Origin of the sequence: Nocardia cyriacigeorgica (genome assembly GCF_010858045.1) — a bacterium.
Classification (GTDB): domain Bacteria; phylum Actinomycetota; class Actinomycetes; order Mycobacteriales; family Mycobacteriaceae; genus Nocardia; species Nocardia cyriacigeorgica_E.
Genome location: NZ_JAAGVC010000020.1, coordinates 50,131 through 98,112 on the forward strand (window position 1 = coordinate 50,131; position 47,982 = coordinate 98,112).

The window sequence follows — 47,982 nt, forward strand, 5'->3', positions numbered from 1 at the left end:
CGTCTGCGCCGCCGCTGCGTACGCCGAAGGCAAGCAGCGGTGGCGCGGACGCGAGACATCCGGGAGCCGCGAACTCTTGGGCTCGGTCTCGCTTCGCTCGAAAATGGGGGTGTGACCGGCCATAGGTTTCGACGCATGCCGTTGTTGTTTGGCGCGACGCGCGATGGGTACCTGTCCGTTGTGCCGAGTTGAGCCTGTTGTGTGGCTTATGCTTTGCGTGTTCTTCCGTCTCACGACAGCACAGTTCGACTAGTCAACTGATCGACTGAACTGCTTCCCCGATCCGCTCGTGGCGCGGGAGAACCGCCGCCGACGACGCGATCGCCGCGCGAGAGGGTGTGGAGCATGGCCGATGGGTACACCGGAACTCCGGTAGCCGAACTACCGACAGCGGCATTGCCGCACGCGAGCACACCGTTGCACCGGGCGGCGCGCCGGCTGCAATCGGTCCTGCCGCCCGGGTGGTGCGTCGAGGTTGTCGACCCGCCCGCATCCACGGATGATCCGCAATCGATTCTGCGCGTGATCCAGCCTCCGGAGTGATGGGCATTCGCCCGGGCCCCGGAGGCTGATCCGTATAGCGTTCGTTGCCGGCCGCGGCCGGACTCGGTTGCGCTGCTAGCCGGTCCAGCCGAGCGGCATCAGTACCGACTTCTGCTCGCAGTACGCGTCGACCCCCTCGGGGCCGTTCTCCCGGCCGAGGCCGGAATTCTTGTAACCGCCGAACGGCGCGGTGGGATCGAACGCGTACCAGTTGATCGCGTACGTGCCGGTACGCACCCGCGCCGCGATCTCGGCGCCGTGCTCCACATCGCTGGTCCACACCGAGCCGGCCAGGCCGTAATCGGAATCGTTGGCCAGCGCGACGGCCTCGTCTTCGGTGCCGTACGGAATCACCGAAAGTACCGGCCCGAAAATCTCTTCCCGCGCGATCGTCGACGTGTTGTCGACGTCGGCGAAGATGGTCGGCTCCACGAACCAGCCCTTGTCCAGCCCCTCGGGCCTGCCGCCGCCGAGCACCAGGCGCGCACCCTCGGCCTTGCCCTTGGCGATATAGCCCTCGACGCGTTCGCGCTGGCGCTGCGAGATCAGCGGGCCGAGCTGGGTGGCCGGATCGGTCGGATCGCCGACGGTCATGGTGCGCACATGCGCGACCAGTGCGTCGATGATCTCGTCATAGTGGCTGCGCGGGGCCAGGATTCGGGTCTGCGCGACACAACCCTGGCCGGTGTTCATCAGCCCGGAGAACGCGAGCGAGGGGATGCTCGCGGCAATGTCCATGTCCGGCAACAGGATTGCCGCCGATTTGCCGCCGAGTTCCAGCGAGACCGTCTTCAGCTGCCCGGTGGCGATGGCACCGATCTTGCGGCCGACGGCGGTACTGCCGGTGAAGGTCAGCTTGTCCACACCCGGATGCGACACCAGGTATTCCGAGGCCTCGGCCTCGGCCGGGAGCACCGACAGCACACCTTCGGGCAGGCCGGCCTCGGCGAAGATCTCGGCCACCTTGTTGGTGGTCAGCGGCGTCAGCGGGGAGGGCTTGAGTACAACGGTGCAGCCGGCGAGCAGCGCCGGGCCCAATTTGTTGACCGCGAGGAACAGTGGCACGTTCCAGGCGGTGATGGCCGCGACCACGCCGCGCGGTTCCCTGGAGACCCGGGTGGTGCCGAAGACGCCGGTGCGCGTCTCGTTCCAGGGGAACGATTTGGCCAGGCCCGCGTAGTAGTCCAGGGCGGCCACGGCCGGGATCTGGTTGAGCGTGGTCGCCGCCATCAGCGGGGCGCCCATCTCGGCGGTGAGGGTGGCGGCCAGGTCGGCGCCGCGTTCCTCGATCAGGCGGGCCGCGCGGCTGAGCACCTGAGCCCGTTCCTCCGGGGGCGTCGACGGCCACGGACCCGAATCGAAGGCGGCGCGGGCCGCGGCGACCGCGGCGTCGACGTCGGCCCGGTCGACGGCGGGAACGCTGCCGACCGGCTCCTCGGTGGCCGGGGAGATGACCTGGATGCGCTCGGTGGTGGCGGGCGCGGTCCAGCGGCCGCCGATGAACAGGCTGTCGTAATCCATGAGAACACGTTACAGTTTTGTCGCCCCGTTGTCTGTAACAGGTTTCAGTTCGATCTTGGCGCACTGCCATGAGCTGCGCGAATTCCGACCTGTCGGTTCGCTTTTCGTCAGAACGCACTATTGCGTTCTGTTGCTGGACAGTGGATGCTGTAGCTACTGATCAGCTCGCTCGACCCATCGAACCGATACCGCAATTGGGGAGTCCGATTCATGGCGGTGCAAGTGATCGGCCGGTCGTTGATGACCAGCGACCAGACCGAGCATCAAGCTAAGAGCGTTGGCAGCGGCGGCTGGGTAGTGTCGTTCCTACCCGGCCGCACCTTGACCATGGAGCAGGCAACCGCCGCCATGCAGGCCGCAGAGGCGGTCGCCATGGTCGGCACACTGGCCGATCTGGTCGGGTTGACCACGCTGGAGACCGTCGGCCTCGCCATGCGGGAATCTCCCTGGCAGGAAGCTCGGCACGGCACCAGGGCCCGGCGCCCGGCGCTGTGGGCGCGCTGACAAGCGATCGTTCGTTCCGCCGTTCGAGGGCGATGTTCAGTCCGGTTTGACCGCGACGACGACAAGGTTGCTGACCAGTAACTCGCGCAACCACGGAACACGAACCAGCCACCAGGCCCACCGCGGGTGATAGCGCGGAAACACCGCGAACACCTGCGCGGGCGTCCGCTGCGCCCACCGCAAACCGTCGGCGGCGCGCACGGCGAACATCGACCGGCCGAACCTGTTCTTGGGTTCGCGGCCGTGCTTGCGCACATACCGGCGCGCGGCGTACTCCCCGCCCAGGTAGTGCCACGGACCGGTCTCGTGCCCGCCGAACGGGCCGTGCCACACCGTGTAGGACAGCACGATCACCCCGCCCGGCCTGGTCACCCGCACCATCTCGTCGGCCATCAGCCACGGATCCGGCACGTGCTCGGCGACATTCGAGGAAAAGCAGATATCGACCGCGCCGTCGCGGAACGGCAGCGCCATCCCGGAACCGCGCACCGCGCCCGGCACCGTCAGCCCGGCCGCGTGCAGCTCCGAGGGGTCCGGCTCCACCGGGATGTACCTGGCGCCGGTGCGGGCGAACTCGTCGGCGAAATAGCCGGGACCGCCACCCACATCGATAATGGTCGCGCCCGCCAGCTCCCTTCCGGTCACATCGGCATAGAAATCGCCGATCATGGCGGCGCTGTCGGTGGCGAGCCCGCCGTAGAAGACCGCGGGCGCGGTCTGCTCGAAGCGGAAACTGCTCAGCAGCCGGATCGACCGGCGCAGCGTGGCGCGCTCGGCGAACCGCGGCCGGCGCCCGTCGGCCCGTGCGGCTGTGGGCACGGTCGGGCGTCCCGGGCGCATCCGGGCCTGCGGGGACCACCGAGTCGTTCTTTCGGCTCTGAGCACGGCGCCGAGTCTCGCACAATCGGCCGCGTCGCCCGGTCGCGGCCGGGTCGGCAGCCGGTCAGGACCGGGATCGGACCACACCCGGAAGCCGTCCACTAGGGTGTACGACGATATCCGACGTTCCCGACGGGGACCCGACGACCGGAGAAGCTCGACCGTGCGCGAAGTCCTACTGCTCTGCTGGCGCGACACGGGGCATCCGCAGGGCGGCGGCAGCGAACGCTACCTCGAGCAGGTCGGCGCCCACCTCGCCGCCCGCGGCGTCAAGGTCACCCTGCGCACCGCCCGCTACCCCGGCGCGGCCCGCAGGGAAACCGTCGACGGCATCGACATCAGCCGGGCGGGCGGGCGCTACTCGGTGTATCCGCGCGCGCTCGCCGCCATCGCCCTCGGGCGCCTCGGCCTCGGGCCGTTGCGTGGCATCCGGCCCGACGCGGTGATCGACACCCAGAACGGCATCCCCTTCTTCGCCCGCGCCGCGAGCAAGGCGCCCTCGGTGGTGCTGGTGCATCACGGGCATCGCGAGCAGTGGCCCGTCGCGGGCCGGCTGGTCGGCCGGATCGGCTGGTGGATCGAATCGCGGCTCTCGCCCCGAGTGCATCGCGACAATCAATACCTGACGGTTTCGCTGCCGTCGGCAGAGGAATTGACAACTCTCGGCGTCGACGGATCGCGCATTGCGGTGGTGCGCAACGGCGCTGAACCTGTTCCAGTCGACGCCCCCACCGGCGCCGCCGAAACCCGCACCGCCGAGCCCAGAGTGGTGGTGCTGTCACGGCTGGTGCCGCACAAGCAGATCGAGGACGCACTCGCCGCCGTCGCGCAACTGCGCGGCCGGATCCCGGGCGTACAGCTCGACGTCATCGGTGACGGCTGGTGGGCCGACAACCTGAAATCGGTCGCGGCACAGCTGGGCATCGCCGACGCGGTCACCTTCCACGGGCACGTCGACGAACGCCGCAAACACGAACTGCTCGCCAGGTCATGGGTGCACGTGATGCCCTCGCGCAAGGAAGGCTGGGGTCTCGCCGTGATCGAGGCCGCCCAGCACGGCGTGCCGACCGTCGGTTACCGATCCTCGCGCGGGCTCACCGATTCCATCGTCGACGGCGTCACCGGTGTCCTCGTCGACGATGTCGACCAGCTCGCGGCATCGGTCGCCGAACTTCTCGACGATGCCGCCGCCCGCACCATCATGGGTGAGAAGGCGCGGGCGCGGGCGCGGGAGTTCTCTTGGGAGAGCACGGCTTCCGGGGTGTATCAAGTGCTGTCCGCGGTGGCGGACGGACGCAAGGTCTCCGGGCTGATTCCGCCCGTCTGATTCGAGACCGGTGCCCGCGGACGCAGCGGTGATCCGAACGGACGTCGGCACGTTCGGTTCGGCGCCGTGCGCGTCGTTGGTACGGCTGCAGCGCGCGGGCCGGGCGGTGAGTTGGCCGGCCGTCAGATATTCAACGGCGCGGCGCCCGTAGGCGGATCGTGAGCAGGGGCGCGAACAGCAGCGTTCCCCAGAGTATGTGTGCGCCGATCACCAACTCGCGGTGTGCGGACGTGCGGTCGGCGATGACGCCGGGTACGCGATAGAGCGCGAGGTCAGGCGTGCTCAGCACCGGTTCCAGGTGCGCCAGCGTCGTTTTCGCCTCGCCTGTCGGGCCGGGTGTGCGGTGTTCGACCAGCACCCAGCCGACGCCGAGCGCCGCGAGTTCCTCGGGTGAGCCACCTTCCAGTAGCAAGTTCTCCACCTGCCGAGCGCGTGCGCCCTCGCCGGAGACCGTCTGCCCACGCACCGGCAGTTCGCCGGTCTGCAACACATCGCTTGGCAGCATGCGCGGCGCCGGGTCGAGCACCGGCGCGGTGCCGCTGTACGGGAACCGGCGGAACATGCCGCCAGGCAAGACGGCCACGTCCCCCGGGCCATCGACTCGTTCCGCGGCCTCCTGCCAGGCCGCCGGATACCTCACCGCCCGCATCTCGCCGCCGACACCCCAGGCCAGGTCGATGAGCGGGAGGATCAGGGCCGCGATGAACAGGGCAGCGATCGCGGTGAGCGCGGAGCCGGTGTCGGACGGTCCAGGGTTCGCGGCGGCATCGTTCGGCTCCGCTGGTGCTGCCGGGCCGGTGGCCTTCGCGCCACCCAGTCGGGGTGCGAGGGCCACGCAGCCGGCCGCGGCGCACAGGGCGTAGGCGGGCATCGCGAGGGCGAGGTATTTCTGGGTGTCGCGCAGGAGTCCCGCACCGGGCACCTCGACGACCAGCCATTCGAGAACATCCATCCCCCACGCGGTGGCGCCCAGGGCGGGCAGCAGCACCGCCGCGACCGCCAGACCGAGCAGCCTGCGGCCGGTGCGTGCGCTCGGGGTGGGCGGCGATCCGGTGCGGCGAAGCGAACCGCCGGCCACAGCCCGCACCCCGAAGGCCACCAGAACCAGCAGGATCGCGGTGCCGAGGAAGGCGAGCGGTGTGGTGCGCGACCAGGGGACCGCGTCGGCGTTCCAGATGCCGCCGAGCCCGGCGAGGCTGCCGATCGTGCCGAGGCCCGGTTCGGCGCGGGCGGCGAAGGCGGCGATACCGGCGGGGTCCGAGGGTTCGGTGCCGGCACCGGAGGCGACCGTGGCGACGAGCCAGGGCGCGGAGGCGGCCGCGAGCAGTAGCAGGACGCCGGGGAAATTGCGGCGTCCGGCGATGAGCAGGCCGACGATGCCGGCGAGCAGGGCGCCCGTCGGCGTCAGCCCGGCGGCCGCGAAACATGCGGCCAACGCGGCCCAGTCGCGGAACCAGGAGCCGCGGGTCGGCGCGGCGGCCGTGGGATCGGTCGAACGGTCCGTGTGGGCGCGGTCCGTGGATCGGCCGTCGTTTCGCCTGCCGGCCCGACAGCGCAGCCGATGGGCCGCGAGCGCCGTCCACGGCAGGGCCGCGTATCCCGTGAGCAGGCTCCAATGGCCCTGCAGGAGCCGTTCGGCGACAAAGGGATTCCAGATCGCTACGGTGACGGCCACCAGCTGCGCCGCGAGCGGAACCCGCAGCAACTCACGCGCCAGCACGGCCGCGCCGTACCCCGCTGCCCACAGCGCGGCCAGCAGGATCGCCTTCACGACAAGTCCGCCGTCCGCCACCGTCGACAGGGCCGCCAGCAGCGCATCCTGCGGGACGGCACGCGGAGCCGCATCACCCAATCCGAGTGCGGCATCGGTGAGATAGGACCGCGGCGTGCTCACCGCATCCCGCAACAGCAGATAGCCGGGTGCGAGCAATGGCCCGGCGACGACCAGCGTCAGCAGCGCGCTGTACACCGCGGGAACGACCGCCGCCCATCGGCCGCCACGGCTCCGAGCACGCGCACTCACGATCGAGGGTCCTCGGCCGGTTGACGGGCGGCGGTATAGAGCACCAGCACCGCGACGATGGCGGTGGTGGTGCCCGCGACGCCCGCGGCGGTGATGATGAGCGCGGGGACGGTGCGGGCGAAGGCAAGCATGAGGACGACCTCGAGGGCGAGGCCGAGCCAGGTGAGGCCGGCCAGGGCGGTGCGGTCGACGGCGATGGCCGACAGCAGCGCGCCTTGCAGCACCGCGAGAACGGCGCCGTGCAGGGCGAACAACCACAGCAACCCCTGAATCGGCGCATAGTCCTCACCGGCGAACAACGGCGCGAGCGGGGCTGCCACCGCCGCGCCGAGCACCGCGAGGACGCCGATGCCCGACAGCACCGCCAGCGCTGACCGGATCGCGCTCGCCGAGTGCCCGGGCTGGGCCATCCGTGGATACAGCACCATGCCGACGGCGGCGGGCAGCCAGAAGGCGATCTTGGTGGCCATGGTGGCCAGCGCGTACCGGCTGGCGTCGTCTTCGTTCAGCACGATGCGCACCACGATCAGATCCGCCGACGACAACGCCATCAACGCCGCCTGCACCTGCGCGGCCCGCACCACCGCGATCACGCCCGCGAACCCGGCGTTCGGGACCGGGGCGTCGAGATCCAGCGCCGCGCCGTCGAGCGCGGCGGGCGGCTCACCGTGTTCCGGCGCGACCGCCGCCTCCGCCGCAGGCCCGGCCACATACCGCGCGAAGAACGCCGCACCCGCGATGCCGAGAGCCGCCGCCCACAATGCGGGCCCGGCACCCATTCCCAGCGCGAGGACCACGATCGCGGGCAGCACCCGCGCCACTCCGGCCGCGCCGAGCACCACGGCCAGTCCGCGAAACCGCCTGCCGCCCTGGAGAACGCCCTGCTCACCGGACAGCATCACCAGCGCGGGCGCGGCCATCAGCGCCGCCGCACAGGCCACCGGGCTCACCTCGAGCACCACGGTCACCACCGGGATCAATGCCGCTGCCACCGCCGCGACGATCACCGCGCACCGCCACTGCAACCCGCGCAGCGCTGTCACGCTCGCCCCGCGCACCAGTTCCCTGGCGACCACGTTCTGCAAGGCGAGCGCGGGCACCGCGCACAGCAGCTGCACCGCGAGCAGGCTGGCGAATTCGCTGTACCCGGCAACGCCGAGCCAGCGCCCGGCCAGCAGCTGGAGCAGATACCCGGCCACATTGGCCGTCATCGCGCCCGCCGTCACCAAGCTCAGATCCGCCACGACGGGTAGGCGACGAACAGCAGGCACGCCCGCCATCGTCGCACCCCTGGCCCCGGCCGCGCCCTTCCGCCCCCGATGCCGCGCCGAGGTCTCCCGAGAACGCCCACCGCGCGCACGGATCGGAGGCACTCTGCGCCCTCCGGTCAGAAGCGGCGGGGACCGCTCCGCACACAAAAAAACTCGGCTCCCCTGGCGTGATGCCGGGGGAGCCGAGTCGATCAGTGCGTGTTACCGCGAGCGATCAGGGCTTCTCGGGAAGCTTGATCGTCTCGGTCGGCGCGTCCGCGTCACCACGGCGCGGGCTCGACGGTGCGGTCGGTGCCGCGGGAGCCGGGCGACGCGGCGGCACACCGCCACGGCCGGCCGGAGCGCCGGCGCCACCACCGCGCACACCGAGCACGATGCCGGCGATCAGCGCGATCAGGCCGACGACACCGAGGATGATCGGCACGACGCGACCGAACAGCGACAGCTTGTCGATGTTCTCCTTGGCGACCGACAGCTGCGACTCGATGGTCGGCTCGTCGAAGGTCAGCGTCGCCTTCAGCGCGGTGACCTCGGGCTTGTCGCCGGTGCGGCCGTAGTACATGTGGATGGCCTCTTGACCGTCGACCACGGTGCCGGTCTCCGGCTCGACGTACAGGTCACGGGTGTTGGTGTACCAGCGGAACATGGTGATGTCGCCTTCACCCTCCACGCCCCACTTGGCGGCGGGCAGGCTGAGCCGGTACGACGGGTTCTTGGTGGCGTCGTACAGGTTGGCCGGCTCGACGACCTGACGGAAGTGGTACACGGTGGTGCCGTTGATCTCGGTCTCCTCGATGAACTTGGCATCGGAGGTGACGCGGGCGGTCCGGTCGAAGTACGGGTAGTCCTTCTTCTCGGTGCCGATCGGGAAGCGGTACTGCAGGCCTTCCCGCTTGAACGGCTCGGCGACGCTCTCGCCTTCCTTGTTCACCGTGGCGGCGATGGACCCGTTGGGGTCCTCGTCCACCGGCTCGCCGGTCTTGCGGTCGATGGTGACCCGGTCGATCTCGGCGGTGAGCAGGCCGGTGTCGCCCTGCTTATCGGTACGCCGGAGCGTGGTACCCGCCTGGACGGTCATCTTCTCCGCGTCCGAGGGTTCCTCGACGGTCACGAATCGCTGGAAGACCAGGGGAACGTTCTGGTCGACCTTTGCCGAGCCCTCGGGGGCCGTCAGCGATTTGGCGTCGAGCACGAGGCTTTCCTGGCCTGGCACATTGGTGGCGATGGTGGTGATCTCGAGGTCGAGGGGAGTCTTCGCCATCTTGCTCAAGGTATAGGTCGGGATCATCAGCGCGGCCACGATGAGCAGCGCGCCGAGGCCTACGAGCAGGCAGGCAACCGTCCTTTTGGTTCCGGCACTCTGTGCCATGCAAAGTCTCCTCGTTGTAGAACACGGGTCGCTCCGTCGGTACTGTGGGCATGCCACAGCACTCGTGAGCCCCGACACTAACAGCCCGGTGATGAACCACGCCGTGCCGAGGCCGGAATCGGACCTAAAATCGCCCGAGTCTAGCGCGAAAAGTGAAATGTCGGATTCTCATGTCGAAATCCGCAGGGCAGACTGGACCCGATGATCGCCACCGCACCCACCACTACGGACGCCCCGGCTCGTCCGCGCGCCTTCCTGCCCGCATTGGAGGGCATGCGCGGTATGGCGGCACTGGGTGTCCTGCTCACCCATGTCGCCTTCCAGACCGCGGCGACCGGGATTCCGGTGCTCGGCCGGGTGCTCGAGCGCTTCGATATGGCGGTGGCGGTGTTCTTCGCGCTGTCGGGGTTCCTGCTGTGGCGCCCGCACGCGGCGGCTGCGCGCGGGCTCGGCACCGCCCCCGGAGTGGGCCGCTACCTGCGTCACCGCGCGGCCCGCATCCTGCCCGCCTACTGGGTGGTGGTGTGCGTGGTGCTGATCTTGCTGCCGAGTGCGGCCGATACCGCGGGTTTCCGGGTGTGGTTGTCGAATCTGCTGCTGTTGCAGGTGTTCATCCCCCTGACGCTGACCGACGGCTTGACCCAGATGTGGAGTCTGTCGGTGGAGGTGGCCTTCTATCTGGTGCTGCCGCTGCTGGCTTTCGCGCTGTCGGGTCTGCGCGGTTCGGCGGCGCTGGCGCGCATTCCGGCGGTGCTCGGGCTGGCGCTGATCAGTCTCGGCTGGAATTTCCTTCCGGTGCCCACTCCGGATGCCATTCACGCCGACAATTGGCTGCCGGGATATCTGCCGTGGTTCGCCGCGGGCATGCTGTTGGCCGAAGTGATATTCGATAGTCGGCCGCTATTGCGGTTCCGCCGGGTCGCGGGAAATCAGCCCCTCATGTGGAGTGTGGCGCTGGTCGTCTTCCTGATCTCGGCGACGAACTTCGGCGGCCCCGCCGGGCTCACCCGAGCCGAGCCCTGGCAGTACGCGGCGAAGATGGGTCTGGGCGCGCTGATCGGATTCACCCTGCTCGCGCCGCTGATCCTGCGCGATGCCGAGAAGAAGCCGCATCGCTGGCTGGAATCCGCAGCCTGCCAGGCGATCGGCCGCTGGTCCTACGGCATCTTCATCTGGCATCTCGCCGTGCTGTCGATCGTCTTCCCGGTTTTCGGCATCGTGCCGTTCAGCGGTGATTTCCTGCTCGTGCTCACCCTCACCATCGCGATCACCCTGCCCATCTCCGCCGCCAGCTATGCCCTGATCGAAGAGCCGGTGCGCCGCTACGTGCGCCGTCGCGAGCAGCTGGCAGCGGCGCGCAAGGCGGAGCAGACGGCCGACGCGTAGCGGTTACCGACGGCAATCGGCCCATCGCCGCGCCGCCGAACCCGTACGGCGATCGGATGACCTGCGGCTCAGCGTATTCGTGGTATCCGGCTGCCGGCTCGCCCTACGGCAACTGATCGGACTCGGGCGACCCACCCTTACGTCGGCGTGGCGGCAGAACGGCGATCCCGACCGCGATGACGGCGATGAGGGCGGGCAGCTGCACCCACAGCGAACCACCCATATAACCGGTGGGGGAGCGCCATGGCCCCGTCGACAGCGCGGCCGCCGACAGCGCCGTGCCCACGCCTGCGACGACGACCAGCGCGGTGCGCGGGATGCGCGGCACGAAGCTGATCAGGGCGAGGCCGGCCGCGGTGAGGGCGGTGCCGACCGGACCGGAAATGATCGTGGTGGCGGCGGCGAGTCCGACGGCGGGGACCCAGCGGGTGCGCCAGGTGCGCGGGGCCGGGCTGTCGGGCAGCGGGCGGCCGCGGCGTGGAATGGCGAGGGCGGCAAGGGGGATCAACAGCAGCAGCCCGCCGAAAATGGCCAGGCGATACCAGCGGTCGACGGGGAATGCGACGGTGATCGGGCCTTGCGTGCCTTCGGGCAGCAGCCAGCCCTGTTTCCAGCCATCGACCACGACGGGGTCCAGTTCACGACCGTCGGCGGTTTCTGCGGTCCAGCCGACGTTGGTGCTGAGCGGAAGGACCAACAGTCGCGGCCCGCCGGCGACCGGCGGATTCGGCACCGGGTCGACCGCGGGATCGTCCAGCCGCAATCGGTCGACGAAGAACAGCTCGGTCGGGGCGGCGATCACGTCGACGCGGCCGGGGAACAGGTCGACGGCCGGGCTCGGCGCCGAATCCGGTGCACCTGAGGCGTCGTCGGAATCGGCAGCTGCCGCACCCGGACCGGTCTGCGCCGCATCGATTCCGCAGACCCGCGCGGAAACCGGTGCGCCCGACAGTAGTTCGGCAGCGGTCGCGGTGACCGAGGTCTGGAAGACCACGCCACCCAATGCCACGGTCGGCCCGTCCGCGCAGCCGATCGTGATCAACCGGTCCGGGTCGGCGGGCGCCGGATAGTCCGGTCCGAGCACCGACACCTCGGCCAGGCCGGGCGGCTGGGTCTGGGCGAAGCCGAGCGCGGTGCGGTCGAGGACCGAATCCCAGCTCTGCACGGTGAGCTCGATGCGGTCGGTGACGGTGGGGTGCAGCGAGATCCGGGTGGTTTCGTCGTCGAGTTCGCGCACCTGCGGTCCATTGCCGAGGTTCACGGCGACCGAGGTCGGCGCGGCGGGCAGCCCGCCCAGCGAGGAGGTGATGTCGAGGCCGGTCACCAGCGCAGGTTCCGGCAGCTCGATGGTCAGGGTGGGCCTGGCGCCGAGCAGGTTTCGCACCGAGTCCTCGGGTGCGGTCCAGCTGGTGCGCGGGTCGCCGTCGGTGGCGGCGAACGCCGAACCGCGCAGGTCGCCCACGTCGGACTTGCCGCGCGCGATCGGGCGGTGCGGATCGGTGAGCAGGGCTTCGAGCGCCGGTCCCTGCCGGGTCCGCAGGGTCAGCTCGGGCGTGACGGTCACTCCGTCGGGCACCGACAGCGTCCGCTGGAAGGCGCCGAGTTCTTCCGGCGCGAGTGCCAGGCCCTTCCCGCAGCGCACTCGATCGGGCGCGTCGAAACAGGCGCTGCGGCCGGGGAATTCCTGGCCGAGATCCCAGCCGGCGACAGCCGCCGCCTCGGGTGCGGGTGGGAGCACCGTGCGGTGCTGGATGTCGACGCGCACCGGGGCGTCGCGGATCGAATAGTCGTCGAGGGTGAGTTCGCTGATGCCGAACTGGCCACCCGCCGTGCCATCCCTGGTGCGGATGGCGGTGATGGTCATCCAGCTGGTCGTCCCGGCAGGCAGCGAAATCGACACCTGCGCACCGGGTTCGGAGATGCGGGCGGACACGCTGCCGTTGTCGGTGCGCACCTCCACCCACTTCACCGGATCGCCGATGGCGGCCGCGCTGGTCGTCAACCGCAAGAGTCCGGCACGGATGGGTTGGTCGAGATCGAGCCGGAGCCATTGGCCCACCGCGCGTTCGGCGCCATTGCTGACCCAGCCGGTGGCGGGATCGCCGTCGACGGCGGCCGCGGTGGAGCTACCCGGCGCGGAACCGCCGATCTGGGTGGCGTCGGCGGCGGAACTGGACGCGGTGACGGTCGCACCGGACCATTCGCCGCGCACCGGTTCCGCGCCGGGAACCGGATAGTCGGGCACCAGATTGTGGGTGCGGCGCGCGTCGTCGGGTGCGCGCAGCGCCGAATTATGGTTGTCGACCTTGCCGAAATCGGTTTCGCGAGCCATCGGGGTATCGGTGATGGTCACCGGCCCCATGGGCAGTCCGGCGCGTTCCCGGTCGGCCGCGAGCAGCCGGGGTTCGGCGCCGGCACCGGGATCGCGATTGAGCCGCTCCAGCACTTCCGGCCCGCCCTGCACCGTGGGCACGGTGCTCAGCGGGACGGTGTAGGCGCCGGGCAGCTCGTCCGGTGCGCCGGTGCCACTGCGCAGCTCGGCCGGGGTTCCCGGCGTCGGTATGTCGACCCGGTAGATCTCGACGGCCGGGTACGCCGGGCGCAGATCGCCGTCGGCGACCAGCCCATCGGCGATGACGCCGGTGACGATCGGATCGCCGAACTCGGCCACCTTGCGCAGCCCCGGCGAATGGTCGAGCGCCTGATGGGCGAGCATGGGCCGGGTCGACCGCGAGGTGTCCGGGTCCAGGTCGTTGCGCAGCACCACCACGCCGATGCCCTGCCCGGCCAGCGTCGCGGCCAGCCCGGCCGACGGGCGCCCGTCGGCGATCAGCCGCTGCACCGAATCCATGGCGCGGATGGTGCCGGGCGGATTCAGCGGCACCGCGTCGCGTACCGCCCACGGCGTCCGCGCGAGCGCCTGCAGCGGTTCGTCGCGGGTCAGGCCCCACACCTGGCTGCCGAACGGCGCACCGGGCACCACCAGCGCGCGCGTGTCGGCGGCATTGTCGTTCAACCACTGCGCGGTCTGGCGCCAATACTCGGGGACCTCGTCGTAGGCGCCGCGCGGGGCCAGCTTGCCGGTCCAGGCCAGCGAGGTGGACAGCGCGAGCGCGGTCAGGATCAGCGCCGTCACCGCGACTTTCCGGTCCCGTTCGGGATGGGCGAACGCGCTGCGCCAGACCGGCATCGGTACCGAGGCGGGCAGCGGCACGCGGGCGATCAGATGCGCGAGACCCAGTACCAGCGGGATGCGGATGAGCGGTTCGAGCTTGTGCACATTGCGCAGCGGGGCGCCGGTCGAATCCAGGAACACGCGCACCGATTCGGCGAAGGGACCGCCGAGTTCGCCGACGTATCCGGCGCTGATGCCGACCAGTCCGACGCACAGGATCAACGTCAGCCGTCCGCGTCCCGGCATCGACCGCATGGCGAGTCCGGCCATGCCCGCCGCCGCGATCAGGCCGGTGGCCAGCACCGCGGCGGGTTGGGTGACCAGCACCGCGCCCGCGATGCGTTCGGGCGAGACGAACGGCGTCCAGCTGTCGGTGCCGCGCAACACCTCACCGAGCGAGGCCCACTGGGTGGTGACGCCGGAGGATTCGATGTAGTCGAGGAACGGTGGGCTCACCCGGCCGAGCAGCAGCAGCGGCACCGCCCACCAGAACGTGGCGAGCACAAGCAGCGGAATCCATGCCGCGGTGAACCGCCACCAGCGGCGATTCGGCCGATACGACGCCCACCACAGCAGCGCGGGCAGGAAGGCGGCGACGGTCGCCACCGCGTTCACCGCGCCCATCAGCGCCAAGGCCAGCGCACTGCCCGCGGGTGAGCGCGCGCCACCGCGCCGTCGCTGATAGGCCGTGCCGAGCGCGGCCGGAGCCAGCAGTACCCACGGCGCAAGCACCATCGGCAAGGTCTCCGAGGAGATCGACCCGAGCGTGGTGAGCACCCGCGGTGACAGTGTGAACGCCAGCGCGGCGATCACGCGCGAGCCGCGACTGCCGATGCCGAGCGTTTCGGCCAGCTTGACGATTCCCCAGAAGCCGGCGAGCAACAGCAGCGCCCACCAGATCCGCTGGGTCACCCAGGCGGGCAGCCCGAGCAGATCGCCGAGGGAGAAGAAACTGCCGTGCGGGAAGAAGTATCCGTAGGCCTGGTTCTGCACCTGCCCCATCGGGGCCTGGCTGCTCCACATGTGCGAGGCGCGGTCCAGGAAGCCGAGCGGGTTCTCGGCCAGGTCGTATTTGGTGTCGGCGACGGTGAGTCCGGGCGCCTGGAGGAAGGTCAGCAGGAAGGCGGCGACGACTGTGCCCGCGAACCAGCGCCTCCCCAGCGGGGCGGTTTCCGCGGGTGCCCGTACCGCGTCGCGGGCGCCCGTGGCCGGCCGGTCGGCCGCCGGTGGGCGCACGGGGGTTCTGGTGTCGTCGGGCATCACGTTCGTATCAGTCGGCGTCGCGGGCATGGGAGCGAGCACACGCGAGGGTAGCCGCGCCCTGCGCCGGGCCCACGCAGCCGAGCCTGTTCAGGCGGGGGATCGCGGCGTAGCGGCGATCCGGACGACGCGGTGGCGCGGAGCGAATCGCGGACAGGGCTCGACGGTGGTCGATCGAGGTGCGAATGCGGCGCCGCGTGGACGGCAGGCGGCGATGAGGTGGAAGGTTCGCGCGGGTGTTCGTGCCGCGGTGCTGCGCGAGATCGGCGGGCACCGCAGCTAGCGGATCGCTCGCGCCGGGCGCGAGCGATCCGTGGAAAACCGGGTGTGGATCAGCGGCTGCCGTATTCGACGTTGTTCAACAGCGAGGAGTCGGCGTCGCCGCTGCGGTCGATCTCCGGGCGGGTGTTCTGCTGCACTGCCGCCGTGATGATGAACACCGCGATCGCACCCAGGACGGCGCCGGCGACCGCACTAGCGGCACCAGGTACAGCAAACTTCATCGGGGCACTCCAATACTTCGCGGAAGGCAGGTATTCCCGGCCAACCTAGCAGGACTTCGGGGATTCGCGTACGCGCAGGTCTGCTATAGCGAAAAGATATTTCCGGATCGGCTGGTGACGGGGGGTCAATCAGGCAGCGCGCAATTGAGACTGTCGAGCAGGGTGCGCAGTTTGGCGGTCGTCTCGTCCAGTTCGACGCGCGGCTCCGAGGCCGCGACGATCCCGCCGCCGGCGAAGGCGCGCAGCGACAGTCCATCGGCCGCGATCTCGGCGCAGCGGATCGCCACCACCCAGTCGCCGTCACCGTCCGCGTCGCACCAGCCTGCGGCCCCGCCGTAGAACCCGCGATCTCCTTCGAGCTCGATGATCGCCTCCAGGGCCTGCGGTGTGGGCGTGCCGCAGACGGCGGGCGTCGGATGCAGCAGCAGCGCCAGTTCGAGGGCAGTGGGCGCGGGGTCGCGCAGGGTGCCGGTGATCGGGGTGCCGAGATGCCAGACCTGCTGGGTCTGCACCAATTCCGGGCCGTCCGGGATGGTGAGCGAGCTGCACAGCGGGCGCAGTTTCTCCGCGATCCAGTCGATGACGAAGGCGTGCTCGTCGCGATTCTTGGTGCTGGCCAGCAGTTCACCGGCCTGCACGGCGTCGGCGTCCGGATCGGCCAGGCGCGGCAGGGTGCCCGCGAGCGGATGCAGCGTGACGGTCGTGCCGTGCCGCGAGACCAGCACCTCCGGTGTCGCGCCGACCAGCGTCTCGCCCGGGCGTCCGGCCGGCGTCAGGTCCACGGCGTAGACGTGTGCGCGCGGATGTCGTGTGAGCAACTGCGCGGCCACCACCTGCGCATCCAGCGGTTCGTCGGCGGCCGCGAGCACCGAACGCGCCGCGACCACTTTGCGCAACGGCTGCCGGGTATCGCCGAGCTGTTCGACCAGTTTCGCCACCCGCGCCAGGTGCTCGCCGGTGCTCGGCAACTCACTGATGACGCTCACCGGCGGCAGCTCGGGAACCGCGGCCGGGCGCCACGGGCCCGCGGTGTGTTCCACCCGTCCCGGCACGCTCAACGCCGCCGGTTCCCGCGGGTCGAAGGGCAGGGCCCCCACCACCATCGCGGCCGTTCGGTCGCGCAGCGCGGTGACCGCCCGCTGTGCGTCGTCGAAGGTGGCGCGCGTGTCGTGCGCCCGGACCACTCCGTCCGGGGTTGCCAGCAAGAACCCGTCCATAGCCCGACGGTAGCCCCGGATTTCCCCGAGTTGGTGAGCTACGTCCGCCGGGGCGACGTAGATCTCATCGCGCGCAGGCGCAACCGTGCCCGGCTCGACGGTTCATTTCTCCGGCGGGACCAGGAAGACCGGCCGATGGCAATGCTTGAGCACCGCGTCGGCCACGCTGCTGTGCAGCAGCGCGCGGATCCCGGTGGCGCCGCGGGTGCCCGCGACGATGATGTCGACGTTCAGTTCGTCGGCGCATTCGACGATGGCGTTCCAGATCGTCGAGGTGCATTCGGCGGTTCTGGCCTCGGCGTTGAGCCCGGCCAATGCGGCCAGGCGGACGCCCTCGCGGTTGGTTTCGCGGGCCGACACGTAGGCGACGTCCTCGATCTCCTCGTCGGGAACCCATTCCGGTTGCATCACCCCGGACAGCCCGGAGATGCGGGCGGCTTGGCGCACCATGGGCTCCCACGCGGTGAGCACGACGGCGCGGTCGGCGGTGAGGAATCGTCCGGCGTATTCGATGGCCCGTTTGGCGTGCTCGGATCCGTCATAGGCGATGAGCATCAGATCGCAGGACACGGCGACCTCCCGGTGGTCTCCTGGCTACGTCCTCAGGTTACTCCCGGAGCGGGCCGGTGAGCCGCTCCCGCGCGGGCGCGCGGCTACCCCGGCACGCCGAACGGATTACCGCCGACCCGGGCACGCGGATTACCGTCGATACATGCGCAAGACGCCTCTCGTCCTGTTCGCGGTACTGGCTGCCATCGCCACCGGTTGTTCCGGCGGCGACGCCGGAAACTCGGCCACCACGCGTCCGGTCGCCACCGAAGCGACCTCCGCGGCGACGCCGGGTGCCACCACGACCCGCGAGCGCGACTGCTCGGCCGACTATCTGGCGAAGTTCACCCCGCGCCAGAAGCTGGCCCAGCTGCTCACCGTCGGCGTGAACAGCACCGCCGACGCGCTGGCTGTGGTGCGTGATCACCAGGTCGGCGGCATCTTCATCGGCGGCTGGACCGATCAGTCGCTGCTGGCCGACGGCCAAGTCGAGCAGGTGAAGGCGGCGGCGAATGTGCCGCTGATGGTCACCATCGACGAAGAGGGCGGGCGGGTATCGCGGGTCAGCGACCTGATCGGCCCCGCACCCTCGGCGCGGCAGACCGCCGAGACGATGACCACCGAGGAGTTCTACACCACGACCCTGGAACGGGGTAAGGCGCTCAAAGACCTCGGCGTGACGGTGAATTTCGCGCCCGACGTCGACGTCAGCAGCCAGCCGGACAACTCCGTGATCGGCGACCGGTCCTTCTCCGATGATCCGATGGTCGTCACCGAGTACGCCGGCGCCTACATCCGCGCGATGCGCGAGGTCGGGGTCGGCACGGTCATGAAGCATTTCCCCGGGCACGGCGCCGGTTCCGGCGATTCGCATCTCGGCGCGGTACGCACCCCACCGCTGGATCAGTTGCAGAACCGCGATCTGGTGCCCTTCCGTGACCTGGTGGGTTCGGGCGCGGGTGTGATGGTCGGCCATCTGGACGTGCCCGGGCTGACGGCGCCGAACGTGCCCGCCAGCATCAGCCCGGCGGCGATGGAACTGCTGCGCAAGGGCACCGGTTACGGCGCGGCCCCCTTCGACGGCCCGATCTTCACCGATGATCTCGGCGGCATGGCGGCCATCACCGATCGCATGAGCATCCCGGAGGCGGTGGAGGCCTCGTTGGTGGCCGGTGCCGACAACGCGCTGTGGATCACCACCGATGCCGTTCCGCAGGTGCTCGACCGGCTCGAGCAGGCGGTGTGGAGCGGGCGGCTGCCCATCGCGCAGGTGGATGCGTCGGTATTGCGGATGGCGTGGTTCAAGGGTGCGCCATTGCACTGCTGAGAGCCGCGCTGGGCACAACCCATTCTGAGCGACTGCCGGGCAAATCTGTCCAACAAGAACTTACCTTGGAGTAATATAGGGTGCTCACCCTGTAGTAGGAGAGCGGATGGCGGGCGGAACGAAGCGACTTCCTCGGGCGGTTCGTGAGCAACAAATGCTCGACGCCGCCGTCGAGGTGTTCTCGCGTAAGGGTTTCCACGAGACCTCGATGGACGCCATCGCCGCCGAGGCCAAGATCTCCAAGCCGATGCTCTACCTCTACTACGGTTCCAAGGACGAACTGTTCCGCGCCTGCATCCAGCGCGAGGGCCTGCGCCTGATCGAATCCGTGGCACCGGCCGGGAATCCGCTGCTGTCCCCGCACGAACAGCTGCGCACCGCACTGGAAGGCTTCCTCGGTTTCGTCGACCACAACCGGCATTCCTGGCAGGTGCTCTACCGCCAGGCCATCGGCCAGCAAGCCTTCGCCTCCGAAATCGAGAACGCCCGTGAGCGCGTCATCGAACTGACCGCCAAACTGCTCGAATCCAGCGCCAAACACGCCGAACCCGGCACCGATTTCGACGTCGTCGCGGCGGCCGTGATCGGTGCGGGCGAGGCCATCGCCGACCGCGTCGCCACCGGGCGGATCGAAGTCTCCAAGGCCGTCGACCTGCTCGACGATCTGGCGTGGAGTGGTCTGGCGGGCCGCAAGAAGGCCGAATAACCCCGGTTTCGGCGAGCATCGGTTCGGCACGGGGATTCGGCCGCACTGACGTCTCGGTCGCATGCACTTCGGCGGGTGCGGTGTCAGTGCGAGCGGGTCGTGACTGCCGGCCCGAGCGACCACCGTGCGTACCGGCGCAGCGTCGGGAGCGTGAAGGCGATTTCTGTTCGCCACGGCGACGTTGGGGTGAGGGGGCCGGCGGAGTTGCCGCCCGGCGCGGCAGGTGCGAGAGTTCGATGCGTTCTACGGGGCCGGGGATTTCGGCAAGACTTGCGGAGGGGACAGTTGTTCGGGTTGCTGAAGCCGTGTGCGCACAGCGCGGCGAAGTACGGGGTGGATCCGGGGCAGTGGCAGGCGCATATGTGCGGACTGTGTCTCGGCCTGCGCGACGGGCACGGGCAACTGGCCCGCAGCGCTACCAATACCGACGCGATCGTGTTGAGCATGCTCACCGAGGCACAGCTCGAAGGGCGGGCGCAGCGGACCACCGCCGGTCCGTGCGCGCTGCGCGGTATGCGACGCGCACAGGTCGCGACGGCCGATTCGAAGGGGATCATGCTGGCCTCGACGGCGTCACTGCTGTTGGGGGCGGCCAAGATTCGCGACCATGTCGATGACGGTGACAGCCCCGCGCTGACCCGCCGCCCGATGGCGAAGATGTCGAGCCGCTGGGCCGACGCCGCCCGCCGCCAGGCCCGGCTGATCGGGTTCGATGTGGAACCGCTCGTGGCGGCACTTGATTCGCAATCCGATCGTGAACGCCGCGCCCACCTGCTCTCCCTCGACGAGCTGACCGAGCCGAGCCGGATGTGCGCAGCGGAATTCTTCGCCCATTCGGCGGTGCTCGCCGACCGGCCGGACAATATCGCGGCACTGCGCGAGGCGGGCGGCCACTTCGGCCGGATCGCCCATCTCGCAGACGCGATCGAGGATTTCGACGCCGATCGCGAACGCGGGAGATTCAACCCGCTCGCCGCCACCGGCACCGGCATGCCGCAAGCGTATGAGTTGCTGCATCAATCGGATTCGCGGCTGCGCGCGGCGCTGGCGTCCACCGACCTCGCCGACGAGCCCGCCGTCCGGTGGATGCTGCTCGATCCGCTACGGGCACTGGTGCGCCGCATCGGAGGCGGGGTAGGTGTGTTGGCCGCTCACGCCTGCTCGGTGCCGCGGCAAGAGTCCGAGCCGCGCGCCGGGGCACGGGCGCAGCGCACCCGCCATCGCCCGCCGACCCGCCGCCCGGGCATCGGCGAGGCGCTCACCATCGTGCTCGGCGTCTACTGCACCGGCTACGCATGCTGTGCCGACCACACCAGCCCGTGCAGCGGTGAACAGAAAGAAGCCTGGTGGAAGAACAACCTCGGCAACTGCTGTGACGGCGCCGAATGCTGCTCGAACTGCGGCAGCTGCTGCGGTGGGGGCGAAGGCGGGGGCGGATGTTGCGATGGGTGCTGCTGCGACGGATGCGGTTGCGACTGCTGAACCGCAGCGCACGCATGGAAAGAGCCGCGCACCCCGAAAGATGCGCGGCTCCCATCGAGTCCATCCGATTCAGCGCAGGGTGGCCGTCAGATGCGGATACCCCTTCTTCGGGTGCCGCAGCGCCAGATCCCAGCCGCCGTCGGCCTGATCGGCGTACAGGTTCACCGTCGACGGCAGGAAGATCGGCTTGCCGAACTTCACCGAGTAGGTGACCTGCTCTGGAATCCGGCCCTCGATCGAGCCGAGAACCGTTGCCGCCGACCACATGCCGTGCGCGATCGGCTTCGGGAAACCGAACGCCTTGGCGCCGAGAGCGGAGGTGTGGATCGGGTTGTGGTCGCCGGAGGCGGCCGCGTACCGGGTGATCGTCGGCTGATCCACCCGCAGGGTGCGCAGCGGGGGCGGCGGCACCTCGTCGGGTTTGGGTTCGGGCTTGGGCCCACCCGAGAGCGAGGTGCGCTGCTGGTGCAGGAAGGTGGTGACCTGACGCCACACCAGCTCGCGGCCCACCCGGATCTCGCTGATCGCGTCGACCAGCAGACCCTTCGGGTGCTCGCGCAGATTCTCGATATGGGCGGTGATGTCGAGCGGTTCGCTGACCGAGATCTCGCGGGTGCGTTCGATGACGTTCTCCGCGTGCACCGCGCCCACCGCGACGAACGGGAAGTCGCGCTGCACCACCAGCTGCATCACCACCGGGAAGGTGAGGATGAACGGGTAGGTCAGCGGCAGCGAATCACCGAACCGCAGGCCCGTCGCCCGGCAGTAGGCCGCCAGGTGATCGGGGTCGACCCGCACGCCGTCGAGCTTGATCTCGCGGTCGGGCAGCGTCGGTTTACGCGCCGAGACCAGCGGCAGCGGCACCGAGCCGAGCGCGGCCTTCAGATACAGCTTGCCGTTCTTCGGCGGCTCGGTGAGAGTGATGGTCTCGGTCATCATGCTCCGATCAGGCTCTGACCGCAGACGCGAACCACGTTGCCGTTCACCGCGTTCGACGCCGGGCTGGCGAAGAAGGCGATGGTCTCGGCCACGTCCACGGTCTGGCCGCCCTGCAGCAGCGAGCTCATCAGCCGGCCGGCTTCGCGGGTGGCCAGCGGGATGGCGGCGGTCATCGCGGTCTCGATGAAACCGGGTGCGACGGCGTTGATGGTGATGCCCTTCTCGGCCAGCTTCGGCGCCTCGGCGTTCACCATGCCGATGACACCGGCCTTGGACGCGCCGTAGTTGGTCTGGCCGCGGTTACCGGCGATACCGGCGATGGAGGACACGTCGATGACGCGGCCACCGGCCCGCAGCGCGCCGGAGGACACCAGGCCCTCGGTGATGCGGTGCGGCGCGGCCAGATTGACGTTGAGGACCGAGTTCCAGCGGCCTTCGTCCATGTTGGCCAGCAGCTTGTCGCGGGTGATGCCGGCGTTGTGCACGATGATGTCGATGCCGCCGAAGCGTTCGGTGGCGAATTCGGCCAGCTTCTGCGCGGCGTCGGGGGCGGTGACGTCGAGCGCGAGCGCGGTGCCGCCGACCTTGTTCGCCGTCTCCGACAGCGCTTCACCGGCGGCCGGGATGTCGGCGACGATCACCTGGGCGCCGTCGCGGGCGAAGACCTCGGCGATGGTGGCGCCGATGCCGCGGGCGGCGCCGGTGACCACGGCGACCTTGCCCTCGAGCGGGCGGTCCCAGCTGGTGGGGGCGACGGCGTCGTCCTTGCCGACCCGGATCACCTGGCCGTCGACGAACGCCGACTTGGCCGAGAGCAGGAACCGCAGCGTGGATTCCAGGCCGGTGGCGGCGGCGGAGGCCTCCGGGTGCAGGTACACCAGCTGGGCGGTGGCGCCGCGCAGCAGTTCCTTGGCGACGCTGCGGGTGAAGCCCTCGAGCGCGCGCTGGGCGATCTGCTCGTCGACACTGGAAGCCAGTTCCGGCGTGGTGCCGATGACGACGACGCGGCCGGAGGCGGCGATGCTGCGCATGGCCGGCTGGAAGAACTCGAACAGCTGCGAGAGGTCCTCGATGGTGCCGATGCCGGTGGCGTCGAAGACCAGCGCGCCGTACTTGGTGCCCTGGCTGGGGGCGTCGGCGAAGGTGTAGTCGGTGAGCAGGGCGCGGATCGGTTCGGCGACCCGGCCCTTACCGCCCAGCAGCACCGGGCCCGGCAGTGCGGGCTCACCCTTGACGTAGCGCCGCAGGGTCTCCGGCTGCGGCAGGCCCAGCTTGCTCGCCAGGAAGGCGCCGGGGGCGGAATGGACGAACGATCCGTAGAGGTTGGGTGCACCCTTGCTCTTGGCTGCCACGATTCCCACCTTTTCTGTGCTCGATGTCTTGGATGTCGGTGCGTCCCCCTGTTTGCGCTCGCAACACTCCATAGGCTGCCTGACCAGCGGCGCAGGCATCGCCCGTGAGGTGCGCGAGCGCACAATTGCGGGGTGCGGTATCGACAACAAACTTACTCCAGAGTAAGTTTAATGTAAACCGATTGCGACCGGGCGCCGAACCGTGTGGAGGGGTTCCGCACCAGCGTCCGGGGCGCGGCGGAAGATCCCGACGAGACCTTGGAGACTCGAGTGACTAGCAAAGCCCGTTCGACGAAGAGCACGGCCACCACCACCAAGCAGCCGCGTCCGGTCGCGATCGTTGGCGGTAACCGGATCCCGTTCGCTCGTTCCGACAAGGCGTACGCCCACGCCTCCAACCAGGACATGTTTACCGCCGCCCTGGACGGCCTGGTCAGCCGCTTCGGCCTGCAGGGCGAGCGCCTCGGCATGGTCGTCGGCGGCGCGGTGCTCAAGCGGGTCGGCGAGCACGGCATGATCCGCGAGAGCGTGCTCGGCAGCAAGCTCAGCCCCTACACCCCCGCGCACGACCTGCAGCTGGCCTGTGGCACCGGCCTGCAGGCCATCGTCACCGTGGGTGACGCCATCGCGGCGGGCCGCATCGACGCCGGCGTCGGCGGCGGCACCGACACCACCTCCGATGCGCCGATCGGCGTCAGCGAGGGCATGCGCGAATGGATGCTCGACGCCAACCGCGCCAAGACCAACAAGGACCGCCTGAAGCTGGTCGGCCAGCTGCGCCCGAGCATGCTCGGCATCGAGATCCCGCGCAACGCCGAACCGCGCACCGGCCTGTCGATGGGTGAGCACGCCGCCATCACCGCCAAGGAATTCGGCATCGCCCGCGAGGCCCAGGACGAGCTGGCCTACCTGTCGCACAAGAACATGGCCGCCGCCTACGATCGCGGCTTCTTCGACGATCTGATCACCCCGTTCCTCGGGCTGACCCGCGATGACAACCTGCGCCCCAACTCCTCGATCGAGAAGCTGGCCACCCTGAAGCCGGTCTTCGGCGTCAAGGCCGGTGACGCGACGATGACCGCGGGTAACTCCACCCCGCTCACCGACGGTGCCTCCGCGGTGCTGCTGTCCAGCGACGAATGGGCCGCCGAGCGCAACCTGCCGGTGCTCGCGCACCTGGTGGATTCCGAGGTCGCCGCCGTCGATTACATCCACGGCCCGGACGGGCTGCTGATGGCGCCCACCTACGCGGTGCCGCGCATGCTCGCCCGCAACGGCCTGACCCTGCAGGATTTCGATTACTACGAGATCCACGAGGCCTTCGCCTCGGTCGTGCTGGCCACCCTGCAGGCCTGGGAGTCCGACCAGTACTGCAAGGAGCGCCTCGGCCTGGACGGCGCGCTCGGCTCGATCGACCGCAGCAAGCTCAACGTCAACGGTTCCTCGCTGGCCGCGGGCCACCCGTTCGCCGCCACCGGCGGCCGCATCGTGGCTTCCACCGCGAAGATGCTGGCCGAGAAGGGTTCCGGCCGCGCGCTCATCTCCATCTGCGCCGCGGGTGGGCAGGGCGTCGTCGCGATCCTGGAGCGCTGATCCGCTCCGCGTTCGCGCATCCGATCTGAGGGGTGGCATCCGGTGGTACGCCGGGTGCCACCCTTTTCGGTTACCGGGACCGGCGCGGCGAAGCTGCCCGCGGGACTCGGCGTGTGCGCCGGTGGCGCAGGGAGGCGACGCGCGGGCTCAGCGCCCTCGACTCCACCAGCTCCGGCTCGGGCGGTTCGGCGCGCGGCGGGTTGAACGGCGTCCCCAGGCCGACGATGACCGGGTAGACGAACCGGCGGTACTCGTCGATCAAGTCCTCGGTGATGGCGGCCGCGGCGAGCGTTGCCCCGTCTCGGGACCAGGCGGCGCATTCGCGATAGACCAACCCGGCGTTACTGTTCTGTGATCTTTCGCATCGCTTTCCTGGGAAATTCGAGCGGTAGATGTCGCGCTCCAAGGCAGATAGTCCGCCGGTCACCGGGCAATCTCCGCTCGATTCCGTCGATTCCGCGCACGGCGGCCGCGGGGCGTGGCAGGGTTGATTTTGCCGGTCAGGGTGTGTTTACCTGCTCGTAACCTGCTGGGCTGTCGGGGCCGGGTGGAGATCGATCGGTGTTTCGGCATCCGAGCCGGTCTGTTCGGAATGTGGCTATCCGCGGGAAATGTGCTGTCACACCGCGCATTTCTTGAATTCGAGGTCAAGAAATCGAGCGTGCGGAGAGGAAGGCTGAACGGCTGATGCGCATCGGAATAGTGCTACGCGCGGCAGTGGTGCTGCTCGCTGCCGCAGTCGGAATGGGCCTGGCCGCGACGCCGGCCGCGGCCGATGATCTGGACCGCTATCTGGACCTGCCGCTGGTGAACCGCAATGCCGAAGCGGGACCGGGCGGAGTGCATCCGGACCTGCCCTACGACGCGGCCCAACTGCGCGGCCTGCTCGACCAGGCCCGCGGCGCGGGCGTCGCCCCCACCCGCTACGCCGCCCTGCTCTACCAATACTGGCTGGTCGACGCCACCAACAAGGCCGGAATCGAGCTGCGAGCGTGGAATCCGCGGGCCGGCGTCGAGGCCAACCGGCAGAACCTGATCAGGTCGTACCGCTATTACGAAGATTTGCAACTGGCCCACCGGGAACTGCAGTGGGCGGGCATGGGTGGCCAAGTCGGCGCCGATTTCGGTGGCGGCCTCATCGATTTCGAGCTGATGAGCAACATCTATTCGCTGCCCGGCCTGTCGGAGTCGGCGCGCGGGGTGATCGGCGCGGTCGAACAGACCGCTGGCCCGCAGGCCGTCGCGATGCTGCCGCGCGGGCTGGCCGCACTGGCCGAAGCGGGACCGCAGATCACGCCGGCGGATCTGCACTACATCATCGGGATGATCCTGGTGATGCAGAAGAACATCTTCTCCGATCTGATGCCCATGCACGACGCATACGTCACCGGAGGGCTGCCCGCGCTGGAGGAATTCCAGGCCGCCGGGCTCTTCGGCGCCGACATCATGAACGCCTGGCGCGATATCGCTTCCGGCGATCGCGACCGGATCGCCGCGGGCAATGCCACCCTGTTGCGCCGCGAACAAGATTGGGCGATCGGCGGGCAGTGGGATGCGGTCCGGGCCTATAAGGGCGCGGTCGGTGAGGCCATCACCTACGTCAGCGGCGCGGCCGGGTCGCCGTCGGTGGCCGGCGTGGCTCCGCCGCGTGAATTCAAGCCCGTGCGTATTCCGTTCACGATGGCCGACGGCCGCCCCGCGCTGCTGACGATGCCGCTGCCGGAGTGGAACTGGTCGGTGCTCGATGCCCGCTGGGAATACATTACGAACGAGCTGCTGCCGAAATACAAGTGGCAGGTCGAAAACAATTGGCCCGCACTGGAAGCGGTTATGCGCACGCCGTACGAAATACAAATGGAATCACATCGCCCGCTGTTGAACATCCCGCAGCTGCTGGATTCGGCGGTGCGGCAGATGAAGGTGACGCCGGTGGGCGCGGAAATGGCGGTGAACTGACCATGAAGGCAGCACGATTCATGCGCTCGGAGCGGCGCCGGCCAAGCGGTGGTACTCGATCATCGCTGCGCCGCCCGCTGACCGCGCTGTCGGCGGCCGCGCTGACCCTGTTCGCCGGTGCCGGAATCGCCTTCGCGCAGCCCGAACCCGCACCGCCCGAACCCTTCGTGCCGCCGCGCACGCCTGGCCTCGGCGAGGTGTTCAACGGCTATGTGGTCGGCACTCTCCAGGGTGCCACCCTCGCCGCACCGGGCGAAGCCTTCCAGGCCCTGCTCGCCAACGACCCCTTCTATCAGGAACCTCCGCTCACCGGTGACGAGAAGCCCGGCACGGTCCTGAAATCCAAGAAGGTCGACGTCATGTTCTCCGGCGTGAAACCGGCGAACCTCGACGCCTACAAGTTGATGTACGTGACCACCGGCGTCGACGGCGTCACGCCCGTGATCAGTACCGGCATCCTGATGATCCCGGTCGACGGTAAGCCGAACGACCAGCGCAAGCTGATCTCGTATCAGGAAGCCAACGACAGCGTCGGCTGGTCCTGCCACCCGAGCACCCAGTGGACCGGCGGCGATCCGCTCGACGGCGCCTCCTGGTCGGCGCTCGGCCCGCTGGCCATGCTGTTCGGCAAGGGCTACGCGGTCATGATCTCCGACGTCGGCAATGACGCCGACCGCAAACCGCACGGCGTGTTCGCCGGCAAGTTCGCCGCCCACGCCCAGCTCGACGGTGCCCGCGCGGCCTTGAACTTCCGCGAAGCGGGCCTGGACCCGAAGGCTCAGGTGGGTCTGTTCGGTATCGCGGGCGGCGGCGTCGGCGCGGGTTTCTCCGCCGAACTCCAGCCCACCTACGCGCCGGACCTGGACGTGAAAGCCACCGTTCTGGAAGGGATGGTGGTGAAGCCGCGCAACTTCATGCGCGTGGCCGACGGTTCGGTCGGTTCCGGCTTCGCCTTCGCGACCCTGCTCGGACTCGAACCGTGGTACCCCGAGATGAAGATCGACGAAAAGCTCAACCCCGCGGGCAAAGCCATCGCCGATTTCTTCCGCACCCAATGCCAGACCCCGGCCTACTTCGGCATGCCGTTCGTGCCACTGAAGATGCTGTTCACCTCCGGCCTCAATCCCGCCGACGAGCCCGCTTTCCAGCGCGCCTACGACGACAACATCCTCGGGCAGGCGGGCGCGCCGGAGTCGAAGGTGCTCATCACCTCCTGCGCCGCCGACGATTCGTTCATGTCCCTGGTGCCGGCCGCGGATTCGCGCGAACTGGCCGACATCTACCGCTCCAAGGGAACCGATGTCACCTACGCGCCCTCCAATTGCAGCATGATCCGCATGATCACCGACCTCTACGGTTGGGGCACCGATCTTTTCGGTATGCAGACCATTGATTGGCTGGACGCGCAGTTCGATTGATGTGCGGGCGGCACAACCTTCGCGGGCAGTAGGGTCGCGATCTGCGTGAGGCTGTGTGGTGCCGGCCCGGTCCATCAGGCTGGGTCGAGCCGGCATTCGATATCGGTCGTCGGTAGTGAGCCGTCCAGAAGGAAGGCGTCGACGGCCTCGGCCACGCAGGTACTCGGGAGCCCGAGCACGCCGTGCCAACGCACATCACGCAGCGTGACCAGTCGCGATCCACTCATCAGGCGGCGCATGGACGTCGCGCCCGAATACGGGGTGCGGATATCGCCGTCGGCATGCAACAGCAGCACCGGCACGGAATGCCGGATCCGGGTGGGCGGTTCGAGCGGCGTGGGCCAGAACGCACACGGTGCGATGTTGTTGAACAGCGGACCGAAGATCGGCTGCTCGGTCCGGCTGCGTTCGATATTGCGCCAATACCACTCGGGATCGCGCGGTGCGGCGACGTCGCCGCATTTGACGGCCATATGCGCCTCGAACATCCTGCTCCCGCCGACCCAGCCACGCACGTTCTCCCACAGTGGAATCGGTGCTACCGCAGCCCCATCGGCGACGGCTCGGAGCTGATGCAGGAGCTCGGCCAGCTGAGCGGCATACGGCCCGAACGACAGCGCGAGGTTCAACGTCGTGAGCAAGATGTCGTCGTCGACCGTCAACCCGGCGAGTTCGATCGGTCGCTGCGCCACTCGCGTGATGAGTTCGCCAACGGTGGCCAGCACGGTCGCGGCACTGTCCCCGAGCTGGAACTGTTGCTGCTCGGCGGCTACCTTCTCCGCCCAGTCCGCCAGTGCGGCCTCATTGGCGACCCCCGAATCCTGGAACGTGCCGAGCCAGTACCGTTCCGGGTCGACCACGCTGTCCAGCACGATCCGGTCGCTGTGTTCCGGAAACATCTGGGTGAACACGGCACCGAGGTAGCTGCCGTAAGAAGGCCCGTAATAGCTGATCGTGGACTCACCGAGGACGGCGGCGATCATCCGCATATCCCGCGCGGTGTCGCGGGTATTGATATGCGGCAGCGCACCGCCCTCCGCCCCGAGGCACAGCGCCGCCAACTGCGCGGCCCGCTGGACATCGCGATCGAAGGCCGCACGATCCGCACCCGGCTGCCCATCGCCGCCCGGCACCCGCCCCGGCGGCCATCCACAGTCGACCGGCGTGGACTGCCCGACTCCGCGCGGATCGAATCCGATGAGGTCGTAGGACGCGCGCACCTCGGCCGACAGCCCGTTCCCGACCGCATTGCCCGGGTCGAGTCCCGGCGCGCCCGGACCGCCACTGTTGGTCAGCAGCACACCGCGCCGCCGCGCCGGATCGGTCGCGGGCACGCGCGAGATGGCGAGGCCGATCGTCCGGCCGCCGGGCACGCCGTAATCGAGCGGCACCCTGATCTGCGCGCATTCGCCGCGCACGGCGGCCAGATCGGGGTCCGAACACTCCTGCCACTCCACATGCTGTCGCTCGAATCGCTCCAACCCCGATTCCGCGGTAGCGATGCCGGCACCGGATCCGAGCGTCGGACCGATGATCATGGCAGCCGTGACGGCAATGCAGAACTGTCGAAACCGACTGCCTCGCATATGAACCCCCTCCAGGCCAGCAGGATATCGCGGCCGAACTGGGCGCGACAACGCTTGTTCGCCGCCGCGCCCTCAGCGGCTCATCAGTCGAACGGTGAGGATTTCTCGGCATGCGGACGAATCCGGCCTCGACCCTCTGCCGTGTCTCAGGTGATCGTCACAAGCGACGGGCACAAGGGGGTGCAGACGCGGGCCCGGTGATCGAGCCCCATTTCTCGCGCCGCGCCGGTGGATTTCTGCGATCCTGAATTCGTCGCAGTCCTATTCCGAGGTGTTCGTATGCTCAAGCCGCTCTTCGTGACCACGGCGATCTATCTCGCGGGCATCGGCCTGGCGTTGATATTCGTGCCCGCGCAGTTCGGCGTCGGCGCGGTCCCCGACGATCCGTCGCCGGAACTGATCGCCCTGCTTCGCCTGCTCGGCGGGCCGCTGCTGGGGATCGCGGTGTTGAACTGGAGCTCGCGTAATGCGGAGCCGTCGGCGGTGCAGGCCAGTGTGGTGCCGGCCAATATCGTCGGATTCGGCGCCGTCGCCGCCAACGATGTCTGGGGTGTGTTCAGCGGCGATGCCCGCGACCTCGCAGCGGTGTTCCTCGTCGTGCACCTCGGCTTCACGCTGGGCTTCGTGTACGCGTGGGTGCGCGGCCGAAAGGCGTGAGGCCGCGCGTCAGGCCCGCGGGTGTTCGGCGTACCAGCGGTCGATCAACGCCGGAAGTTCTTTGCCCATCCACACGAAGAACTCGTGCATTTCGCGGACCCGGGAGGCCTGCTCGCCGTCGGGGTCCGCGAACAGGGCAAGGCCGCGGGAGGTCATCGCGGTCAGATCGTCGTACTGGGTGCTCTGCTGGCGGGTGAGCTCGGGGAGCACGCCCGCGCGCAGAATGTAGTAGTCCTTGCGGTCGCCGGGTTTGGAGATCTTGTCGACCCAGCGCATCGTGGTCAGGTTCTTCAGGGCGTTGGATATGGAGCCCTTGGACGCCTGCAAGGCCTCCGCGATCTGGGCGAAGGTCTGCTCGGGCGGCGAGCAGACCATCAGCCAGCCCATGGCGCGGCCGGTCATGCGGACCAGGCCCATGCGTTCGAGCACGAGCGCGAAATCCTCGACGAAGGCCAACTGCTCCGGGGTCGGGGCCGCTGGGTCGCGTTCCGAACTGGTCATCGGTCGAGTATCCCTTCCGGCGGGAGAAACGGGAAAACGGGGCGGGCCGGCTCGGCCCGCCCCTGACGTGTTGTTCACACCGCCAGATCCCGGCGATCGAAGCACACCAGCGCCGCGATCAACGCGAGGCCGCCGCCCACCGCCAGCACCGCGAGATGCCCGGCGTTCCAGCCATTGACCAGCGGGGAATCGCCGTTGGCGTAGTAGAACGGGGAAAGCTTGCGCAGCCAGTCGTCGCCGAGGTTGTTGGCCAGGTAACCGGCGACGGCGAGCAGCGCCGCCACCCCGAGTGCCAGCGAACGCTTACCGGTCGCCGCGCCGACCAGCAGCGCGACGGCCCCGGCGAACAGGGCGAGCAGCCCGAGCCCGGCACTGGCCGCGACGATATTTCCGGTCTCCACCTCGAGGTTGCCGGAGTTCGCGCCGGCGATCACGCTCACCGTCAGCACCGCCGTGACGACCGCGACCTGCACCGCGAGTGCGGCGAAACGCTGCGCCAACAGTCCGGTCCGGCTGATCGGCTGGGCCAGCAGTAGATCCAGGCTGCCGTTCTCCTCCTGGGTGGCCGTTCTGGTGGCGATGGTGACCGCGAAGATCAGCATCAGCAGCAAACCCATCAGCGAGTACACCGTGGAGTTGAGAAACCCGGTGCCGCTGGCGAAATCGCTCAAACCCATCGCGTCGTACATGCTGTTCTGCTGGATATCCAGCGAGCCCTGCTCTTTCAGCGATTGGTAGGACGGCAGGTAGATCATCGGGACGATGGCAAGGCCGATCGACCAGCCGATCAGGCCGCGCCGCTGTTCTTTCAAGGTCTGGGTGAAAACGGTGCTCGACATTGCGAATGCTCCTGTGCGGAAAGGAAATATGGGCTCAGCGGCCGTAGCGGCTGAAGAAGATCTGCTCCAGGTCCGGTTCGTTGGACAGCACACTGACCAGCTGATATTTGGCGGCGACCTTGAACAGCGAATCCACCTCGCCTTCGGTGGTGCAGCGCAGCGTGCTGCCCTCGATGTCGAGATCGCGCACACCGGGCAGCCGGGCGAAATCGTCGGGGAAGATCTCCTCGCCGAATATCAGCTCGACCGCGCGTGGCGAACGCCTGCGCAGATCCTCGACGTTCTCGGTGCCGAGCAGTTTCCCGGCCCGCATGATGACGGCGCGGTCGGCGGTCTGCTGCACCTCGGTGAGGATGTGTGAGGACATGAACACCGTCTGGCCATTGTTCTTCGCCTCGGTCACCAGGTCCAGGAAGCGCTGTTGCAGTAGTGGATCGAGCCCGGAGGTGGGTTCGTCCAGGATCAGCAGGGCGGGATTGTGCATGAAGGCGGCGATGATGCCCACCTTCTGCTTGTTGCCCTTCGACATCGAGCCGACCTTCTTGGACAGATCGAGGTCGAGCAGCTCGGCCAGTTCCACGATGCGCCGCCGGGCGACGTCGCCGCGCCGGTCGGCGAGAAAGGTCAGCAGTTCGCGCGCCGAATGGCGGCCCTCGATCGCCAATTCGCCGGGCAGATAACCGATTCGGTGGCGCAGTTCGGCTCCGCCGGCGCGTGGGTCCATGCCGAGAACTTCCGCCCGGCCCGATGTCGGCCGGATCAGGTCGAGCAGGATCCGGATGGTGGTGGACTTGCCCGCCCCATTGGGGCCGAGAAATCCGAACACCTCACCCTCGAACACCTCGAGGTGCAGGTCGGTGAGCGCGACATGCTTGCCGTAGTGCTTGGTGAGGCCCTCGGTGCGAATGGCGGCGGTGGTCATGATGCTCCTTGCAGAGGATTCCGGTGGCCGGTGGGGACTCGCGTGTTCCGTAAATACTGATGTGTTCAGTAAAGACTGAACACAAAGAACATGTCAAGCGTTCTGCGGGGAACTTCGTAATCGCGCGGGCTTGGTTTGCCTATGACCTGGGGTTATGTGTCACCGGCGGGCCGGCGCACCGACAAGGGAGCCGGCGAGTTCAGGCCGCCGCGACCGTTCAGGCGTTGACCGGCGCGGGTTCCTGGGCCGACGTCGCCGGCCCCAGCGTGCTGCGCAAGTTCGCGATCACGGTCCGACCGAGGGCGTTGTTGCCGACGCCGCCGATCACCGCGCCGATACCGGCCGGGATCACCTTGCCGAACATCAGCGCACCGCGTTTCACCACGAACTGGACCAGGAAGCGCTTCATGTACGAATCGTCCATGCGGTTCAGCACCGGGATCCGGTCGCCGAGCACATCGACCCACTTGCCGGCGGCATGGCCCGCCGTTTGTCCCAATGCCTTCGTCCCGGCCTGGCCGAGGACCACGGCCGAGACGAGATGGTCGTCGAGGACTTCCTCCGGCGTCATCCCGTGCACCGCTGCAGCCCCGGTGGCCAGCACGCTCGAGGCCTCCAGGAAAACCAGCGTGTCGGCGCCGGTCGCGAACAACGCCACCACCGTGCCCACGCCTGGCACTGCCGCACTCAACCCCACACCGACACCGCTGGCGGTCACCGCGATCAAGTACTGCCGCTCCAGGCGCCGCACGATCTCGTCGGGTGATTCCTCCGGATGCCGGTCCCGCAGCCACGCCGCATACTTCGTCACCACCGGCGCCTGTGCGTGCGCGGCGCGATCCAGCGCCGACACCACACCCTTGTCCAGGAATTCCCGCAGCATAGATCCAGCCTCCTAGCCTCCCGCCGCAGCACGACGGTCGTTCGGTACCTAGAGTCGACACCTCGACAGCGCCGATCCGCACGCGCAACAGCCGATGATCCTGATCACCCGGTCCGCCGGTCGCGCCGAATATATCCCGCTTACCCGAAGCGCAATCGTTGACGCGCACGTCAAGAAGAGACTGCGGCGTCCTATTCCTGCGGCAGCTCGTTGTGGCCGCCGAAGGCCTTGCGCATGGCGGAGAGCATCTTGTCGGCGTAGTGGGATTCGCCGCGCGAGGAGAAGCGCTGGAACAGCGCGGCGGAAAGGACGGGAACCGGGACGCCGATGTCGATGGCGGCGTCGATGGTCCAGCGACCCTCGCCGGAATCGGAGACGCGGCCGCCGAAGGAGTCGAGGTTCGGGTCGGCGTGCAGGGCGGCGGCGGTCAGATCCAGCAACCAGGAGGCCACCACCGAACCGCGCCGCCACACCTCGGTCACCTCGGGAATGTCGATCTTGTAGCGGTAGTACTCGGGATGCTCGAGCGGGGTCTCCTCGGCCGAATGCGCGCCGCCGTCGTACTCGGCGCCGTAATCGGCCTTGTGCAGGATGTTGAGACCCTCGGCGTAGGCGGCCATGGCGCCGTACTCGATGCCGTTGTGCACCATCTTCACGAAATGCCCCGCGCCGGCCGGTCCGCAGTGCAGATACCCCTGTTCGGCGGGGGAGGGCTCCCCGGTGCGACCGGGGGTGCGCGGCGCCGCGTCCACGCCGGGCGCGATCGAACGCAGGAGCGGGTCGAGGTACTTCACCTGGTCGGCCTCGCCGCCGATCATCAGGCAGAAACCGCGGGCGCGGCCGAAAACACCACCGGAGGTGCCGATATCGACGTAGTGGATGCCCTTGGGGGCCAGTCGCTCGGCCCGTTCGATGTCCTCGTGGTAGCGGCTGTTGCCGCCGTCGATGATGATGTCGCCGGGCTCCAGCAGTTCGGCGACCTGGTCGATGACCGCGCCGGTCGCGCCGGCCGGGATCATCACCCACACCACACGGGGCGTCTCCAGCCTGCCGACGAACTCGGCCAGATCGGTGGTTCCGGAGAACGAGGCGCCGAGTTCGGCGCTGAGTTCGTCGATATGCGGAGCGTGGCGTTCATAGCCGACGGCGGTGTGCCCGTCGGCGACGATCCGGCGCACGATGTTGGCGCCCATCCGGCCGAGGCCGATCATTCCCAGCTGCATGCCATCATCTCCTCGCTCGTCGTCACCCCTGGTCGCGCACGATTGTCCCGCGCCGGAGGAAATTGATGTGGCAGGCGGGTGTAACGCGGCGAATGCGGCGCCGATAGACAGATCGGCTCCGTGTAGTTGCCAGACCCCCGACCCGGCAACTGCACGGAGCCTTTTGGTGTGCGAACTGCGTCTTTGCCGATCGTTTGCTGGGTCGCGGTCCAGTGTGATCTGTGCGGCACTGACGTGGCCGGTGCCGACCGTTATCGTTGGGCGAGCGCGCACCGCGCTGGAAAACTTGTAACCCGATGTGGGGAGGACGATTCGTGACCGGCGAGTCGAACACCGGACGCGGCGAGAGATCCGAGCCCGCCCGCCGCGCACAGCCCACCAACGGCGGGCTACGACAGTTCCTCGAATCGGCCCGCGCCCAGCAGCAACAGCGCCTCCAGGCCGAGCAGGGTCGGTCGGCACAGGAGTCCCAGCAGGCGCAGGAGCCGCTCGCGGACCATCGGCACCCGCAGCCCCAGGATTCACCGGCGGCGCCGGGTCTAAACGCGCAAGATCCGCGCGGTGCCGAGCGGCCCGCACAAAATCCGCGTGCCGAGCGACCCGGCGGTCTCCATCCGAGCGCGGGGGATCGGCCACGCGTCGAACAACCTGCCTCCGATCCTGCGCCGGGGTTCGGTCGCGCGAGTTCGCCGCTCGACCGGGCGACCCTCCGGATCCCGATGCCCGCCGATCCGCCGGGGCCAGCGCCGGACAGCGCGTTCGATCCGCGCCAGGGGCTCGCGCACGACTCGCGCCCGGGGCTCGCGCGCGATTCCCGGCGGGGGCCCGCGCATGAGCCGGGCCCGGAGCAGAGGCATGATTCGCCGCCCGAGCATCTGACGCAGCGGCTGCCCGTCCAGCCCGATCCGCCCCGGTCGCACTCGGAGCAGGTCCGGCCCACCGATGCGACACCGAACGAACCGCTGACCCGTCGGCTCCCGATCCCGCCGACATCGGCTGCACCCACGGCCCATCCGGACGATGACGTCATCGCGACCGACGCGCTGGCGATCGAGCACAACCACCGAGCCGGAGGCTCGCGCAGCAGCGCAGGTCGTCACGGCCCGGCTGCCGATGTGCCGAGGGGCGCCGCTCACCCGGACGCAGGCGAATCGCCCACGGAGGTGATGAGCGCGGTCCCGCCGACCGCTGGGACGGCAGGTGGTGCCCAGCCGACGCTGCGATTCGGGTCCACGGCGTCGGCAGCGAACGAACCGGCCCAGGCCGAGAACGGCCCCGAGAACGCGCATGAGCGCGAGTGGGCCTCGCACGCTCCGTCCGAGGACACCGTCGGAACGCAGAAAACCGCCGCCTACGCCTACTCGGAGCAGAGCCGGGCAGACCTCGAAGCCGGCTCGGCGGGCGCCGAACCGCCCCGCCCACCGGCCCCACGCGCACCGGGCGAGCGTCGCCCGATTTCCCGGCAGCCGGAGGAATCGAAGAAGCGTCCCGAGTTCCTGCAGATCATGCAGTCGCCGAAGGCACGCAAGATCGGTATCGCGGTCGGCGCCCTGTTCGGCCTCGGCCTGCTGGGCTATGTGGCCGATCTGGCGATGTCCTCCGGTGAGGTGCCGCGTGGTGTGGTGGTCGCCGGGGTGGAAATCGGCGGCATGGACAAATCCGCGGCCGACGCCCAGCTGCGCGCCGAATTGGATGGTCGAGCGGGCCGGGAACTGCCCGTGACAATCGGCGATGTGCAGACCACCCTGGTGCCGGGCTCAGCGGGTCTCAGCGTCGACTGGGACGGCACCTGGGATCGGATCGGCGATCAGCCGCTCAACCCGATCACCCGCCTGACCTCGTTGTTCGGCACCGAGACGGTGGAGGTCGATACCGCCGTCGACGAGCAGGCGCTCGGCAAGACGTTCGACGCGCTGCGGGTGCACGACCGCCCCACCGTCGAGGGCACCATCGTCTTCGAGAACGCTCGGCCGGTGGCGGTGGCTCCGGTCCCCGGCCGGGTGCTCGATGCGGCCGCTGCCCGCGAGGTGCTCGTGCACAACTGGGTCGCGGGCACACCGATGAACCTGCCGGTGGTGCCCGCCCCGGTCGCCGTTCGCCAGGACGCGATCGACCAGGCGTTGCAGCAGATCGCCCAGCCCGCGGTGTCGGCGCCGGTGATCTTCGACGGTAAGGGCGGTAAGGCCCAGCTGGTTCCCGAGCAGATCGCCACCATCGTGTCGTTCGCGCCGGACGGCAACGGCGGTCTGACCCCGCGCATCGATCAGAAGGTCGCCACCGACCTGCTGGCTCCGCAGCTGAAGGAGTCCGAGGTCGAGCCCAAGGACGCGACCTTCACCCTCACCGGCGGCAAACCGACGGTGGTTCCGTCGGTGGTCGGCGACAAGATCAACTGGCAGAAGACCCTCGAACCGCTCGCGACCTTGCTGGCCGCGCCCGCGCCGCAGCGCACCGCGCCCGCGGTGTACGAGAAGGTGGAGCCGAAGCTGACCACCGAAGCGGCTGCCGGCCTCGGCATCGTGGAGCCGATGGGCGAATTCACCACCGGCGGATTCAGCGGGCCGTCCGGGGTGAATATCCGGACCGTCGCCAGGAAGGTCAACGGCGCCGTCGTGAAACCCGGAGAAACCTTCTCGCTCAACGAGTTCACCGGCCCGCGCGGCACCGCCGAGGGCTATGTCGAATCCGGCATCATCGACCACGGCCGGCCGAGCAAGGCGGTCGGCGGCGGTATCAGCCAGTTCGCCACCACGCTCTACAACGCGGCCTATTTCGCCGGTCTGGAAGACGCCGGTCACACCGAGCACAGCTATTACATCTCGCGGTATCCGGCAGCCCGCGAAGCGACGGTCTTCGATGGCGCCATCGACCTCAGCTTCCGCAACAACACCGCCAACGGCATCTATATCGAGGCCTCCGCGAACAATTCCGAAGTGACCGTGCGGATCTGGGGCACCAAGACCGTCGAGGTGGAATCCATCACCGGCGAACGCACCAAGCCGACCAAACCCAAGACCATCACCCTGCCCAAGGGTGATGGCTGCATCGCCACCGAGGGCGCTGACGGTTTCACCGTCAGCGACACCCGGGTGATCACCGATATCGCTACCGGCAGGGAAGTTTCGCGGACCACCCGGACCGTGAAATACGATCCGATCCCGATCGTCAAATGTGAGTAGCGGCCGGCCCGGTCATCCCGAGGCGGCTCGGCGCGCGGTGGTCAGCGCCCCGCGCCGGGCACCAGCCGGTACAGCATCCACGGCCGCCGCGGGAATTCCGGCGCGTAGATGCGTGCGATCATGCCGCGGTTGCGCCGGGTGACGGGGTCGCGCACCAGCACCCGATCGCGGTGCAGCTCCTCGGGCCGCAGCGGTGCCGCCCACATCTGATCCCATTCCGGTGCGCGTCCGCAGCGGTCGGCGATCTCAGCGATCCGTTTGTCGTCGGCGAGCCCCGGTGACAGCACCCGGAACGCATTCACCAGCAGCCGCGCTTCCGCCGCCCATTCCGGCAGCACCGCTTTCGCGGCCGGGTTCAAGAACATCCATTCCAGCGCGTTCGTCCCCGCTTCCACACCGGGAAACCACCGCTGATAAGCGGAATTGGCGGCGACGATATCGAAGGTCGGAAATACCTGGAAGCACGCGGGATGGGTCAGGCTGCGCAGATCCGCCAGATCGTCGGGCGTCGGGGTGTCCGGTGCCGCGCCGAGCCCGCTCGGCAGGAAGTCCGGGCGGGTCAGGCTGCTGATATGCGCGCGGAACCACACCGGAACCTGCAAGGCGTCGAACAGGTGCGACAGGGTTTCCGAACTGGGTTCGCGTGCACCGCTTTCGACCTCTTCGGCGACCACTCGCGGAACCCGCGCCCGCACCGCCATTTCGCCGCAGCTCATTCCTACCGAATGCCGCCGTTCCCGAACGTATTCGCCGATCGTGTAGCGCTGTTCGATCATGTCCCCTCACCGCTTTCGCCTGAAACCACGAAACCGGCACAGCGGAGCGCCGAAAATCGCCTCTGCCGCACCGGATGTCACATTGCGCAGAACTCGGTACCGAGAAGGCAAACGATAGGCGCCGATCCCTACCTCGGCGCATTCCTGCACCGAGTCGTCGCTCATTCGTTACCCCAGCCTTCGAAAGCTTTGCAGCGAAAGGCAATCGGTATCGCGCGCAGAGTATGGCACACCTGTCCGGGCACCGCAGAAGCGGCCGGCGCCGAGCACATCGGCGCGAAATCGCCTCGGTCCGGGGAGAAGTCGGCGTTACCGGCCCGCGTTACAGCGGGGTGCGCATCAGGATGACGTTGTACTGGTTGTGCACGGTGAGCAGGAAGTACAGGTCGCCGCCGGTTTGGTAGGGGTAGATCATCGGGGCGTAGGCCGTGGGGAGGGCGGCGGCTTCGACGAGAGTGCGGGGTGGACTCCACGGGCCCTCGGGGGCGGGGGCGGTACGCAGCACGACGGAGTTGAACGGGTCGGTGGTGAGCATGACGTACTGGCCGAGGTGGTCGTTCCACTGCACCGACAGTTCGGCGACGCCGCCGACGATCGGCGCTGCGGCCTTGGCGTCGTTGGGCTTCCAGCCGTGGCCGTCCCAGTATTCGTAGGCGTCCAGGTTGGCGATCTCGTGCTCTCTGACCCGGGAGATGTAGCCGGCGTGGTCGCGGCCCGCCGGGGTGCCGTACTTGTAGACGTAGCCGCCGGCCTTGACGAAGGCGTTCTGCTGGAACTTCTCGAAACCGTCGACGTTGGCGCGGCGGGTGGTGGGCAGTTGGGCCCAGGTCTGGCCGCCGTCACCGGAGACGGCGAGGGTCGCGAAATTGGTGTCCCACTTGCCGTGATCGCCCCAGCTGCGCACCGACATCATGGACATGTACTGCACCCCGCCCACGGAGATGCCCGCGGTGGGGATGAGGCTGATCTCGATGCCCGGAATCTTGGGGCTCGGCAGTGGATTGGGCACAGCGCCGTCGAACATGATGCCATCGGACGGGTCGGGATCATGGCTGCGGAACAGCACGTTGCTCGTCCAGGCCCACACGCTGCCCGTGAGCAGGTTCGGCACACCGAGCCCGGCGCTGTCGCCGAAGGCGGTGATCATGCCGCCGCGCCCGTCGTCCCACATGATGCCGAGATCGGTGCCGAGCACGTTGACGTTCTGCGTCCGGTTCGGGCTGTCCATGCCGGTGACCTGGAAGATCGCCTGCGTGGGCCCGGGCAGCGCGGGCAACCCGCGCGGCTGGCCGTTCAGCCCCGGAATCGGATTGACATTGTTCGGATCCGCGATGGCGGGCCCTGCCAGAACCATCGAACACACCGCACCCACCGCTCCGACGCGGGCAAGCGTGGCCAACGATCGGTTCAGCTTCACCGTTTCCTCCTGGACAGATCCCACCCGGTTCGAACGCAAGGAGAACCTTATCCGGGCCCGCCGACACCCGCCAGGCGGAAACATGGACACCGCCCCCAGATACACGAAAGAGCGGCCCGGAAATTCCGAGCCGCTCATTCGCTTGTGCTCTACTTGCCACCTGATCTCGCAAGATCCGGGTAACTCACCGGGTACGGGCTAACCCACCCCGGCACTCACCGCAGGCCGCCAACGCGACTCTCACGGCACCTGAATCCGGCCAAAATCCCGGAGAGGCGGGCCGGCCTAGAAAGCGGCTTCGTCGAGCTCCATGATGTCGTTGTCCAGGTTGGACAGCACCGTGCGGGTGGCGGTCAGCTCCGGCAGGACGTTGCGGGCGAAGAACTGCGCGACCGCGACCTTGCCCTTGTAGAACGCCTCGTCGGCGCCGGTGACGCCCTCGTCCAGCTTGGCGCCGGCCACCTCGGCCTGACGCAGCAGCTGCCAGCCGATGAGCAGGTCACCGACGGCCAGCAGGAAGCGCACCGAACCCAGGCCGACCTTGTACAGCTCGGTCGGCTGCTCCTGGGCGCCCATCAGGTGCCCGGTCAGGGTGGCGGCCATGGCCTGCACATCCTCGAGCGCGGTGGCGAGCAGCTTGCGCTCACCCTTCAGCCGGCCGTTGCCCGCCTCGGCGTCGATGAACTTCTGGATCTGGCCGGCCACGTGCGCCAGCGCCACACCACGATCGCGGGCGATCTTGCGGAAGAAGAAGTCCTGCGCCTGGATGGCGGTGGTGCCCTCGTAGAGCGAGTCGATCTTCGCGTCGCGGATGTACTGCTCGATCGGGTAGTCCTGCAGGAAGCCGGAGCCACCGAAGGTCTGCAGCGATTCGGTCAGGTACTGGTAGGCGCGCTCGGAACCGACGCCCTTGACGATCGGCAGCAGCAGATCGTTGACGCGGAACGCGGTGTCCTTGTCCGCACCCGAGACCAGCTGGGCGATGTCCTCGTTCTGGTGCGCGGCGGTGTAGAGGTACACCGCGCGCAGGCCCTCGGCGTAGGCCTTCTGCATGGCCAGCGAGCGACGCACATCCGGGTGATGGGTGATGGTGACGCGCGGCGCGGTCTTGTCGGTCATCTGGGTCAGGTCCGCACCCTGCACCCGCTCCTTGGCGAAGTCGAGGGCGTTCAGGTAACCGGTCGACAGGGTCGCGATGGCCTTGGTGCCCACCATCATGCGCGCGTTCTCGATGACGTCGAACATCTGCGCGATGCCGTTGTGCACCTCGCCGACCAGCCAGCCCTTGGCGGGGATGCCGTGGCCACCGAAGGTGACCTCACAGGTGGCCGAGACCTTGATGCCCATCTTGTGCTCGACGTTGGTGACGAAGACGCCATTGCGGTCGCCGAGGGTCTGGGTCTCGAAGTCGAAGTGGTACTTCGGCACGAAGAACAGCGACAGGCCCTTGGTGCCGGGGCCCGCACCCTCGGGGCGGGCCAGCACCAGGTGCATGATGTTCTCGAACAGGTCGTCGGAGTCACCGGAGGTGATGAAGCGCTTGACGCCCTCGATGTGCCAGGAGCCGTCCTCCTGCTTGATGGCCTTGGTGCGGCCGGCGCCGACGTCGGAGCCCGCGTCGGGCTCGGTCAGCACCATGGTGGCGCCCCAGTTGCGCTCGGCGATGATCTGAGCCCACTTCTTCTGCTCATCGGTGCCGTTGTTGTAGAAGACCTGCGCGAAGCCCGCGCCCGCACCGTACATCTGCGCGGGCGGGTTGGCGCCGAGGATCATCTCGCTCAACGCCCAGACGACGCTGGAGGGGGCGCCGAGGCCGCCGAGCTCCTCGCGGACGCCGACCTTCATCCACTCGCCGTCTTCCAGGGCGCGGTAGGACTTCTTGAAGGCCTCGGGGAGGGTGACGGTGTGGGTTTCCGGATCGAAGACCGGCGGGTTGCGGTCGCCCTCGACGAAGGAGTCGGCCAGCGGGCCCTCGGCCAGGCGCCGGACCTCGTTGAGCATTTCCTTCACGGTGTCGGTGTCCAGGTCACCGTAGGCGCCGCTGTCCAGCACCGAGCCGATGCCGAGCACCTCGAAGAGGTTGAACTCCAGGTCGCGGACGTTGCTCTTGTAATGGCCCATGTCTGCTACTCACTCTCCATCGAGTTGGTGCGGTCGGTTGTTCTGCCGTTCCCGCCCGTTGTCGCCTCCGGGTAGCCATACCGGTTTTCCGCATGCTACTCGCGGGTAACTTATTCGCCATATTACCGGCCAGTAAGGCGGTCGCAAAGACGAAATCAGCCAATGTGACGCGATGAACACGCCACCCCTCGCCGGGCCGGCGGCTGGCAGCTGACCTGCGGTTACTGTGAGGTGTGCGGATCGAGACGAGTGCCGGGCCCGCCGAGGTGCAGCTGCGCCGTCCGCGCGGCGCCGGGTTCCTCCTGCTGCTGACCCACGGCGCGGGTGGCGGCGTCGATACCAAAGACATTCTGGCTGTTCGCGATTCGGCCCTCGACGCCGGTGGGGCGGTGGGCCTGGTGACCCAGCCGTACCGGGTCGCGGGCGGGCGGGCGCCAGGATCGGCGGTGAAACAGGACGCGGCCTGGGTGGAGATCGTCGAGGCCGTGCGCAGGCGGGTGGGTAAGAAGCTGCCGCTCATCCAGGGTGGGCGCAGCAACGGGGCGCGGGTGGCGTGCCGGACCGCGATCGAGGTGGGCGCGCGCGGAGTGATCGCGCTGGCGTTCCCGCTGCATCCGCCGGGTAAGCCGGAGAAATCCCGGCGCGATGAGCTGCTGGCGACCGGCGATATCGAGGTGGTGGTGATCAACGGCGGTAGCGACCCGTTCGGCATCCCGGATCCGGGCGATGCCGCCGAGGTCTGCGTTATCCCGGGTCAGCCGCATTCTTTCCGGACGGGCTTCGACGTCATCGGTGCGACGGCGGGCAGATGGCTGACGCGATGGAGCGTCGTCGGATAGCCCACTGGCCCGGACCGCGCGCACGGGCGTCGACCGCTGACGGACACAGGGCTTCCCGACCTGTTGAGGCCGGGGCGATATCTGACGCGCCTTGGTGCAGAGCGACGACTGATCGTGCCGTCCGGTCCACAGTCCAGCGGCCACGCCCTGTGGACTGTTCCCCTAGTCGGACGGCGCCGGCTGCTCCGGTTCCAGATCCGCCCGGGACGCGATGACCAGGGCGTCGATCGCGTCGCGGCCCTCGGTGGGGCGCTGGATCCGGTCGGCGACCCTGATGTGGAGATCGGGGAGCCCCGCCAGATCGGCGACGATGTCGTCGGGCGTGAACAGAATCTCCGGGTCCTGTGGGCCGCCGTAACCGTCGGTGAGATTGGTGCTGTCGTGGCCGAGCACCAGCAGGGTGGCGCCCGGGCTCAGCAGTCGCGCCACCTGCCGCACCAGGGGGCGGCGCTGGGCGGCGGGTAGATGCAGGAACACCATCAGCACGAGCTCGTAGGGGCCGGTGATGCCGGTCGACTCGAAATCGGTGAGGTCGGCGCACTGCCAGGTGAGCCGCTCCCGGACCGAGCGCGACAGCCGGGTCGCGACCGTGCGCCCCTTATCGATGCCCACCTGCGAGAAGTCCACCGCGTGTACCCGCCAGCCGTGGGTGGCCAGCCACAGCGCGTTGCGGCCCTCGCCGCAGGCCAGGTCGAGCGCGCGCGGCAGATCGGGGACGACGCCGTCGGGGCCCGGATGCAGCGGCGTCACCCGATCCAGCCCGAAGACGTGCTCCACCACGGTGCTGTTCGGCGGTGCGCCCCACACCAATTCACCCTGCGCGTACCGCGCATCCCATTCGGCCGCGTCCATAGCGGCCAGTGTATTGACCCCCACCGGGGTGCCTCGGCAACCCGGCGGCCCCGCTGCCCGCCTCAGCGGTCCGTGAGCCCAGTGCTGACCAGCCCGCACCTAGGGGCGAGCTGGTCAGCGTGACACCCCGGCAAAACCCCGCCGCGCGTCACCGCTCCGACCCGGCGCATTCGGCCCGCTGCGCGGCTGCGCTCGCGATCACGCGTGCGTTGGTCTCGTTCGCTGTCGTTGTGAACCGGTGTCACCGGGCCCGTCCCCGGCTGTGCGACCGCGCGATCAGGCGGCGAACTCCGGCAGCCACTCCACGGGCGTCGACGCACGAACGTGGATCAGCACGTCGAAGGCGTCGGCGAGCGAGCCGACCGTGATGAAGGCTTCATCGTCCTTGGCCGGGTCGTAGATCCCGCTGATCGTGCGCATTTTCACCGGCCCGCGCCGCCACCGGTCGACCGGTTCGGGAGCGTCGCCGTGCAGATCGACGAAGAAGGCGGGCAGATCGATCGCGCCGAGCTGGGCGTCGATCAGGTCGGGCGCCGGGTCCGGTGCGATCGCGACACCGAGATCGCCGTGATGGAAGCCGACCGCGACGGCGCGGTACTGCGCGCCGAATTCGGCCCGCAGATGGACCCCCGCGCCGCGGAATAGGGCCGGGTCGGTGCGCCCGACTCCGGCGTCGGCCCCCGCGGTATGACCGATCCCGTCCCAGTAGACGATCTTCGCGCCGGTCCGTCGCTGCCGCTCGATGATGGTCTCGGCCGAACGCCGCTCGTCCCTGGCGAATCCGCCCTGACCGGCGACGCTGTACTGATGGAAATCGACGATCATCCGCATGCGCGCGGCGATCTCCTCGGGGACCCCGGCCAGCTGTTCGATCAGGTGCAGGGCATCACGGGCGTGTTCGATGAACGGGCGGCCGGGATGAATCCCCTGGTGACGCTGTACATGTTCGTCCACGCGGTGCGCGGTGCGGATCGGATCGAGATGGGATCGCAGCTGTGCCAGCGCATCCGGTGCCTCGGTGCGGACGTGATCGAGCACGGCGTCGTAATCGGCGGGTTCGGCGGCGGGCGGTTCGATGCCGAACACCGTGACCGGGTCGTCGGGATGCTGTTCGTTGAACGCGCGGATCCAGTCGAGGGCGGCCACCATGTCCGCGGTCCGCCACGGCCGCCAGGCCCCGGCGAGCGCTGTCGCCGGATCGCCCTGGCCGGTGCGGACGTAGGCGTCGAGCCGTTCGCCGGAGCGGGCGCCGTCCTGGATCGCCAGGGCCCGGAAACCGTGCTGCTGCACCAGCGCCCGGAAGATGCGCTCGCGCACGCCGAAGGTCTGCCGGGAGAACCGGGTCGACTCGCCGATGCCCACGACGCTCGCCTCGGCGAGTCGCGCGATCAGCGGATCGAGATCGGCGCCGACTGCGTCGGATTCGGTGCGCAGCGGGCGGGCGCGTGCCCGCAGCCACTGCTGGGTTTCGGCGATGTCCGAGATCAGTTGCGCGGTCATGATGGTCCTCCCGATTGATCGTGTGTGATCCCCAGGCTCGTACATCAACCTTTGTTCAGGTCAAGTTCGTCATCGGGGCCTTCGATTCGCTCGGGTGCGCCGTGGGGCTGGTCCGTCGACGCGTAACGCTGCGGCCGTCAGCCGCGCTGTGCGCGGGCTCGGAAACGCGACGATGCCCGCGCCGGGCAGCGCGGGCATCGACGACCTTGGATCGGGTCTACAGGCGGGTGCGCATCAGCAGCACGTTGTACTGGCTGTGCACCGTGGTGAGGAAGTAGAGATCGCTCCCGGTCTGATACGGGAAGATCGAAGGCGCATACGCGGTGGGCAACGCCCGGGTATCGATCAGCACCTCGGGCGCACTCCACGGACCCACCGGCGAGGATGCGCGGCGCATGACGACCGAGTTCCACGGATCGGTGGTGAGCGAGATGAACTGGCCGAGATAGTCGTTGTACATCACCGACAGCTCGCCGACGCCGTGCATGATGGGCGCCGCCTTGTTCACATCGCGGATCCAGCCGGCGCCGTCCCAGTATTCGTAGGCGCCGAGATTCTGGATATCCGGCTCACGCACCCGCGAAATGTAGGCGGCGTTGTCGCGGCCGGACGGCGTGCCGTAGACGTAGACGAAGCCACCGTCCTTCACGAAGGCGTTCATCTGGAAGTTGGCGTTGCCGCCCTCGTTCGGGCGCCGGGTGGCGGTGAGATCGGCCCAGGTCTCGCCGTTGTCGGCGGAGGCGGCCAGGCCGGAGAAGTTGGTGGTCCATTCGCCGGGCGCGTCCCAGGTCTTCACCGACATGGTGCTCATGTACTGCACGCCGCCCACCGAGATGCCCGCGGTGGGGATGCGGCTGATCTCGAGGAACGGAATCTTCGGGCTCGGAATCAGATCGCGGGCCTGGCCGAAGACATCGCGCACCACGCTGTCGAAGTAGATGCCGCCGGAGGGATCCTTGGTGTGGCTGCGCACCAGAATATTGCTGCGCCACGCCCACATGCTGCCCGCGAGCAGGTTCGGGAAGCCGAGGCCCGCGGTATCGCCGAAGGCGGTGAGCATCTCGCCGTGGCCGTTGTCCCACATGATGCCGAGGTCGGTGCCGAGCACGTTGTAGTTCTGCGTGACGTTGGGGCTGGCCATGCCCGTCACCTGGAAGACGGCTTGGGTGCGGCCCGGCAGGTTCGGCAGGCCGTTGGTGCCGTTGAGCACCGGGATCGGGTTGATGGCGTTGGGGTTTGCCGTGGCCGGGGCGGTCGCGGTGAGAAGCAGGGCCGAGGCGCCCGCGAGCGCGGACATCAGGATGGACGCGGTTCTGCTCACAGGGGTGGGCCCTCCGGGGTCGCGCCGAAACGGGCCTCGATCCACGGAACGCACGCGTGTGTCGTGCACCACATTTCGACTGGCTGGCAAATCGTCGGAAATGCTAGCAGTGAAATCCCCAGAATTGGGGGGTTGCGCCTGCGACCGGGCGATTCCCAAACCTATTTCGGTGTTTTTCCACCCGATCCCAATGCTCGCCGCACGATCAGCGGCAACTGCGCAGCACGCTCGAGGGCGAACGCGCGGCGGGCCGAGGCGTGCCAGGCGCGGTCGATGAGGCGCTTGGCGGCGGCGACGGCGTCGGGCGGACGGGCCGCGATGCGGTCGGCGAGCTTCTCGGCCTCGGCCATCGGATCGGCGCTGATCTCGGTGATCAGCCCGATTCGGGCGGCGTGCGCGGCGTCGACGGTGTCGGCGGTCATGGCGAGCAGCAGGGCCTGATCGGCGCCGACGAGCCGGGCCAGCGTCGCGGTGCCGGTCATATCCGGAATGAGACCGTGCTTCACCTCCATCACCGAGTATTCGGAATCGGGGGTGGCGAAACGGAAATCGGCGGCGAGGGCCAGCTGCAGGCCGCCGCCGTAGCAGCGCCCGTGGACGACCGCGATCACCGGAACGGGCAGCCGGCGCCAGGCCCAGCAGGCCTCCTGGAAGGTATTGGTGCCGCGCCAGGGCAGCGGAACGAAGTTGCGCACGATGGCGAGCGGATCGCCGGTGGCCGCGGCGATATCGAGTCCGCTGCTGAAGCTCGGCCCCGCGCCGGAGAGGATGACCGCGCGCACGTCGCGCCGCTCGGCCACCGCGTGCGCGGCACTCACCAGATCGCGCAGCATCTCGATGGTCAGGCCGTTGTGCTTGTCCGGCCGGTTCAGCGTGACGTAGGCACGTTCACCTTCGAACCGCACCGCGATGTGTGAGCCCATGGCATTATCTTACTCTGCGGTAAGTTCGTCCGTGGGGCGCTTTCGAGCACGCCGCGGCCCACGGTCCGCGGCATCGGTTCGCTGAGCGGGAGAGCGAGCCGAAGCCGGGTCACGCGGGGCCCGGCTCGAATAGTGTCGATCCC

The 47,982-nt window shown here is 68.8% G+C and carries 37 protein-coding genes; 12 read left to right on the top strand and 25 right to left on the bottom strand.

Going from position 1 to position 47,982, the window contains the following annotated elements; all coding sequences use genetic code 11:
• Positions 1 to 618 precede the first annotated feature (618 nt).
• A complete protein-coding gene (locus GV790_RS17980) occupies positions 619 to 2,064 on the bottom strand; it encodes an aldehyde dehydrogenase (RefSeq protein ID WP_163814487.1) in 1,446 nt (481 codons plus the stop codon).
• Positions 2,065 to 2,274: 210 nt separating this feature from the next.
• Between GV790_RS17980 and GV790_RS17985 the strand changes: the two genes are divergently transcribed.
• Entirely contained in the window at positions 2,275 to 2,568 is a 294-nt protein-coding gene (locus GV790_RS17985) for a hypothetical protein (protein WP_163814488.1), read from the top strand.
• 36 nt (positions 2,569 to 2,604) lie between these two features.
• Here GV790_RS17985 and GV790_RS17990 read toward each other — a convergent pair whose 3' ends face one another.
• A complete protein-coding gene (locus tag GV790_RS17990; protein ID WP_163814526.1) occupies positions 2,605 to 3,408 on the bottom strand; it encodes a class I SAM-dependent methyltransferase in 804 nt (267 codons plus the stop codon).
• Positions 3,409 to 3,610: 202 nt separating this feature from the next.
• Here GV790_RS17990 and GV790_RS17995 point away from each other — a divergent pair, with 202 nt between their 5' ends.
• Positions 3,611 to 4,774 (top strand): glycosyltransferase family 4 protein, encoded by a 1,164-nt coding sequence (locus tag GV790_RS17995; RefSeq protein WP_163814489.1) that lies wholly within the window; start codon positions 3,611 to 3,613, stop codon positions 4,772 to 4,774.
• A gap of 130 nt (positions 4,775 to 4,904) precedes the next feature.
• Here the strand turns inward: GV790_RS17995 and GV790_RS18000 are convergent, their stop codons facing one another.
• The 3 genes from GV790_RS18000 to GV790_RS18010 form a co-directional block, all read right to left on the bottom strand.
• On the bottom strand, positions 4,905 to 6,797 hold the full coding sequence (locus tag GV790_RS18000) for a hypothetical protein (protein WP_175585934.1): 1,893 nt from the start codon (positions 6,795 to 6,797) through the stop codon (positions 4,905 to 4,907).
• A complete protein-coding gene (locus tag GV790_RS18005; RefSeq protein ID WP_163814490.1) occupies positions 6,794 to 8,077 on the bottom strand; it encodes a polysaccharide biosynthesis protein in 1,284 nt (427 codons plus the stop codon). Before GV790_RS18005 ends, GV790_RS18000 begins: the two co-directional genes overlap by 4 nt.
• A 205-nt stretch (positions 8,078 to 8,282) precedes the next feature.
• Entirely contained in the window at positions 8,283 to 9,437 is a 1,155-nt protein-coding gene (locus GV790_RS18010; RefSeq protein ID WP_163814491.1) for a DUF3068 domain-containing protein, read from the bottom strand.
• 201 nt (positions 9,438 to 9,638) lie between these two features.
• Between GV790_RS18010 and GV790_RS18015 the strand changes: the two genes are divergently transcribed.
• Positions 9,639 to 10,823, top strand: a complete 1,185-nt coding sequence (locus GV790_RS18015; protein WP_163814492.1) for an acyltransferase family protein — start codon at positions 9,639 to 9,641, stop codon at positions 10,821 to 10,823.
• Between the two features lie 103 nt (positions 10,824 to 10,926).
• Here GV790_RS18015 and GV790_RS18020 read toward each other — a convergent pair whose 3' ends face one another.
• The 4 genes from GV790_RS18020 to GV790_RS18035 all read right to left on the bottom strand — a co-directional run bounded on the left by GV790_RS18020 (position 10,927) and on the right by GV790_RS18035 (position 17,548).
• Positions 10,927 to 15,258 carry an alpha-(1->3)-arabinofuranosyltransferase gene (locus tag GV790_RS18020; protein WP_163814493.1) on the bottom strand — a complete coding sequence of 1,444 codons (4,332 nt, stop codon included), beginning with the start codon at positions 15,256 to 15,258 and terminating at the stop codon, positions 10,927 to 10,929.
• Between the two features lie 332 nt (positions 15,259 to 15,590).
• A complete protein-coding gene (locus tag GV790_RS18025) occupies positions 15,591 to 15,761 on the bottom strand; it encodes a DUF2613 domain-containing protein (RefSeq protein WP_081597515.1) in 171 nt (56 codons plus the stop codon).
• Positions 15,762 to 15,886: 125 nt separating this feature from the next.
• A complete protein-coding gene (locus GV790_RS18030) occupies positions 15,887 to 16,978 on the bottom strand; it encodes an isochorismate synthase (RefSeq protein WP_163814494.1) in 1,092 nt (363 codons plus the stop codon).
• A gap of 102 nt (positions 16,979 to 17,080) precedes the next feature.
• A complete protein-coding gene (locus GV790_RS18035) occupies positions 17,081 to 17,548 on the bottom strand; it encodes a universal stress protein (protein WP_163814495.1) in 468 nt (155 codons plus the stop codon).
• Positions 17,549 to 17,690: 142 nt separating this feature from the next.
• Between GV790_RS18035 and GV790_RS18040 the strand changes: the two genes are divergently transcribed.
• The 3 genes from GV790_RS18040 (at position 17,691) to GV790_RS18050 (ending at position 21,042) form a co-directional block, all read left to right on the top strand.
• Positions 17,691 to 18,854 carry a glycoside hydrolase family 3 N-terminal domain-containing protein gene (locus GV790_RS18040; RefSeq protein WP_163814496.1) on the top strand — a complete coding sequence of 388 codons (1,164 nt, stop codon included), beginning with the start codon at positions 17,691 to 17,693 and terminating at the stop codon, positions 18,852 to 18,854.
• A 106-nt stretch (positions 18,855 to 18,960) separates the two neighbouring features.
• Positions 18,961 to 19,560, top strand: a complete 600-nt coding sequence (locus GV790_RS18045; RefSeq protein ID WP_036541284.1) for a TetR/AcrR family transcriptional regulator — start codon at positions 18,961 to 18,963, stop codon at positions 19,558 to 19,560.
• Between the two features lie 285 nt (positions 19,561 to 19,845).
• Complete coding sequence (locus GV790_RS18050) at positions 19,846 to 21,042, top strand: DUF5685 family protein (protein ID WP_163814497.1); 1,197 nt, start codon at positions 19,846 to 19,848, stop codon at positions 21,040 to 21,042.
• Between the two features lie 69 nt (positions 21,043 to 21,111).
• On the opposite strand, the gene GV790_RS18055 is transcribed toward GV790_RS18050, so the two are convergent.
• Both GV790_RS18055 and GV790_RS18060 read right to left on the bottom strand, forming a co-directional pair.
• Entirely contained in the window at positions 21,112 to 21,981 is an 870-nt protein-coding gene (locus GV790_RS18055; RefSeq protein WP_138451261.1) for a MaoC family dehydratase, read from the bottom strand.
• Positions 21,978 to 23,333, bottom strand: coding sequence for a 3-oxoacyl-ACP reductase (locus tag GV790_RS18060; RefSeq protein ID WP_163814498.1), 1,356 nt, complete (start codon positions 23,331 to 23,333; stop codon positions 21,978 to 21,980). Before GV790_RS18060 ends, GV790_RS18055 begins: the two co-directional genes overlap by 4 nt.
• A gap of 270 nt (positions 23,334 to 23,603) precedes the next feature.
• On the opposite strand from GV790_RS18060, the gene GV790_RS18065 reads away from it, so the two are divergent.
• Positions 23,604 to 24,926 carry an acetyl-CoA C-acetyltransferase gene (locus tag GV790_RS18065; RefSeq protein ID WP_163814499.1) on the top strand — a complete coding sequence of 441 codons (1,323 nt, stop codon included), beginning with the start codon at positions 23,604 to 23,606 and terminating at the stop codon, positions 24,924 to 24,926.
• A gap of 70 nt (positions 24,927 to 24,996) precedes the next feature.
• Here the strand turns inward: GV790_RS18065 and GV790_RS18070 are convergent, their stop codons facing one another.
• Positions 24,997 to 25,332, bottom strand: coding sequence for a dihydrofolate reductase family protein (locus tag GV790_RS18070; protein ID WP_178128078.1), 336 nt, complete (start codon positions 25,330 to 25,332; stop codon positions 24,997 to 24,999).
• A gap of 281 nt (positions 25,333 to 25,613) precedes the next feature.
• Between GV790_RS18070 and GV790_RS18075 the strand changes: the two genes are divergently transcribed.
• Together GV790_RS18075 and GV790_RS18080 are read left to right on the top strand one after the other, a co-directional pair.
• Complete coding sequence (locus tag GV790_RS18075) at positions 25,614 to 26,882, top strand: hypothetical protein (protein ID WP_163814501.1); 1,269 nt, start codon at positions 25,614 to 25,616, stop codon at positions 26,880 to 26,882.
• Positions 26,879 to 28,300 carry a lipase family protein gene (locus GV790_RS18080; RefSeq protein WP_375139405.1) on the top strand — a complete coding sequence of 474 codons (1,422 nt, stop codon included), beginning with the start codon at positions 26,879 to 26,881 and terminating at the stop codon, positions 28,298 to 28,300. The genes GV790_RS18075 and GV790_RS18080 overlap by 4 nt, the downstream gene beginning before the upstream one ends.
• A 74-nt stretch (positions 28,301 to 28,374) precedes the next feature.
• Here the strand turns inward: GV790_RS18080 and GV790_RS18085 are convergent, their stop codons facing one another.
• The gene (locus GV790_RS18085; protein WP_163814502.1) at positions 28,375 to 29,838 is read right to left on the bottom strand and encodes an alpha/beta hydrolase; all 1,464 of its coding nucleotides are present in this window, start codon (positions 29,836 to 29,838) and stop codon (positions 28,375 to 28,377) included.
• A 327-nt stretch (positions 29,839 to 30,165) separates the two neighbouring features.
• Here GV790_RS18085 and GV790_RS18090 point away from each other — a divergent pair, with 327 nt between their 5' ends.
• On the top strand, positions 30,166 to 30,543 hold the full coding sequence (locus GV790_RS18090; RefSeq protein ID WP_163814503.1) for a hypothetical protein: 378 nt from the start codon (positions 30,166 to 30,168) through the stop codon (positions 30,541 to 30,543).
• 9 nt (positions 30,544 to 30,552) lie between these two features.
• Here GV790_RS18090 and GV790_RS18095 read toward each other — a convergent pair whose 3' ends face one another.
• The 5 genes from GV790_RS18095 to gnd all read right to left on the bottom strand — a co-directional run bounded on the left by GV790_RS18095 (position 30,553) and on the right by gnd (position 34,911).
• Positions 30,553 to 31,044: a GbsR/MarR family transcriptional regulator gene (locus tag GV790_RS18095; RefSeq protein ID WP_163814504.1), complete on the bottom strand. Its 492-nt coding sequence runs from the start codon at positions 31,042 to 31,044 to the stop codon at positions 30,553 to 30,555.
• A 74-nt stretch (positions 31,045 to 31,118) separates the two neighbouring features.
• Positions 31,119 to 31,883, bottom strand: a complete 765-nt coding sequence (locus GV790_RS18100) for an ABC transporter permease subunit (protein ID WP_163814505.1) — start codon at positions 31,881 to 31,883, stop codon at positions 31,119 to 31,121.
• A gap of 34 nt (positions 31,884 to 31,917) precedes the next feature.
• Complete coding sequence (locus GV790_RS18105) at positions 31,918 to 32,805, bottom strand: ABC transporter ATP-binding protein (RefSeq protein WP_163814506.1); 888 nt, start codon at positions 32,803 to 32,805, stop codon at positions 31,918 to 31,920.
• Between the two features lie 217 nt (positions 32,806 to 33,022).
• Positions 33,023 to 33,688, bottom strand: a complete 666-nt coding sequence (locus GV790_RS18110) for a hypothetical protein (protein WP_163814507.1) — start codon at positions 33,686 to 33,688, stop codon at positions 33,023 to 33,025.
• 191 nt (positions 33,689 to 33,879) lie between these two features.
• Positions 33,880 to 34,911, bottom strand: coding sequence for a phosphogluconate dehydrogenase (NAD(+)-dependent, decarboxylating) (gnd, locus tag GV790_RS18115; protein WP_163814508.1), 1,032 nt, complete (start codon positions 34,909 to 34,911; stop codon positions 33,880 to 33,882).
• A gap of 1,166 nt (positions 34,912 to 36,077) precedes the next feature.
• On the opposite strand from gnd, the gene GV790_RS18120 reads away from it, so the two are divergent.
• Positions 36,078 to 38,090, top strand: a complete 2,013-nt coding sequence (locus tag GV790_RS18120; RefSeq protein ID WP_163814509.1) for a VanW family protein — start codon at positions 36,078 to 36,080, stop codon at positions 38,088 to 38,090.
• A gap of 41 nt (positions 38,091 to 38,131) precedes the next feature.
• Here GV790_RS18120 and GV790_RS18125 read toward each other — a convergent pair whose 3' ends face one another.
• From GV790_RS18125 to GV790_RS18135, 3 genes are all read right to left on the bottom strand, one after another.
• Positions 38,132 to 38,866 (bottom strand): helix-turn-helix domain-containing protein, encoded by a 735-nt coding sequence (locus tag GV790_RS18125; protein ID WP_163814510.1) that lies wholly within the window; start codon positions 38,864 to 38,866, stop codon positions 38,132 to 38,134.
• Positions 38,867 to 39,188: 322 nt separating this feature from the next.
• Positions 39,189 to 40,277, bottom strand: a complete 1,089-nt coding sequence (locus GV790_RS18130; protein ID WP_175585937.1) for a DUF4185 domain-containing protein — start codon at positions 40,275 to 40,277, stop codon at positions 39,189 to 39,191.
• Positions 40,278 to 40,568: 291 nt separating this feature from the next.
• Complete coding sequence (locus GV790_RS18135; RefSeq protein WP_163814512.1) at positions 40,569 to 42,404, bottom strand: acyl-CoA dehydrogenase; 1,836 nt, start codon at positions 42,402 to 42,404, stop codon at positions 40,569 to 40,571.
• 233 nt (positions 42,405 to 42,637) lie between these two features.
• On the opposite strand from GV790_RS18135, the gene GV790_RS18140 reads away from it, so the two are divergent.
• The gene (locus tag GV790_RS18140; protein ID WP_163814513.1) at positions 42,638 to 43,243 is read left to right on the top strand and encodes an alpha/beta hydrolase family protein; all 606 of its coding nucleotides are present in this window, start codon (positions 42,638 to 42,640) and stop codon (positions 43,241 to 43,243) included.
• A 162-nt stretch (positions 43,244 to 43,405) separates the two neighbouring features.
• Here the strand turns inward: GV790_RS18140 and GV790_RS18145 are convergent, their stop codons facing one another.
• The 4 genes from GV790_RS18145 to GV790_RS18160 form a co-directional block, all read right to left on the bottom strand.
• Positions 43,406 to 44,095 (bottom strand): class I SAM-dependent methyltransferase, encoded by a 690-nt coding sequence (locus tag GV790_RS18145; RefSeq protein ID WP_163814514.1) that lies wholly within the window; start codon positions 44,093 to 44,095, stop codon positions 43,406 to 43,408.
• Positions 44,096 to 44,371: 276 nt separating this feature from the next.
• Positions 44,372 to 45,595, bottom strand: a complete 1,224-nt coding sequence (locus GV790_RS18150) for an erythromycin esterase family protein (protein WP_163814515.1) — start codon at positions 45,593 to 45,595, stop codon at positions 44,372 to 44,374.
• Between the two features lie 217 nt (positions 45,596 to 45,812).
• Positions 45,813 to 46,916 carry a DUF4185 domain-containing protein gene (locus tag GV790_RS18155; protein WP_163814516.1) on the bottom strand — a complete coding sequence of 368 codons (1,104 nt, stop codon included), beginning with the start codon at positions 46,914 to 46,916 and terminating at the stop codon, positions 45,813 to 45,815.
• A 161-nt stretch (positions 46,917 to 47,077) separates the two neighbouring features.
• On the bottom strand, positions 47,078 to 47,839 hold the full coding sequence (locus GV790_RS18160; RefSeq protein ID WP_163814517.1) for a crotonase/enoyl-CoA hydratase family protein: 762 nt from the start codon (positions 47,837 to 47,839) through the stop codon (positions 47,078 to 47,080).
• Positions 47,840 to 47,982: the final 143 nt, after the last annotated feature.

Coding starts and splice junctions, on each gene's coding strand:
- GV790_RS18150 (WP_163814515.1), bottom strand. CDS start 45,595: ATGACCGCGCAACTGATCTCGGACATCGCCGAAACCCAGCAGTGGCTG.
- GV790_RS18100 (WP_163814505.1), bottom strand. CDS start 31,883: ATGTCGAGCACCGTTTTCACCCAGACCTTGAAAGAACAGCGGCGCGGC.
- GV790_RS18090 (WP_163814503.1), top strand. CDS start 30,166: ATGCTCAAGCCGCTCTTCGTGACCACGGCGATCTATCTCGCGGGCATC.
- GV790_RS18145 (WP_163814514.1), bottom strand. CDS start 44,095: ATGGACGCGGCCGAATGGGATGCGCGGTACGCGCAGGGTGAATTGGTG.
- GV790_RS18025 (WP_081597515.1), bottom strand. CDS start 15,761: ATGAAGTTTGCTGTACCTGGTGCCGCTAGTGCGGTCGCCGGCGCCGTC.
- GV790_RS18015 (WP_163814492.1), top strand. CDS start 9,639: ATGATCGCCACCGCACCCACCACTACGGACGCCCCGGCTCGTCCGCGC.
- GV790_RS17985 (WP_163814488.1), top strand. CDS start 2,275: ATGGCGGTGCAAGTGATCGGCCGGTCGTTGATGACCAGCGACCAGACC.
- GV790_RS18095 (WP_163814504.1), bottom strand. CDS start 31,044: ATGACCAGTTCGGAACGCGACCCAGCGGCCCCGACCCCGGAGCAGTTG.
- GV790_RS18120 (WP_163814509.1), top strand. CDS start 36,078: ATGAGCGCGGTCCCGCCGACCGCTGGGACGGCAGGTGGTGCCCAGCCG.
- GV790_RS18045 (WP_036541284.1), top strand. CDS start 18,961: ATGGCGGGCGGAACGAAGCGACTTCCTCGGGCGGTTCGTGAGCAACAA.
- GV790_RS18110 (WP_163814507.1), bottom strand. CDS start 33,688: ATGCTGCGGGAATTCCTGGACAAGGGTGTGGTGTCGGCGCTGGATCGC.
- GV790_RS17980 (WP_163814487.1), bottom strand. CDS start 2,064: ATGGATTACGACAGCCTGTTCATCGGCGGCCGCTGGACCGCGCCCGCC.
- GV790_RS18030 (WP_163814494.1), bottom strand. CDS start 16,978: ATGGACGGGTTCTTGCTGGCAACCCCGGACGGAGTGGTCCGGGCGCAC.
- GV790_RS18160 (WP_163814517.1), bottom strand. CDS start 47,839: ATGGGCTCACACATCGCGGTGCGGTTCGAAGGTGAACGTGCCTACGTC.
- GV790_RS18005 (WP_163814490.1), bottom strand. CDS start 8,077: ATGGCGGGCGTGCCTGCTGTTCGTCGCCTACCCGTCGTGGCGGATCTG.
- gnd (WP_163814508.1), bottom strand. CDS start 34,911: ATGCAGCTGGGAATGATCGGCCTCGGCCGGATGGGCGCCAACATCGTG.
- GV790_RS18075 (WP_163814501.1), top strand. CDS start 25,614: ATGCGCATCGGAATAGTGCTACGCGCGGCAGTGGTGCTGCTCGCTGCC.
- GV790_RS18135 (WP_163814512.1), bottom strand. CDS start 42,404: ATGGGCCATTACAAGAGCAACGTCCGCGACCTGGAGTTCAACCTCTTC.
- GV790_RS18055 (WP_138451261.1), bottom strand. CDS start 21,981: ATGATGACCGAGACCATCACTCTCACCGAGCCGCCGAAGAACGGCAAG.
- GV790_RS18010 (WP_163814491.1), bottom strand. CDS start 9,437: ATGGCACAGAGTGCCGGAACCAAAAGGACGGTTGCCTGCCTGCTCGTA.
- GV790_RS17990 (WP_163814526.1), bottom strand. CDS start 3,408: ATGCGCCCGGGACGCCCGACCGTGCCCACAGCCGCACGGGCCGACGGG.
- GV790_RS18020 (WP_163814493.1), bottom strand. CDS start 15,258: ATGCCCGACGACACCAGAACCCCCGTGCGCCCACCGGCGGCCGACCGG.
- GV790_RS18085 (WP_163814502.1), bottom strand. CDS start 29,838: ATGATCATCGGTCCGACGCTCGGATCCGGTGCCGGCATCGCTACCGCG.
- GV790_RS18040 (WP_163814496.1), top strand. CDS start 17,691: ATGCGCAAGACGCCTCTCGTCCTGTTCGCGGTACTGGCTGCCATCGCC.
- GV790_RS18125 (WP_163814510.1), bottom strand. CDS start 38,866: ATGATCGAACAGCGCTACACGATCGGCGAATACGTTCGGGAACGGCGG.
- GV790_RS18105 (WP_163814506.1), bottom strand. CDS start 32,805: ATGACCACCGCCGCCATTCGCACCGAGGGCCTCACCAAGCACTACGGC.